45 protein-coding genes, 3 tRNA genes, 1 pseudogene and 1 riboswitch (2 of these 50 running past the window's edge) are annotated in these 57,671 nt (G+C 52.7%); of the genes and pseudogenes, 16 read left to right on the top strand and 33 right to left on the bottom strand.

The genetic code is table 11. From position 1 onward, the window contains the following. The 7 genes in view from HNR65_RS01780 to HNR65_RS01750 are tightly spaced (at most 49 nt apart) and all read left to right on the top strand, a layout consistent with a single transcriptional unit that may run on beyond the window. Positions 1 to 696, top strand: partial view of a PhoH family protein gene (locus tag HNR65_RS01780; RefSeq protein ID WP_181549721.1) — the 3' portion only. The gene continues 297 nt to the left of window position 1, outside the view; 696 of the gene's 993 nt are visible here — the last part of the coding sequence; its start codon lies beyond the left edge, outside the window; it ends in the stop codon at positions 694 to 696. Positions 697 to 719: 23 nt separating this feature from the next. Then, entirely contained in the window at positions 720 to 3,122 is a 2,403-nt protein-coding gene (locus tag HNR65_RS01775; RefSeq protein ID WP_181549720.1) for an HD family phosphohydrolase, read from the top strand. Beyond that, positions 3,022 to 3,501, top strand: coding sequence for an rRNA maturation RNase YbeY (gene ybeY / locus HNR65_RS01770; RefSeq protein WP_220128249.1), 480 nt, complete (start codon positions 3,022 to 3,024; stop codon positions 3,499 to 3,501). The genes HNR65_RS01775 and ybeY overlap by 101 nt, the downstream gene beginning before the upstream one ends. 49 nt (positions 3,502 to 3,550) lie before the next feature. Further along, complete coding sequence (locus tag HNR65_RS01765) at positions 3,551 to 4,276, top strand: pyridoxine 5'-phosphate synthase (protein WP_181549718.1); 726 nt, start codon at positions 3,551 to 3,553, stop codon at positions 4,274 to 4,276. Further along, the gene (locus tag HNR65_RS01760) at positions 4,276 to 5,868 is read left to right on the top strand and encodes an NAD(P)H-hydrate dehydratase (RefSeq protein WP_181549717.1); all 1,593 of its coding nucleotides are present in this window, start codon (positions 4,276 to 4,278) and stop codon (positions 5,866 to 5,868) included. The genes HNR65_RS01765 and HNR65_RS01760 overlap by 1 nt, the downstream gene beginning before the upstream one ends. Then, positions 5,846 to 6,403, top strand: coding sequence for a tRNA (adenosine(37)-N6)-threonylcarbamoyltransferase complex ATPase subunit type 1 TsaE (gene tsaE / locus HNR65_RS01755; protein WP_181549716.1), 558 nt, complete (start codon positions 5,846 to 5,848; stop codon positions 6,401 to 6,403). The genes HNR65_RS01760 and tsaE overlap by 23 nt, the downstream gene beginning before the upstream one ends. 6 nt (positions 6,404 to 6,409) lie before the next feature. Further along, a complete protein-coding gene (locus tag HNR65_RS01750) occupies positions 6,410 to 7,627 on the top strand; it encodes an aspartate kinase (protein ID WP_181549715.1) in 1,218 nt (405 codons plus the stop codon). Between the two features lie 157 nt (positions 7,628 to 7,784). Here the strand turns inward: HNR65_RS01750 and pyrF are convergent, their stop codons facing one another. Then, entirely contained in the window at positions 7,785 to 8,528 is a 744-nt protein-coding gene (pyrF, locus tag HNR65_RS01745) for an orotidine-5'-phosphate decarboxylase (RefSeq protein ID WP_181549714.1), read from the bottom strand. A 139-nt stretch (positions 8,529 to 8,667) separates the two neighbouring features. Between pyrF and msrB the strand changes: the two genes are divergently transcribed. Both msrB and HNR65_RS01735 read left to right on the top strand, forming a co-directional pair. Beyond that, positions 8,668 to 9,840: a peptide-methionine (R)-S-oxide reductase MsrB gene (gene msrB / locus HNR65_RS01740; RefSeq protein ID WP_181549713.1), complete on the top strand. Its 1,173-nt coding sequence runs from the start codon at positions 8,668 to 8,670 to the stop codon at positions 9,838 to 9,840. Positions 9,841 to 9,863: 23 nt separating this feature from the next. Further along, positions 9,864 to 11,141, top strand: coding sequence for a lytic murein transglycosylase (locus HNR65_RS01735; RefSeq protein ID WP_181549712.1), 1,278 nt, complete (start codon positions 9,864 to 9,866; stop codon positions 11,139 to 11,141). 18 nt (positions 11,142 to 11,159) lie between these two features. Here HNR65_RS01735 and HNR65_RS01730 read toward each other — a convergent pair whose 3' ends face one another. Continuing rightward, positions 11,160 to 12,086, bottom strand: coding sequence for an EFR1 family ferrodoxin (locus HNR65_RS01730; protein ID WP_181549711.1), 927 nt, complete (start codon positions 12,084 to 12,086; stop codon positions 11,160 to 11,162). 620 nt (positions 12,087 to 12,706) lie between these two features. On the opposite strand from HNR65_RS01730, the gene HNR65_RS01725 reads away from it, so the two are divergent. The 5 genes from HNR65_RS01725 (at position 12,707) to HNR65_RS01705 (ending at position 16,656) form a co-directional block, all read left to right on the top strand. Continuing rightward, positions 12,707 to 12,988 (top strand): HU family DNA-binding protein, encoded by a 282-nt coding sequence (locus HNR65_RS01725; RefSeq protein ID WP_181549710.1) that lies wholly within the window; start codon positions 12,707 to 12,709, stop codon positions 12,986 to 12,988. A 51-nt stretch (positions 12,989 to 13,039) separates the two neighbouring features. Then, a complete protein-coding gene (locus HNR65_RS01720; RefSeq protein ID WP_181549709.1) occupies positions 13,040 to 13,237 on the top strand; it encodes a hypothetical protein in 198 nt (65 codons plus the stop codon). A gap of 231 nt (positions 13,238 to 13,468) precedes the next feature. Continuing rightward, a riboswitch (cyclic di-GMP riboswitch) is annotated at positions 13,469 to 13,571 on the top strand. Positions 13,572 to 13,751: 180 nt separating this feature from the next. After that, entirely contained in the window at positions 13,752 to 15,026 is a 1,275-nt protein-coding gene (locus HNR65_RS01715; protein WP_181549708.1) for a hypothetical protein, read from the top strand. After that, positions 15,023 to 15,724, top strand: a complete 702-nt coding sequence (locus tag HNR65_RS01710) for a hypothetical protein (RefSeq protein ID WP_181549707.1) — start codon at positions 15,023 to 15,025, stop codon at positions 15,722 to 15,724. Before HNR65_RS01715 ends, HNR65_RS01710 begins: the two co-directional genes overlap by 4 nt. Positions 15,725 to 15,750: 26 nt before the next feature. Then, positions 15,751 to 16,656: a peptidoglycan-binding domain-containing protein gene (locus HNR65_RS01705; protein WP_181549706.1), complete on the top strand. Its 906-nt coding sequence runs from the start codon at positions 15,751 to 15,753 to the stop codon at positions 16,654 to 16,656. A gap of 521 nt (positions 16,657 to 17,177) precedes the next feature. On the opposite strand, the gene HNR65_RS01700 is transcribed toward HNR65_RS01705, so the two are convergent. From HNR65_RS01700 to mnmG, 12 genes are all read right to left on the bottom strand, one after another. Next, positions 17,178 to 17,265: transfer RNA gene (locus tag HNR65_RS01700), tRNA-Leu, on the bottom strand. Positions 17,266 to 17,390: 125 nt separating this feature from the next. Further along, entirely contained in the window at positions 17,391 to 18,941 is a 1,551-nt protein-coding gene (locus HNR65_RS01695) for a nicotinate phosphoribosyltransferase (RefSeq protein ID WP_181549705.1), read from the bottom strand. Next, positions 18,938 to 19,627: an L-threonylcarbamoyladenylate synthase gene (locus HNR65_RS01690; RefSeq protein WP_220128248.1), complete on the bottom strand. Its 690-nt coding sequence runs from the start codon at positions 19,625 to 19,627 to the stop codon at positions 18,938 to 18,940. Before HNR65_RS01690 ends, HNR65_RS01695 begins: the two co-directional genes overlap by 4 nt. Continuing rightward, a complete protein-coding gene (purD, locus tag HNR65_RS01685; protein WP_181549704.1) occupies positions 19,617 to 21,383 on the bottom strand; it encodes a phosphoribosylamine--glycine ligase in 1,767 nt (588 codons plus the stop codon). Before purD ends, HNR65_RS01690 begins: the two co-directional genes overlap by 11 nt. A gap of 213 nt (positions 21,384 to 21,596) precedes the next feature. After that, positions 21,597 to 22,541: a D-alanine--D-alanine ligase family protein gene (locus HNR65_RS01680; RefSeq protein WP_181549703.1), complete on the bottom strand. Its 945-nt coding sequence runs from the start codon at positions 22,539 to 22,541 to the stop codon at positions 21,597 to 21,599. 30 nt (positions 22,542 to 22,571) lie between these two features. Continuing rightward, positions 22,572 to 23,069 carry an SHOCT domain-containing protein gene (locus HNR65_RS01675; RefSeq protein ID WP_181549702.1) on the bottom strand — a complete coding sequence of 166 codons (498 nt, stop codon included), beginning with the start codon at positions 23,067 to 23,069 and terminating at the stop codon, positions 22,572 to 22,574. A 22-nt stretch (positions 23,070 to 23,091) separates the two neighbouring features. Continuing rightward, positions 23,092 to 23,511 carry a DnaJ family domain-containing protein gene (locus HNR65_RS01670; protein ID WP_220128247.1) on the bottom strand — a complete coding sequence of 140 codons (420 nt, stop codon included), beginning with the start codon at positions 23,509 to 23,511 and terminating at the stop codon, positions 23,092 to 23,094. A 69-nt stretch (positions 23,512 to 23,580) separates the two neighbouring features. Continuing rightward, positions 23,581 to 23,657 (bottom strand) — tRNA-Met (locus tag HNR65_RS01665). 125 nt (positions 23,658 to 23,782) lie between these two features. Continuing rightward, a complete protein-coding gene (locus HNR65_RS01660; protein WP_181549701.1) occupies positions 23,783 to 27,034 on the bottom strand; it encodes a zinc-ribbon domain-containing protein in 3,252 nt (1,083 codons plus the stop codon). Next, the gene (gene hpt, locus HNR65_RS01655) at positions 27,031 to 27,570 is read right to left on the bottom strand and encodes a hypoxanthine phosphoribosyltransferase (protein WP_181549700.1); all 540 of its coding nucleotides are present in this window, start codon (positions 27,568 to 27,570) and stop codon (positions 27,031 to 27,033) included. The genes HNR65_RS01660 and hpt overlap by 4 nt, the downstream gene beginning before the upstream one ends. A gap of 266 nt (positions 27,571 to 27,836) precedes the next feature. Continuing rightward, positions 27,837 to 28,799 (bottom strand): DnaJ C-terminal domain-containing protein, encoded by a 963-nt coding sequence (locus tag HNR65_RS01650; RefSeq protein ID WP_181549699.1) that lies wholly within the window; start codon positions 28,797 to 28,799, stop codon positions 27,837 to 27,839. An 83-nt stretch (positions 28,800 to 28,882) separates the two neighbouring features. Continuing rightward, on the bottom strand, positions 28,883 to 30,829 hold the full coding sequence (mnmG, locus tag HNR65_RS01645) for a tRNA uridine-5-carboxymethylaminomethyl(34) synthesis enzyme MnmG (RefSeq protein WP_181549698.1): 1,947 nt from the start codon (positions 30,827 to 30,829) through the stop codon (positions 28,883 to 28,885). A 322-nt stretch (positions 30,830 to 31,151) separates the two neighbouring features. Between mnmG and mnmL the strand changes: the two genes are divergently transcribed. Then, positions 31,152 to 32,060, top strand: coding sequence for a tRNA modification radical SAM protein MnmL/YtqA (gene mnmL / locus HNR65_RS01640; RefSeq protein ID WP_181549697.1), 909 nt, complete (start codon positions 31,152 to 31,154; stop codon positions 32,058 to 32,060). 71 nt (positions 32,061 to 32,131) lie between these two features. On the opposite strand, the gene HNR65_RS01635 is transcribed toward mnmL, so the two are convergent. From HNR65_RS01635 to HNR65_RS01555, 16 genes and pseudogenes are all read right to left on the bottom strand, one after another. Beyond that, positions 32,132 to 32,224 (bottom strand) — tRNA-Ser (locus tag HNR65_RS01635). A 102-nt stretch (positions 32,225 to 32,326) separates the two neighbouring features. Then, positions 32,327 to 33,217: an MraY family glycosyltransferase gene (locus HNR65_RS01630; protein WP_220128246.1), complete on the bottom strand. Its 891-nt coding sequence runs from the start codon at positions 33,215 to 33,217 to the stop codon at positions 32,327 to 32,329. A 205-nt stretch (positions 33,218 to 33,422) separates the two neighbouring features. Beyond that, positions 33,423 to 33,671: a YgiT-type zinc finger protein gene (locus tag HNR65_RS01625; protein WP_181549695.1), complete on the bottom strand. Its 249-nt coding sequence runs from the start codon at positions 33,669 to 33,671 to the stop codon at positions 33,423 to 33,425. Further along, on the bottom strand, positions 33,668 to 34,954 hold the full coding sequence (locus HNR65_RS01620) for an NAD-dependent epimerase/dehydratase family protein (protein WP_181549694.1): 1,287 nt from the start codon (positions 34,952 to 34,954) through the stop codon (positions 33,668 to 33,670). The genes HNR65_RS01625 and HNR65_RS01620 overlap by 4 nt, the downstream gene beginning before the upstream one ends. Positions 34,955 to 35,081: 127 nt before the next feature. Further along, complete coding sequence (locus tag HNR65_RS01615; protein WP_181549693.1) at positions 35,082 to 36,245, bottom strand: glycosyltransferase family 4 protein; 1,164 nt, start codon at positions 36,243 to 36,245, stop codon at positions 35,082 to 35,084. Positions 36,246 to 36,261: 16 nt separating this feature from the next. Then, a complete protein-coding gene (locus tag HNR65_RS01610) occupies positions 36,262 to 37,449 on the bottom strand; it encodes a glycosyltransferase (RefSeq protein WP_181549692.1) in 1,188 nt (395 codons plus the stop codon). Between the two features lie 255 nt (positions 37,450 to 37,704). Next, positions 37,705 to 38,000 (bottom strand): annotated as a pseudogene (locus tag HNR65_RS17930) (ATP-binding protein). Positions 38,001 to 38,526: 526 nt separating this feature from the next. Then, positions 38,527 to 39,639, bottom strand: coding sequence for a glycosyltransferase (locus tag HNR65_RS01595; RefSeq protein WP_181549691.1), 1,113 nt, complete (start codon positions 39,637 to 39,639; stop codon positions 38,527 to 38,529). Then, complete coding sequence (locus HNR65_RS01590; protein ID WP_181549690.1) at positions 39,617 to 40,747, bottom strand: glycosyltransferase; 1,131 nt, start codon at positions 40,745 to 40,747, stop codon at positions 39,617 to 39,619. The genes HNR65_RS01595 and HNR65_RS01590 overlap by 23 nt, the downstream gene beginning before the upstream one ends. Positions 40,748 to 40,901: 154 nt before the next feature. After that, positions 40,902 to 41,777, bottom strand: coding sequence for a hypothetical protein (locus HNR65_RS01585; protein ID WP_181549689.1), 876 nt, complete (start codon positions 41,775 to 41,777; stop codon positions 40,902 to 40,904). A 7-nt stretch (positions 41,778 to 41,784) separates the two neighbouring features. Next, the gene (locus tag HNR65_RS01580; RefSeq protein ID WP_181549688.1) at positions 41,785 to 42,420 is read right to left on the bottom strand and encodes a class I SAM-dependent methyltransferase; all 636 of its coding nucleotides are present in this window, start codon (positions 42,418 to 42,420) and stop codon (positions 41,785 to 41,787) included. Further along, the gene (locus HNR65_RS01575; RefSeq protein WP_181549687.1) at positions 42,421 to 43,374 is read right to left on the bottom strand and encodes a glycosyltransferase family 2 protein; all 954 of its coding nucleotides are present in this window, start codon (positions 43,372 to 43,374) and stop codon (positions 42,421 to 42,423) included. 83 nt (positions 43,375 to 43,457) lie between these two features. Next, entirely contained in the window at positions 43,458 to 46,094 is a 2,637-nt protein-coding gene (locus HNR65_RS01570; protein WP_181549686.1) for a glycosyltransferase family protein, read from the bottom strand. Between the two features lie 320 nt (positions 46,095 to 46,414). Further along, a complete protein-coding gene (locus tag HNR65_RS01565; protein WP_181549685.1) occupies positions 46,415 to 47,296 on the bottom strand; it encodes a GDP-mannose 4,6-dehydratase in 882 nt (293 codons plus the stop codon). Between the two features lie 10 nt (positions 47,297 to 47,306). After that, entirely contained in the window at positions 47,307 to 48,344 is a 1,038-nt protein-coding gene (gene gmd, locus HNR65_RS01560; RefSeq protein WP_181549684.1) for a GDP-mannose 4,6-dehydratase, read from the bottom strand. A 64-nt stretch (positions 48,345 to 48,408) separates the two neighbouring features. Continuing rightward, positions 48,409 to 50,493, bottom strand: a complete 2,085-nt coding sequence (locus tag HNR65_RS01555; RefSeq protein WP_181549683.1) for an ArnT family glycosyltransferase — start codon at positions 50,491 to 50,493, stop codon at positions 48,409 to 48,411. Between the two features lie 164 nt (positions 50,494 to 50,657). Here HNR65_RS01555 and HNR65_RS01550 point away from each other — a divergent pair, with 164 nt between their 5' ends. Then, positions 50,658 to 51,845, top strand: coding sequence for an IS4 family transposase (locus HNR65_RS01550; RefSeq protein ID WP_181549682.1), 1,188 nt, complete (start codon positions 50,658 to 50,660; stop codon positions 51,843 to 51,845). A 76-nt stretch (positions 51,846 to 51,921) separates the two neighbouring features. Here HNR65_RS01550 and HNR65_RS01545 read toward each other — a convergent pair whose 3' ends face one another. The 3 genes in view from HNR65_RS01545 to HNR65_RS18090 are tightly spaced (at most 6 nt apart) and all read right to left on the bottom strand, a layout consistent with a single transcriptional unit that may run on beyond the window. Beyond that, positions 51,922 to 55,701, bottom strand: coding sequence for a glycosyltransferase (locus HNR65_RS01545; protein WP_181549681.1), 3,780 nt, complete (start codon positions 55,699 to 55,701; stop codon positions 51,922 to 51,924). A gap of 6 nt (positions 55,702 to 55,707) precedes the next feature. Beyond that, on the bottom strand, positions 55,708 to 56,877 hold the full coding sequence (locus HNR65_RS01540; protein ID WP_181549680.1) for a class I SAM-dependent methyltransferase: 1,170 nt from the start codon (positions 56,875 to 56,877) through the stop codon (positions 55,708 to 55,710). After that, a protein-coding gene (locus HNR65_RS18090) for an ABC transporter ATP-binding protein (RefSeq protein WP_220128244.1) crosses the window boundary here: on the bottom strand, positions 56,874 to 57,671 show its 3' portion. It continues 429 nt past the right edge of the window; 798 of the gene's 1,227 nt are visible here — the last part of the coding sequence; its start codon lies beyond the right edge, outside the window; its stop codon occupies positions 56,874 to 56,876. Before HNR65_RS18090 ends, HNR65_RS01540 begins: the two co-directional genes overlap by 4 nt.

The following is a 57,671-nucleotide window of genomic DNA, read 5'->3' as shown; positions in this document are numbered from 1 at the left end:
GAAATCTTTCTGGATACGGTGTATATTACTTCCGGCCGGCGCACCATCACCCCCAAGAGCCCGGTTCAGAAACAATACATTGATGCGGTGCGCAACCACGACATCGTCTTTGGCATCGGCCCGGCAGGAACCGGGAAAACCTATCTGGCCATGGCCATGGCCGTGGCCGCCCTGGCCAGAAAAAAGGTCAGCCGGATCATCCTCACCCGACCGGCAGTGGAAGCCGGCGAGGCCCTGGGATTTCTGCCCGGGGACCTGGCGGAAAAGGTCAATCCCTATTTGCGGCCCTTATATGACGCACTGCATGACATGATGCCCTTTGAAAAAGCCGGGGGGCTTATCGAACAGGGGGTCATCGAGGTGGCTCCCCTGGCCTTTATGCGGGGCCGGACCTTAAATGACGCCTTTATCATCTTAGATGAAGCCCAAAATTCCACCTCCGAGCAGATGAAGATGTTTCTTACCCGCATCGGGTTTAACTCCAAGGCCGTTATCACCGGAGACATCACCCAGAGCGACCTGCCCAAGAACCGGGCCTCCGGGCTTGTAGAGGCCAAAAAGTTGCTGGCGGAGATCGCCGGCATTGAATTTGTGTTTTTTTCCAAGCGAGACGTGGTGCGCCACAAGCTGGTGCAGAAAATCATTGACGCCTACGAGCGCAATGACAACCAGACCGCTGATACCCAAAGGCAATAACAGCCTTCCTTGCCAGGACGCCCATGAACATCTTCCAACGCACTGATATTTCAGTCAAAAAACCCAACCTCACGGCCTGGATCGTCATTGGCATTTTGGCTGCGGCCACCCTTGTTTCCACGCTGATTTTTTATCCCAAACTCATTGTCATCCAGACCCCATACCAGGTTGGCGACATTGCCGATGAAAACATCAAGGCCGCCAGGGACGTTTTTATTGAAGACGGGCGGGCCACCCGCAAAAAGCAGCAGGAAAGCCGCGACCGGGTGCTTACGGTATACGACCATGATGTTTCCCTGATCGATCAGTTAAAAAACCGCGTTAACATGGCCTTTGCCACCCCCCGGGCGGTTTTTGAACAACCCCCCGCCCTTGGCCAACAGGAAGGGGTGCCGGTTTCAGAGGCTGTGGAAAACACCCGGAAGCTAAACCTGCGCAACCAGGTGTGGGAGAAAAAGCAGGAATTTGAAAAAACCCTGGGCATTTCCATCAGCAACGGCGCATACAGCATCCTGTTCAACGAAAAGTTCTCCCCAAAAATCCCCGAGCTGATAAACCGCATTCTCACCGAGGTGCTGACAAACGGGGTGGTGTCCAACAAGGAACTGCTGCTGCGGGAAAACGACCGGGGCATTGTCTTAAAAACCGTGGGAAGCGGAAACGAGCGCCACATTACCAACCTGCGGCAGTTCTACAGCCTGGACCAGGCCAAGACCATGGTGCGCATCATCGGCGATCCCATGCTAAAGGGCATGGAATACAACCTCGTCAACCTGATCGTGGACTTTACCCAGCGCCTGGTGCAGCCCAATATCACTTTAAACAAAAGCGAGACCGAAAAACGGCGTGATGCCGCGGAAAAATCCATCAAGCCCATCATGTACCAGATTAAGAAGGGCGAAATGATTCTGCGGGAAGGCGAGCGCATCTCAGAAACCGACATGCTCAAGCTCCAGGCCATAGCGCACCAGGGGGGAAAAAAGAAACTTCTGGGAAAGGCCCTGGGCACCGGATTGATCATTTTTGTCCTGCTGATGGTCACCTATCTCATCCATCTGCGCCACCGCCCGGAAATAGCCCACAACCCCTCAGGCCGGCTTTTGTTTCTGGCCGCGGTCATGGTCAGCGCCTTTCTGATCGCACAGGTTTCGGTTTCCCTGGCCGTGTCCCTGTCAGAGGAAATGACATATTCCCTGAACGCCTCCTGCATGTTCTACGGCATTCCCCTGGCGGCCGGGGCCATGATCATCTGCCAGTTCATGGGTTTTTCCGTGGCATTTCCCCTTGCCGTTGTTACGGCCCTGCTCACGGGCCTGCTGTTTGAAAACGCCTATCTCATGAGCCTGTATTTTCTGATAAACAGCGTGATGGGCGCCTACTGGTCGCGCCACTGCCGACACCGCAGGGATTTGATCAAAACAGGGGCCAAGCTGGGTCTGTTTAACATGGCGCTGGTGGCCATTATCAATATCTACAGCCTCAACCTCGGAGTGCCGGAAATTTTCTGGGACTGGACATTTGCCTTTATCGGCGGCATCAGCGCAAGCATTGTCACCATCGGGGTGGCCCCGCTGGTGGAAATGGGATTCGGCTTTACCACAGACAGCACGCTTCTGGAGCTGTCCAACCTGGATCAGCCCCTGATGCGCCGGCTGATGTTAGAGGCACCCGGCACCTATCACCACAGCGTTATCGTGGGTTCCCTGGTGGAGGCAGCAGCCTCTGAGATCGGCGCCAACCCCCTTCTGGCAAAAGTTTGCGGATACTACCACGATATCGGAAAGCTCAAAAACCCCCTTCACTTTATTGAAAACCAGAGCGAGGGCAAAAACATCCACAACAAGCTGGCCCCGTCCATGTCGTGCCTGATTCTGATCTCGCACGTGAAAAACGGCGTGGAACTGGCCCGGGCAAACAAGCTGGGCCAGGAAATCATTGACGCCATCCGCCAGCACCACGGCACCAGCCTGATCAGCTATTTTTACGAAAAAGCCAAAAAACAGAAAAAAGACCAGCCGGTCAACATTGACAACTTCCGCTACCCGGGCCCCAAACCCCAGACCAAGGAAACCGCGCTGGTCATGCTGGCCGACCAGGTGGAGGCGGCCGCGCGAACCGTTGAACATCCCACTGCCTCGCGCATCCAGGGCCTGGTGCAGCAGCTGATCAACAAGACCTTTTCAGACAACCAGCTCGATGAATGCCCCCTGACATTAAAGGACCTGCACCATATCGCCAAAAGCTTCATGAAAATTTTGACCGGGATCTATCATCACAGAATCGATTACCCGGAAAAGCCAACCCCAGGCAGTGCAAAGGAAAAAAATGGCCGTTCTGATCACAAACAACCAGACTCTTTACAAAATATCAATGGATCAAATACAGACGACCGCCCGGGAACTCTTAAACGCCTTGGACAAGGCTGAAGCTGAACTCTCCCTTGTGGTCACAGACGATGAGCACATCGCAGAGATCAACCGCCAATACCTCAAACGATCCGGACCCACCAACGTGATCGCCTTTCCCATGGGAGATCCGGAATTTCCGGAAGTGCAGCCCGAGCTGCTCGGAGACGTGATCATCTCTCTTCAGACCGCGGAAAAAGAGGCAGTGGATGCGGGATACCCTGTGGCCGAGCGGTTTACCGAACTGCTCATTCATGGTATTTTGCATCTTCTGGGATACGACCATGAAACCAATGATGCAGACGCCCGGCAGATGGCGGAAAAAAGCCGGGTGCTGACAGATCATTTAAAAAAAACCAATCTGCCGGAAAACCCGGGACAGATGATCGCCCCGGTCTGAGAAGATGGACACAACAGAACAGCAACAAGGAGAAAGAAAGGAAAAAACCATGGCCGGACTGGCAGTCAACGTGGATCACATTGCAACCCTGCGCCAGGCAAGGGGCGGTGCAACCGCTTACCCGGACCCGGTTCACGCGGCCTTGCTGGCCGAACTCGGAGGGGCTGACGGTATTGTGGTACATCTTCGCGAAGACCGGCGCCACATCCAGGACCGGGACGTATATTTGCTGCGAAAAACCGTGCAATCGCGACTCATCCTTGAAATGGCGGCCACAGATGAAATGATCTCCATTGCCGCAGACCTCAGGCCCGATCTGGTGACCCTGGTGCCGGAAAAGCGAACCGAGCTGACCACCGAAGGGGGCCTGGACGTGCGCGGCCTGGCAGAGGTCACCCAAAAAGCCGTTGAATCCCTGCACAGCGCGGCCGTCCCGGTAAGCCTGTTTATCGACCCGGATGCCATACAAATCCGCGCTTCAGCTGATACCGGCGCGGACATGGTGGAAATCCACACCGGCGCATTCTGCGAGGCCTCTGATCCGGGGGATAAAAAGGCCCAGTTTTCCGCCATAACAGATGCCGCACACCTGGCCCATGAACTGGGCCTGGGGGTCAATGCCGGCCACGGGCTTTGCTATAACACCATCGGGTGGTTTGCCGGCACCCGGATCATTGACGAATTCAGCATCGGCCATTCCATTGTCTCCAGGGCCGCCCTGGCGGGCATGGAAAAGGCCGTTCGGGAAATGCGCAACCTGATCAAGGAGCTGTGATGTATATCCTGACAGCCGATGAAATGCGGGAGATGGACCGGCAAACCATTGAAACCTTCGGCCTGCCCGGCCGGGTCCTCATGGAAAACGCCGGCCGTGGCGCGGTGCGCGCCATTTTTGACACCTGGCCGGAAATCTACAGCCGCAGGGTGGCCGTTATTGCCGGAAAAGGCAACAACGGCGGAGACGGGTTCGTGATCGCCCGCTACCTTGCCCAGCACGGCGTGGACGCAGCCGTGTACCTGCTGGCCTCCCGGGACCGGCTCAGGGGGGATGCGGCCGCCAACTTCAAACACCTTGAGACCCTTGGCATACCGGTCACGGAAATGCCCGATGACCTCACCTTCAGCCGGTACAAAGAGGAAATCGCGCAATGTCATCTGATAGTTGATGCGATTTTGGGCACAGGTCTGGATTCCGAGGTAAAGGGGTATTTCAGAGACATCATTGATTTCATCAACCAGGTATCCGCACCGGTATTTTGTGTAGACATTGCCTCGGGCCTGCACACCGAAACCGGCCAGCCCTGCGGCATCTGTGTAAAAGCCGATGCCACGGCCACGTTTGCATTTGCCAAGCTGGGCCATATGCTGCTGCCAGGAGCCCGATACACTGGAAAACTTTTCATCATCGACATTGGCATCCCCCCCCACATTGTCCGGGCAGCAAACCCCCGGCACCAGGTGCTCACCTCCGGGTGGATCCGCTCACGGCTGCCGGCCCGGGACCAACAGAGCCACAAGGGCCAGACCGGCCACGTGCTGGTGGCCGCCGGCAGCACCGGCAAATCCGGGGCTGCTGTCATGGCCGCCACTGCGGCCATGCGCGCCGGCGCGGGCCTGGTGACCCTGGCCGTGCCTGAAAGCATCAACACCATCGTGGAGAGCCGGGGCCTGGAAACCATGACCCGCCCCCTGGCAGAAGCCCGGGGCGGAACTCTGGGCAAAGACAGTCTGGAACCCATTGTTTCCATGCTTTCAGACAAATCCTGCCTGGCCCTGGGCCCGGGTATGGGCACGGCAGACACCACCCGGGAACTGGTGTGCGCTCTGATCGAAAACAGCCCTGTTCCAGTGGTTGTGGATGCAGACGGATTAAACAACCTGGCCGGGTGCCTGGGGGTGCTGAAAAACAAACGCGCCGAAATCATTCTTACGCCGCATCCCGGGGAAATGGCCCGGCTGGCGAAAACTTCCACGGCGGAAATCCAGGCCGACCGGGTGAGCGCCGCCCGAAACTTTGCAAAAGCCCAAGGGGTGCTCCTGGTGCTCAAGGGTGCACGAACCGTGATCGCCCACCCTGACGGTCGGGTTTTCGTAAATACCACGGGTAACCCGGGTATGGCCTCCGGCGGCATGGGTGATGTATTAACCGGCATGATCGCCGGGTTTACCGCCCAGGGGGTGGCAGCTGATGCCGCCTGCCATCTCGGGGTTTATCTGCACGGCGCCGCCGCAGACCTGCTGGCCAAAAACCGGGGACCAGTCGGGTACATGGCCGGGGATGTGATGGATCATCTGCCGGAAACCTTTGGCGCAATTGATTCCGGCGCATTTACGGACATGGCCCATGACTGCCGGCCCCTGCTCTGATCGGCCAAAAGATTTTCCCGAACCCCGGGCCGTATTAAAGACAACCACCCAAAGCCATGCCCAAAGCTTTGACCTGGCCGCGGCCCTGGGCGCCTGCATCCGGCAGCAGAATCGCCAGCGACCCTGCGTGATCGGTCTTGGCGGAGATCTCGGGGCGGGCAAGACCGTTTTTGTCCAGGGCCTGGCCCGGGGCCTGGGGGTGGATGAGCGCACGGCTGTCACCAGTCCCACATACACACTGATCAATGAATATCCGGGGGACCGCCGGCTGTTTCACGTGGATCTCTACCGCATTGACGGCGGCGGGGATCTCGAGGACCTGGGTTTTGACGACATATTTGAGGGTTCAAACGTGGTGGCCGTGGAATGGGCTGAGCGCCTGGACTTTGCCGATCTCAGGCCGGATATCTTCATCCGGATCCGGGTCTGTGGAAATGACCGGCGGGGATTTGCCCTGGATTTTTATGGACCGGATGCCCCAAATCTGGTAGGAGCCTTACAAAAAACAAAGGACTTTCAATTTCTGCGAGGATAACGCGATATGGCGTTGATAGTGCAAAAATACGGCGGAACATCGGTGGGCGATCTGGACCGGATCCGAAACGTGGCCAAACGCGTGGTTCGAACCCGGGATGCGGGAAACGACGTTGTGGTGATTCTGTCTGCCATGAGCGGGGTCACCGATCAGTTGATATCCATGGCCGGCAATATCTGCGGCACCCCGGACTGCCGGGAAATGGACGTGCTTCTGGCCACAGGCGAGCAGACCACGGTGTCGCTGATGGCCATGACGCTTCAGGCCATGGGATACAAGGCCCGCTCCATGCTGGGCCACCAGGCTGAAATCCTCACCGACAGCAGCTACAACCGCGCCCGGATTCAGGAAATCGGTGCCCGCCGCATCAGGGATCTGCTGGGGCAGGGCAACATCGTGGTGGTGGCGGGATTTCAGGGTGTGGACGCACAGGGCGATATCACCACCCTGGGCCGCGGCGGGTCGGATACGTCTGCGGTTGCCGTGGCCGCGGCCTTAAACGCCGACCAGTGCGAGATCTACACGGATGTGGACGGCATTTACACGGCTGATCCCAACATCTGCGCCAAAGCGCGCAAGCTGTCGCGCATCGCCTACGACGAAATGCTGGAGATGGCCAGCCTGGGGGCCAAGGTCCTCCAGATCCGGTCCGTGGAGTTTGCCAAAAAATACAACGTGCCCCTGCACGTCAGGTCATCGTTTAACGAGGAGGAAGGAACCATGGTGGTTCATGAAGATGCCAATATGGAAAAGGTCGTGGTCTCCGGGGTTACCCACAACAAGAACGAGGCACGCATAACCCTGCGCAAGGTGCCTGACAAGCCGGGCATTGCCTCAAAGATCCTGGCCCCCATTGCCGAAGCCGGCATCGGTGTGGACATGATCATCCAGAACACCCGTTTGAGCCACATGACCGATCTGACCTTTACGGTTCCCAAATCCGACTTTGGCGCAGCCATGGAGATCGAAAAAAAGGTGGCCGGAGAAATCGGGGCCGAGGAAGTGCTCGGAGACGAGGATATCGCCAAGGTTTCGGTGATCGGGGTAGGCATGCGCAGCCACTCCGGGGTGGCCTCGAAAATGTTTGCCACCCTGTCTGCGGAAAACATCAACATCCTGATGATCTCCACCTCGGAAATCCGGATTTCCTGCGTGATCGAGGAAAAATACACGGAACTGGCCGTGCGGGCCCTTCACACGGCATTTGCTCTCGACAACGAGTAACGTGCCGCCAGGAGGCAGAGCAAAACAGGCCATGAAAAGCTTTTCCCCTGACCAGCTCATCATGGTGCTCATCGTGGCCGCGGTGATACTGGCACTGGTTTTCAAGCGGCTGTTTTTCGGCATTTAAGCCCGGGCGTTACCGCTGCCTGACCAGTGCTCAGGCCAGGCCGCCGCCCGCGGCTTCCCGGATTTCAGCGGCGATTTGTTCCGCGGCTTTCCCGGGATCATCCGCATCCCGGATGGGCCGGCCGATGACCAGGTAATCCGCCCCGTTTTGAACTGCCTGCCCCGGGGTGACCACGCGCTTTTGATCGTCTTTTCCAACCGAGCCGGCCGGCCGGATACCCGGCACCATGGTAACAAAATCGCTGCCGAATTCGGCCTTGATGGCTGCGGCCTCGTGGCCCGAGCAGACAACTCCGGCGCATCCGGCATCCCTGACCATCTGCGCGCGCTTCATAACAAGGGCGCCGGGATCATCGGCATAAACCGGATCAAACCCGGCCTTTTGCAAATCCTTTCCGGAAACACTTGTCAAAACCGTTACCCCCAGAACGCCCACCCGGCCGCTGCTGCCGCGTACCGCGGCTTTGAGCATGGCCGGAGATTCCCCGCAATGCACCGTGGCAAACACCACCCCGTCCCATGCGGCAATGCGCTCCATGGCCCGGCCCACTGTGGCCGGAATGTCGTGGAGCTTCAAATCCAGAAAGATGGCCGAATCCCCGCTTTCACGGATGGTCTCAATGATTTGCCCCCGGCCTGAGATAAACAGCTCCAGGCCGATTTTAAACATTCCCACCCTGCCCGAAAGCTGCCGGGCATATTCGGCTGCCTCGGCCACGGTGGGCAGATCCAGGGGAAACACGATACAATCTGCTGCTGTCTTTTTTTCTGCCATTGTCCCGCCCTTTGTTTTCCTTTTCAGATATCAATTCAGGCCAAAAATTTCAAACCATAGATTGCCGGATGCTGCATCCGTATTATCTTATTGATCCAGAGTACGGATTTTTGGGCGAAACGGAAAAGGAAAACCGCTGATGAAAACAAAAAAACAAATACTGACCTGCCTGCTGGTGATCACGGCTGCTGCGGGTTTTGTCACCGGTTTCCTGATATCGCAACAAAAGGAGTCCCATGCAATGAACACAACGGATCAATCCGCAAAAACGCGCATTGCAACCTTTGCCGGTGGCTGTTTCTGGTGTATGGTCCCGCCCTTTGAAAATCTCGAAGGGGTGGGTTCCGTGGTTTCCGGATACGCCGGGGGCAGCCGGGAAAATCCCACATACGAACAGGTCAGCTCGGGTGCAACCCGGCACGTGGAAGCCGTGCAGATCACCTATGACCCGGCGCTGATCAGCTATGACCAGCTGCTTGATGTCTACTGGCACCAGATCGACCCCACAGACGCCGGCGGCTCGTTTGCCGACCGGGGGCCCCAGTACAGGTCCGTGATCTTTTTTCATTCAGATGACCAGAAAAACCGGGCAGAAGCCGCAAAAGCGGCACTTGAGGCCTCCGGCCGGTTTCAGGCCCCCATTGCCACCGAGATCCGGCCCTATACCACATTTTACGCTGCCGAAGATTATCACCAGGATTATCACGAAAAAAACCCCCTGCGCTACAAGATGTACCGTTTTGGATCCGGCCGGGACCGTTTTATCAAAAAGCACTGGCAGAACAATGACAAACCAAAAGCTCATGAGCCCGATGACACCACGTCCGGGACGTCCTGGAACCGGCCCCCTGACGAAGAGATCCAAAACCGGTTGTCAAAGCTGCAATATCACGTTACACAGGAAAACGGCACGGAACGTCCGTTTGACAATGCATACTGGGACAACTCCGAGGCCGGACTGTACGTGGATATCGTCTCTGGTGAACCGCTTTTTGCTTCCACGGACAAGTTCAAGTCCGGTACCGGCTGGCCCAGTTTTACCCGGCCCATTGCCCCGGATGCAGTGGTGGAAAAAGCCGATGTGAGCCTGTTTATGACCCGCACGGAAGTACGCAGCCGCATAGCCGACTCCCATCTGGGCCACGTGTTTGACGACGGCCCGCCGCCCACAGGCAAGCGCTACTGCATGAACTCCGCCGCCATGCGCTTTATCCCGGCCCATCGGCTTGGGGCCGAAGGATACGGGGAATACGAAAAACTTTTTCCTGAAGACCAGACGGAGAAAACCAGCGCAGCAGGCGGAAACTCTTAATGCTTTAAAGGAGCCGACAACGCATGACGTTTAAGTGGGCCAAAAGGCACGCGTCCGGAAGACTTGTATTTGCTTTGATAACACTGATTTTAGTGGCACTGGCGGCGGCACCCGGCAAGCAGACCGCCCGTGCCGGGCAAACCGGTGAAAAGAGCAATCGCAATGAGCAGCCCTCGGAACGGGATTTTTACAAATGGCTCCAAAACCTGCGAAATGAGGCAAAAAAAGCGGGCATATCCGAAAAAACCCTGGATGCAGCCCTGGGTGATCTTGCCCCGGTTCGCCGGGTGGTGGAGCTAGACCGGCGCCAGCCGGAGTTCACCCGGAGTTTCCGAAGCTATCTGCGCCGCCGGGTCACCCGGGAGCGGATCTACCGGGGCCGGGCCCTGCTGGAAAAACACCGGGCCCTGCTCGAAGATATTTATGATCAATACGGAGTGGCCCCGCGCTACCTTATTGCCTTCTGGGGCCTGGAGACCCATTTCGGCAATCACATGGGCGGGTTTTACGCCGTGGAAGCCCTGGCCACCCTGGCGTATGACCGGCGGCGGGCCGATTTTTTCCGCGCCGAACTCATTCACGCGCTTAAAATAATTGACCAGGGCCATGTGCGGCCCCGGGATATGACCAGCTCCTGGGCCGGGGCCATGGGGCACATGCAGTTTATGCCGTCTACCTTTAACCATTACGCCCTGGACTATACCGGAAACGGACGCAAGGATATCTGGGGCAGCCTGCCCGACGCCTTTGCCTCTGCAGCCAATTTTCTTTCCCGCATCGGGTGGCGGCCGGACCAGAACTGGGGCCGTCAGGTAAGGCTCCCAAAGGATTTTAACCTCTCCCTTGCCACCCTGGACACAAAAAAAAGCGTGGAAAAATGGAAAAACCTGGGTGTGCAGGCCGCAGACGGCACAGCACTTGCCAATGCAGACACGCAGGCATCAGTGGTTCTCCCCCAGGGGGAAAGCGGACCGGCATTTCTTGTGTTTGATAATTTTCGCGCGATCATGCGCTGGAACCGATCTGTGAACTATGCCATATCCGTGGGCCATCTGGCAGACCGCATTGTTGGCCTGCCGCCGATTTTTTTCGGCCCGAATGCTGCCGATGAAACCCTTTCGCGAAATCAGATCATGGAAATCCAACAGAACTTAAACCGCCTGGGCTTTGACGCCGGCCAGGCAGACGGCGTGGCCGGCCCGCGCACCCGGGCTGCCATCCGTGCCTTCCAGCAAAACCATGATCTGGCCGCAGACGGTTATCCCTCTGCCAAACTCCTTGAGCGGCTGCGCGCGCAATAGCAGCGCTTTGGGTTTGCGTTATTTCTTTTTTTGGTTTTCCCGGTTTTTCAATTGCCGCTGCCATTGCTTATATAGCGGGTCATTGAGATCAATGGTATCCGGATCAATGAGCCATCGAAACTCCCCCCGGGCTGCGGCCTTATCCAGCTCTTTTCTGTACCGGGCGTAATTGGCCGGCGCCATTGCCGCAAGCGGCGCCCAGTCGGCCTCCACCGAAAGTGTCGGGCAAATGCTCACGCAGCGCCAGCAATAAATGCAGGGGTCCTGAATACGCGGGGGCTCCGCGTCAATGTCAATGCCGCCGACCGGGCAGTTTTCCTCGCACAGGCGGCACCGGATACAGGTTTCCGTGTTAATCGTAAATTCGGGTATGATCCGGCTGATTTTCTCCTTTGTCATGGTTTTGCTCTCCTCGATCCACTCCTGGGAGGACACCGGGCCCGGCTCTGGAATCAGTCCATCATCACCGGTTTTTTGAATCTGAACGCTGCGCTCCACAATATTTTCGCCAAAGGCTTTGGCCTCCTGAAAATCGATTTCATCCGGGTGACCGGTGGTGTAGCTCGGGTAGGGATAAAACGGAACCGTTAGATCCGCGTAACTGTGGTGAAACCCGATGACCTTGGCGCCCCTTTTGCTCAGCTTCTCTGTTATGGAAGGGAAAAAATTGCCGATTACATTGGCGTGGGTGCAGAACACAAACCAATGCCGGCTGTTTTGTTCCGGCAATGCTTCAATAAAATCCTGCACATTTAGCGGCTCCTTATACCAGAACACCGGGGCTCCGAGTCCAATGAGATCATATTCGGACAGGGATTCAGAAGCTGTCTCATTTAAGGTTTTCATCTCACATTGGCTTCCTGTCGCTGTGATGCCCTGATCAATACATTCTGCGATTTTGTGCGTATTGCCGGTCTGGGAAAAACAGATAATCAGCGTTTTCATATGTCAGACTCCTTTCCGGGGTTAAACATGTCCATTTGTCTTGTTTACCTGCAAGAAGCAAAATCCGGGCCTGATGCCTGCAGTGCCGGTTGGTTTGTTTTTCTGCTGTTCTGCCGGGCCAATCCGGCACGCCGGCAGATTGCCGGCAACTGAAATAACGTTACCACTTACAACATTTACTCTGCAATCCGTTACGTTGACCAGTCAAAAACCGGCCCCCGGAAGCCAACGCCCGCCGGAAATCAATAAATAACGCAATTTACGGCTTCTTTAAAGCGACTTTGGATTTTTTTGCATCATGGCCCAATTATTGAATTTTGATTTATAAAAACGGTTCCAGTAACAACAATTGCCCAATCTGTTAACTTTGATTCTACCAGAGCCGTTACCAGTCTTTCAAAATGGAGGAAAACCCATCCTGAATTTTTTCTTTATTCCTCATAACCCCCTATAAAACTTCGTTTTAATTGACAAGTTCCGAAATATGTGTATTTTAAAGGCACTTTACATATTTTTATTGCCGCGTTTGCTGTTGATTCTCTGAAGGAAACTCTCCATTTAACCCGGCATGCAAGAGATTATAACAAGCCCTGTCAAACATCTCCAAGAAGCCGGGATAAATGTTCACTCTTCAAGCCAGGAGAATCTATGACCCTGAAAAAAATAAAATTATCGCGCAAATCAACGATCTTGGATTTTCCAAGAAAAAATCCACTGAACTTTTCAAGACCCTCCTGGAAGTTATAAAGAACAGCCTTGAATACGGTGAAGATGTCCTTGTCTCCGGTTTCGGGAAATTTCAGGCGAGAGACAAGGCTTTCAAACGAGGAAGAAACCCGGCCACGGGAGAGGCTATGGTGCTGGATGCGCCCAAAATGGTTACCTTTCGGCCTTCCCTTTGATCGGCCCCGTTCTTGCTCTGGACATCAGAAAATAAAAAAGGAGGTCGTAACATGCAGGTGATTCATGAATTTGAAAGATTCTCAGTAGCTCGATCCGGCAAAGAAATCTTTTATATAGACCATAAAGAACACGGGCAACAGATTATTTTTCTGCCTTCCCCCAACACTGCAGAATATGATGCCGAGGTCCGCTGGATTGAGTCACCAGACCGGGTTGAGACAGATTTTTTAAAATACCTCAATACCTGAATTGAGCGCTTTAAACTTCTGGGCTTTTATCCCTGCCCGCATGGCAACTCTTTTCCCGGCAGGATACACTGTTTTCATTGAAGCTGCACCTTGAATCCGTCATTGCTCTGTTCCGCCAACTTTGGAATCCTGGCGGGGAACAGCCCTATGGTGCATTTTATAACATCTGGAATTTTTTAAAAAAAATTGTCCAAAATATTTGACACCCGTGTTTTTCAGACACATATAAAATTATGATAAAGCCAAACCAGTCGATAGATTGGGACGGAAAGTCACGGGTCTTTTTGACGCTGATATTTCTTTGCGTACGAAAAAAGATAGCCGGACTGCCATTTTTGTGGCAGTCCGGCTTTGTTATTGGCGCAGGCGACTCTTTATCGACGTTTTCGATATATTTCCACTGCTGTCCAAAACAATTTAAAAACTGATGTACGGAGTTAATAACCCGGGGGAGGAGGCTGATTGATCAAAACAGCGCTCTGCCTGCGCTGCATCGCAAAAGAAAGGAGCCCCTATGAATCCCGAAAATGCATCGAATCTGCCCGCTCTGGTATGGGATGCCGGTGTCGTCATCTCTGCCACCATCATGGCCCTTGCTGTCATTGCCGGCTATTTGATCTACCTTTTCATTTTGCAAAAAAAATTTTTCGAGGCCTGCAGGGAAGAAAAACAGATGGGGCTTTATTTCCAGAGCCCGGCAGGCCTCCCCAACGGGACAGTCCGATCCATTTTGGCCCTGGTGATCGTCACCATTTCGATTCTGTTGATCGTTCCCATGGCCTTTACCGAAAACCTCCAGTTCCCAGAATCACTGTCCGCCGTTTTGGGAACGGTGCTCGGATTTTATTTCGGCAGCCGGACCGGCACCAAGGAGCAGGAGAAAGTTCTCGGCGACCAGATGAAGACCATCCAGGGGGAAAGGGACAGGGTTGTTCATGACAAGGAGCAAAGCGAAGCCCTCACCCTCATCACCCGGATCGGGAAGGGAATCGCCCTTTCCAGGGCCGTGATCGACCTGCTGCCGGAAAAAGAGCGGGCCTCGGGGCGGCGCATCATCGAAAAGCTCGAAAACGGCATGGACACGGCCAAGACCCTGCTCGGCACGGGAAACATGGAAGCGGCCCGGAACAAAGCCGCCGAGGTGTTCGATCTGTTCAGGGAGGCAAACCCGGCAAGGGGGATCGTGGCCAAAGCCATTCACGCCTTTTCCCGCACTCTGGGCGGCGTCCTTCCCCCGGTGGCCATCATTACGGCCGTAGCCGGCATCGGCGTGAAGCTTTCCGGGGTCGCCTACCAGAAATGGAAGGCCCGAATTCTCCATCTGCCCTTCCCGCCGTCAGTGCTTCCGCTGGAGGTGGTTGACGCCAATACCGGCCTTGTTGTTTTTCTCAACAGTCCCCGGTTCAAGGAAACATTTTTGCCGGAGCTGCAGGCCAATGACCGGGATTTTGTCCAATCCGCCGTCCACGAATTTCTGCGCACCGAGGAAACCGAATCCCTGTGGAAGCGCTATCGGGAGCGGTTCGATTCACGGGAGGACTTCGAAGCAGGGCTTGACGAATTCCGGCGAAATGCTGCGGCCCTGGAGCTGGGACAAGAGATCGATCCGGAATGGGCCGCCGATTTCGGGGGGATCGAAAAACTCACCGCCGCCATAGACCGTCTTCACGCAGATGATGCGGCCCGGGCCAGCCTGGACGAGCTGGTCATGGTGGTGGAGGGCTTGCATCGGAAAGGCGAACCGGTGCAGTCGATTTTCTCAAAAATCCTCAAGGAGGTGGCCCCTTGAAAACGCGGTCCTTTTTTTTAAGTCTTTTGCTGCTGGCCGTGCTCGCGGCTGCCATGGGCGGGTGTGCGGCGGTCAACCCGACGATTGCCACCCTGGATAAGGCCAAAACACTTTCCGCGGAAGGTCGTTACGCCGAGGCCGCAGACCTTGATTTTGACTGCACCGAAACCAATGAAGGGTGCGGCCAGCTCTATCTGGTCACAGGGGACGCCTGCTACCGCCTGGCTATGGCCGCCGATGCGGCCGGCAGGAAAGAGGCGGCAAAAAACCGCTACGCGTGCACGGCCGATCGCCTGGAAGCCGGCATTGCGCGAACCACAGGATGGGCATCGACGGACATGCGCGCCCGGTACTATGAAAACCTCTGCGAAGCATTACGCAACTGGCAGGATCTGGAAAGCGGGAAGTCCGCGCGGATTATTACCCGGAGGCTTTCGGCGGCATCGGAACGTTTTCTGGCGAAGCACCCCGGCCATCCAGCCGCGGCCTACTTTTGGGTAAGTGCACGATTCGCCGCGGCTGCCCCGGAGCTTTTGGATCAGACAGATCCAGAAAAGCTCTGCGTCCGCCTAAACCAGATGATCCGAGATCTTGAGGAGGCGTCCGGCAAGGCCGGGGGAACCCGTTACGAGGAAAACCACCGGCGGTTGCTGATCGATATAAAAGGCGCCAAACAGGCGGTTGCCGGCTGTCGATAGCCGCTGTCAAGGAAAGGAGACAGACCATGGCCGAATACATCCGGGCATTGACCTATCGCTTCCCCCTGCTCCGCGGAGACGATGTGATCGCCCTGCAGCGACGTCTCAAGGCGTTGGGGTTCGACAAGGGGGGGCAGATAGACGGTTTGTTCGGCCCCCGGACCGAAGCCGCCGTCCGTGGTTTTCAGCAGAGCCACTCGCTGAAAGTGGACGGAATCGTCGGCCCCCGAACCTGGAGATCCCTGTTCGAATCCCCCGGAAAGCGCCCGGAAACCGGTAAAATCGCCCACTCCCTACCGGAGCTGACCCAGAGCCATGGGTATCGGGATAGCGTGCGGTGGCGTCTTGCCTCCGACGGCATTCGCATCGAAGAGGCCGATCCGGAGACTTTCGGGGGCGAGCCGAAAACCGTGCGTCGGATCTGGCAGGAGTTTTCCGGATCCATCACCGAATGGGCCCATGATTTCGGGGTTCCGGCAGAACTGATCGTGGCCGCCATCTGTACGGAGACCCGAGGGGATCCCAAGGCGGTGCGTGAAGAGCCCGGCTACGTGTCGGACGAACAGACCCCGGCCAGAGTCTCCCCGGGGCTGATGCAGACCCTCATATCCACAGCCCGGCAAACGCTGGGCGATGACGGCATTGACCGGCAGTGGCTATTGGTGCCGGACAATTCGATCCGGGCCGGAACCGCCTATATCGCGCTTCAGTGGAAGGCTACCGGCTTCGACCCCCCTAAGGTAGCCTGCGCTTACAACGCCGGTGGAATCTACCACAATGCCGGGGGCGATAACCGCTGGAAGATGCGCCAATACCCGATTAACACCGACGAACACGCCGACCGGTTTGTCAGGTGGTTCAACGAATGCTTCCTGATGTTCCGGCTCGATGGTATGCACCCGGCCGTGAGCTTTTTTTCTCACCTGGCGTAGGTTCGGATTGCCCCTCGAGCCGTAAAAAATCTACGTTACCGGAAATCATGACCGGCTCTGCAATCAGTTCCCCAGCATCCTGGAAAAAGTGCGCCGGTTTCGATAAAGCGGTCCCCGATGGCATCCGTATAGGCGTTTGATCAAGATCCGCTTCGCTGCGCGCCCCTGAGCCCACTCGTTGAATGAACATGGAGGCAAAACCCAATGTCAGCACATCAATCTGAAATCGAGCACTTCATGAAGGGATTAAAAAAACGGAATCAAAACGAGACGGAATTCCACCAAGCCCTGGAAGAGGTCGCTGAGTCGGTGATGGCTTAGTATCTTGATCATGAAGACTACCGGAAAGAACAGATTCTTGAGCGATTGACCGAAGCGGTTCTGTCAATCGCTGATGACTGAACTGTCACAATTATGGAAATATCCCTGCAAAAAACGATGGAACTCACATGGAAAAAGCCGGGAATTCTACCAGCGCATGAGGATGTTTGGTCACAAAAAATTGAAAAAACATGAAAAAATGGTGCCGGAGGCGAGACTCGAACTCGCAAGGGCGCAAGGCCCGGAGGATTTTGAGTCCTCTGCGTCTACCACTTCCACCACTCCGGCACTTTGACGAGGCTGTGTGTGCGGGATGTTCATCGCCCGAAGCATCGGGCGGATTTGGTTGGCAAAATAACCAAATCAGAAAAAAAATGCAAGCATGTTTTGTCTTTGGCGGTTTTCGGGCCGGGCTACCGGATCTGTCCGCGTTTTTCCACAAGCTCGCGTTTTAACTGCCACAGCCTGGGCGTCAGGGAAACGTGGTAGATATGGGGATTGACCAGGCGCTTGACACCGGAATCCAGGCGATCCAGGTCCTGGTCCCGGACCTGCCGCATTTCGTCTATGCCGGGGTGCTCATAGACCATCCGGCCGTCTTTGATGATATCTGTGAGCAGGGGCTCGATGTGATCAATGTCTTTTCGTGAAATGGTGCGCCGGATTTCCCGGTCGCTGGGATGGCGCAGTTCCAGGGGATCCATCTGATCCGGGTCCTCGTCCTGCATTCCCATAAGATCGGCCGTGGCATGATTAAGACCGTTGTAAATGCGCCAGACATTTTTAAACCCGGGATTGATGATTTTTTCCGGAGTTTCCGAAACCTTGATGGCCGGAATCCACTCCTGGTTTTTTTCAAGGGCGGTGAGCTTGTAAACCCCGTCCAGGGCGCCCTGGCCCCTGGATGTCACCAGCCGGGTGCCCACGCCGTAAGCCAGCCGGTTGATGAGATGATCCGGGTCCAGGCCGTATTTGCGCGCCTCATCCCGGATCTGGCTGACAATCTGCCAGACCACCATTTCATCGAGCTGATTGCTCAGCAGAATCACCGTGTCTTCAAACCCGGCGGCATTGAGCATCCTGGCGGCCTGGATGGACAAATGGGCCAGATCACCGGAATCCAGGCGGATGCCCAGGGGTTTGTGGCCTTTTTTCTTTAACTCCTCAAACACCTTAATGGCGTTGGGAACTCCGGATTCAAGGGTGTTGATCGTGTCCACCAGCAGAAGGCAGTCGTCTGGAAACACTTCCGAATACGCCCGAAACGCGGCCAGCTCGCCTTCGCCCAGGGCCATGAACGCCTGGACCATGCTGTGGGCATGGGTGCCCTTGGCCGGATAACCCAGGGCATAAGAAATGCCCGTGTTAGAGGAAAAATCCGCGCCCCCGATCATTGCGGCCCGGGTGCCGGCATTTCCCCCGCGGTCCTGTGCCCGGCGCAGCCCGAATTCGATCATCATCCGCCTGCAGCCCGCTTCCCGGACCCGGGCGGCCTTGGTGGCGATCAGGGTCTGGAAATTGATGCGGTTTAGCAGGGAGGACTCCATGATCTGGGCCAGGGCCAGGGGGCCCTGCACCACGGTGAGCGGCACGTTGGGATGCACCACCCGGCCTTCGGGCACGGCCTGGATGGTGAAATGATCCCGGAGGCACTGCTGCCTGAGCCAGCCGAGAAAGTCATCGTCAAACATGGGCTTTCCGCTGCGCTGTTTTTGATTGCGCAGGCACTCGATTTCCGCGTCACCGAAGCAGGCTTCCTCAACCCAGTCCGCAAACCATTCCAGGCCCGCATTGATGCAGTATCCGGCCTGGTGTGATCCGTAATCCGGATAATTGCGGAAAAAATGCTCGAAATGGGCATTCATCTCGTGCATGCCCATGCGGAAATACAGCTGGGCCATGGTCAGTTCATACATATCCGTATAAAGCACGCCTTCGGCAAGCTTTCGCTGGCTGGCATTCATGATTTTACTCCTTTTATTTGCGCGCCCGGTTTCGGGCCGACAGATACCGGCAGCAGATCCAGTAACCGGGCTTCTGACACCGCGCCCTGGCGCAGAATCACAGGCGGGTCACAAGTCACGTCCAAAATTGTGGAACCGGAACCCGCGGCCAGGGGCCCGGCATCCAGGATCATGCCGGCTGCCCGGGCAACCGGATCTGAAATTTCAGACACGCGCCGGGCTCCCGGGGCATTTGCGGTATTGGCGCTGGTGGCGGTAACCGGGGTGCCCGCGGCCCGCGCAAGGGCTGCGGCAGCCGGATGGGCGGGCAGGCGGATGCCGATGGTGCCGGTGTTTGCCGTAAGATTTTTCGGCAGTCCCGCCGCTGCCCGGAAAACCAGGGTGATGCCGCCGGGCCAGAACTGGTCCATTACCCTGCGGGCGGCATCGGGAATTTCTGCAACAAAGTTTTCAAGCAGATCCCGGCTGCTGATGAGAATGGAAATCGGATTTTTTGCCGGCCGGTTCTTGGCAGCAAACACCCGGTCCACGGCATCCGGGTTTAAGGCGTCAGCACCCAGGCCGTAAAGGCTCCGGGTGGGAAAAATCACCAGCCCTCCGCTGCGGATACAAGCGGCTGCCGCCTCTATAACAGCCGGGTCCGGGAACCGGTCGTCGATGAGGTTGATGCGGGCTTTATCCCTCAAGGCTCCGGGCCTTTGCGTTGACCTCGTCTGCCATCGCCGACTTGTAGGACACCATCCGCGCTTCCAGGCCCGGATCAGACAGGGCCAGGATCTGGGCGGCAAGCACTGCGGCGTTTTTGGCGCCCGGCTTTCCCACGGCCATGGTGGCCACGGGCACGCCCGGCGGCATCTGGACCGTGGACAAAAGCGCATCAAACCCGCTTAAGGCAGAAGAATCAATGGGCACCCCGATGATGGGAACAGTGGTGTGGGCGGCCATGGCACCGGCGAGATGCGCGGCATGGCCGGCGCCGGCAATGATCACCCGGATGCCCCTTTTGCGGGCGGTTTCGGCAAACTCCCCGGCCCGTTCCGGGGTCCGGTGGGCCGAGGCCACGGTGAGTTCATAGGGAATATCAAAGCGCTTGAGCAGGTCAGCGGCCGCGCTCATCACCGGCAGATCCGAATCACTGCCCATGATGATGCCAACAGCCGGGGCCGCGGACAATCGCTTTTTGGCTTTTGCCCCGATGTCGGTGCGAAAGTGAACATTTTTCCAGGAAATTTTTTCCACCGCTTTATAGGCCCGGGATATGGCCTTGACAATGTCATCTCCCAGGGCCGTCACCCCGAGAACCCGGCCGCCTGCGGTGACAATTTCGTTGTTTTTGGCGGCTGTTCCGGCATGAAAGGCCGCCACGTCCTTCATCCGCCGGACATTGGCCAGGCCGCTGATCCCGGCGCCTTTGGCATAGGACCCGGGGTATCCGCCCGCGGCCATGACCACGCACACCGCAGGCCGGGGATCGATTTGAATGCGGCATTTGTCCAGGCCGCCATGGACTACGGCGCGGAGCAGGGGCACGATATCGCTTTTGAGCCGCATCATCAGGGGCTGGGTTTCCGGGTCCCCGAACCGGCAGTTAAACTCCACCACCCGGATCTTGTCTTTGTCAATCATCAGGCCGGCGTACAAAACCCCCTTGTAGGGGCGGCCCTCTGCGGCCATGGCCCGGACCGCCGGGCGCATGATCTGGTCCATGATCTTTTGCTGCATGACCGCATCGACCACCGGAGCAGGGGAATAAGCGCCCATGCCGCCGGTATTGGATCCCCTGTCTCCGTCGTAGACTCTTTTGTGATCCTGGGAGGCCGGCAGGGGCACAATATGGGTACCGTCTGTAAACGCGATAAACGAGGCTTCCTCGCCGGTGAGACACTCCTCGATGACCACGGTTTTTCCCGCATCCCCGAAAATCTTGTCCTGGATCATCTGTTTGACCGTATCCTGGGCCTGTTTGCGCGTGCTGCAGATGACAACCCCTTTGCCCGCAGCCAGACCGTCGGCCTTGACAACAATGGGCTCTTCCATGGTCCGGATGTATTTGCGCGCCTTTTCCGGATCAGAAAATGCCCGGCCCCGGGCCGTGGGAATCCCGTATTTTTCCATGAGCCCCTTGGCGTAGGTTTTGCTGGCCTCAATTTCAGCGGCCGCAGCAGACGGGCCGAACACGGCCAGCCCGGCGGCCTCAAACGCATCTGTGATCCCGGCCGACAAAGGGCCTTCCGGACCCACCACGGTCAAATCGATCCGGTTTTGCCCGGCAAAGGCCACCAGTTCATCGATTGCATCAGCGGCAATATCCACACAGGTTGCCACTTCCGCAATGCCCGCGTTGCCCGGGGCGCAGAAAATCTGGTCTGCTTCCGGGCTTTGAGCGATTTTCCAGGCCAGTGCATGCTCTCTTCCGCCGCTGCCGACAATCAGGATATTCATGGGGTTTTACTCCGTTTTGCTTGATTCGTTACCCGTTGACGCACTCGCAAAAAGTCGATTTTCAGATGGCGCCGTAAAAAGTTCAAGATCAAGGCTTGCGCGATTTCGAAGAATGCAGCGTACTTATCAGTACGTGAAATTCTGAGAAATCGCGCGTAACGCAGATATTGAACTTTTTACGGTGCCATCACCCGTTGGACCGGTCATTTCATTTCAACAGCCCGCGTTTTTCTCCAGGGCCAGGCCGATTAACCGGTCAAGCAGTTGACTGTAGTTCATGCCCGCCTTTGATGCCGCCAGGGGCAGCAGGCTTACCGGGGTCATGCCCGGGATGGTGTTGGTTTCCAGCACCCACAGCCGGCCGCTGCTCAAAATCATGTCCGTTCGGCTGTATCCGGTGCAAAAAAGGGCCCTGTGGGCGGCCAGGGCAAGGTCGCGGCCCTGGCGGGCCAGATCCGGATCCAGCCGGGCCGGGCAAATCTCGTCGGTTTCTCCGGCCAGGTACTTGGCATTGAAATCAAAAAACTCATGATCCTTTAATGGCACGATTTCCACCAAAGGCAGGGCCTCCAGGTCCTGGTTGCCCAAAACCCCGCCGGTGATCTCGGTTCCCTGCAGGTATTGCTCCAGAAGAACCATATCATCGCATGCATGGGCGGCCTCCAGGGCAGCGTCAAAGGCCTCCGGCGAGCGCACGATGCTCATGCCCAGACTCGAACCCCCGCTTGCCGGCTTGACCACCAGGGGCAGGCCCAGCCGGTCCATGACCGCCTTTGCATCCACGGGCTCGCCCCTGCGACTGGATTCCCAGGCCGGCACGGCAATGCCGGCTTTTTCGTAAAAAAATTTGGAAACCACCTTGTTCATGGCAATGGCGCTGCTCATGACCCCGGGGCACTGGTAGGGGATCTCCAGCAGGTCCAGCAGCCCCTGAATGGTGCCGTCCTCGCCCGGGGCGCCGTGGAGAATCACCAGGGCCACGTCAATGGCCCGGGCATCGGCAACCAGGCGGGAGAGATCGGTGCGTGGATCATATCTGGCAACCGTATACCGGTCTTTGTCCAGGGCCTGGTATACATGGTCGCCGCCTTTTTGTGAAATCTCCCTTTCCCCCGACGTTCCGCCGGAAAGCAGGGCAACATGAATTTTTTTGCTCATGACATTGCACCCGGGTTGCGATAAGCGGCCTTATTGGTCCAGCAGCCGCTGTTTGGCCCTTTCAAACTCTTCAGGGGTAATGATCCGGTTGTCACGCATTTCAGCCAGTGACTCAAGCTTTTGGCGTTTTTCACCATCTGTATGGGTCAGCAGCCGCGACGGCCCGCCGGATTCCAGATGCCGGCTGCCTGCTGATGATTCCGAATTCGTGTCCTGGATTTTAAATGAAGCCAGGCCGCCCATCACGTTTACTTCGATATTTTTGCCCCGAAACTCGGGCATGCCCAGCACCTGAACCATGGAACGGCTTTTTTTCCGGACATAGCGCAGCACCATGTACCCGCAGCCAACAAACATCACCACACCCCCCAGCAAAATCCAGGGAAGATAATTGAGAATTCCGGTGAAAAACAGCACCACGATTCCCACCAGCCCCAGCAGGGCCACGTGGAAAAGCAGGATGAAATAGGCGATAAACACGCCCTTCATGACGCTGTCGGGATTTTCTCTGTTTTGGAATATGGGCATTGACTTGTTCTTTATTTGATTTTCAGCGCCCGTTTTTTCCGTCTTTGGCATCACCCCCGGCTTTTGAGCTGGCGGAAAGGTGTTCCACGAGCTGGTGCTCATACTGCTGGGGGACTTCGAAAATCACGGATCCGCCCCTTAATGTATTGAGTTTTAAGATCATGTAATTGAGTTTTTTCATGGTCTTGTAGCGAAGGGCTTCGTCTTCCATGGTGGAAAGCAGGGTTTCAGTACGGATGATCTCGTTTCGCAGTTCAACTTCCGGGGGCAGGCAGTCCGCATTTTTTAAAATTTTGTAGGCAAGGCGCAGTTCATCGGGGATTCGGCTGTAATCTTCATGATCCAGAGGTTTTCCGGCGCCCTTGAGGTTGTCGAATTCCCCGTTTCGCTGGGCGGCACGGATGCGTTCTTCAACAATCTTTTCAAATCCGGTAACAATCATTTCTCCATCCCCTTAAATAAAAAAGCCCCTCCGGATTAACAGCGAAGAGGCTCAGATATACGGATTTGGTGGTGGCGATGCAGGGATTCGAACCCCGGACGCTGCGGATATGAGCCGCATGCTCTGACCGACTGAGCTACATCGCCATATAAAAAGCCAGGGTAGTTTTTTAACTCCTGCCATACCCCGAAAACCAAAAGCAGAATTTATATCATTTGAAAACCATGGAGTCAACATAAAAGTTCGGCTCCAATACCGGTGTTAAAGGCTGTTACGACTTTTCAGACGAAAGTGCATCCACGGTCAGCTCGGCTATCCCATCAGGGGGATTGGCAAACACGGCCATAAAGGGCAGATTGCCTCCGGCCTGCACCACCGGGGACTGGTTGGCGACAGTTGCAGTCCTGCCAAGGGCCTGACGGATTTCTCCGGGATCAAGATTCCGGAGCTGCTGCTGTGTCAGGGTGTTGCCGCAAATGACAGCGGTTTCGTCCATGCGGGTGCCCTGTTGATCATACACGCCGGCTTCCACCCGGATATTTTGGCGGGCATGGCCATAGCGGTTGGTGATACTGCCGGTGATCACCAGGATTTCGCCGGCGCTTTGATTGTCCATGAACTGGTAGGAGGGGTCGGAAACCGCAATTTTCTGATTTCCGGGATCCGGGGATCCCGAATTTTCCATGGGAAGCCCGTAATAATAAACATATGCCCCGGCAGCGGCCGCAGCCAGGATCACCAGTAACAGCAGTATTTTCCAGACCGGTTTTTTCCGTGCGCCCCCGGGCTGAAAACCGCCTGCTGCATAACCGGCGGGCTCCTCATCAAAAACACTGTCTTCTGCCAGGTCCTGATCCGGGCTTTGGGCATCTTCCGTCACACCTGAAAAGAAAACGGTTTCCCCTTCTGCCTCTGTTTCCGCAAAATCGTCGTCTTCTCCGACCTCCTCGGTTTCTGCGTCCACAGCCTCCAGGGAAACGCTTTTTTCGTCTACGAGTTCATCCTCATCGTCTTCAGCAAACATGGTTTCCAGGTTCAGTTCAAAGTCATCTTCTTCTGTGGCGGCAGAGGCAGAATCCATGTCTTCTGCCAAATCCAGGTCCAGGTCAGCAAAGCCTTCGGCGTCTGCTTGATCTTTTTCCGGCATCCCGGCTTGCCGGTCTTCGGCCGCCCCGGCCCGGCTTTGTGCTTCAGCCTTGTCCAGGGTGCCGGGCGCATCGAGTTCAAGTGAGAAATCTTCGGCATCAGCCTGGGACGTCTCATCTTCCAGGTCCAGATCAAAATCCTCCTGCACCGGGGCGTCTTGTTGTTTTTCAGGTGAAAAATCCGTAACCGCGTCTTCACCCGTATCCATGGTTAAATCCAGCTCCAGGTCTGAGTCCGGGTCAGAATCCGGCCCGGGTGCCTGTGGTTTTTCTTCAGCAGCCGCCTCGGCCGGAGCTTGTTGGAAAACTTCACCAGCGGCATCATCCGGGGTTTCGTCAAAATCCAGGTCCAGATCTGCCAGGAAATCATCCTCGTCATCATCTTCCTGACCAGAGTCGCCCAGTTCCAGGCTCACCTCATAGACCCCGCGCGATTCGGATTTTTTTTCCTTATCCGGCTCCACCGGCCCTGGTTCAGCCGGGGCTGCGGGGGCATCCGATTCTTCCTCTGCAAAGTCCAGGTTCAGGTCCAGATCTTCGTCCGCATCCTTGTCAGCACCGGCATCAGTCTGCTCAGGGCTTTCCTCAAAATCAAAGTCGAGTTCCAGATCAAACAGATCTTCTTCGGTTTCCCCGGATTTATATTCCTTGCTGGTCATTTCCTCTGTTTCCGCCTTGGTTTTTTTTTCCCCGGGACCCTCAAAACCAGAACCCTGCCGATCTTCCAGGGACGCGTCTTCGTCCAGATTCAGCTCAAATGTATCCAAATCCAGGTCAAATTCTTCCTGCGCAGTCTCAAAGGAAGTTCCCGTTTCTTCGTCGCTTCCGGCACCCTGGGCAAACTCGGAAATCTCCATTGGTTCTTCATCAGCAAATGCTGCCTGCTCCTGCTCCTGCTCCTGCTCCTGCCCCTGTTCCTGTTCAAATGCCGGCTGAATTTCAGTATCGGCAATCAGGTCGGAAAAATTTAGCTCCGCATCCGCTCCCTGCTCCGGCTCCGGTTCCGGCTCCGGTTCCGGTTCCGGTTCCGGTTCCAACTCCAGAGCATCCGCCTCCTCCTCGGGGAGGGAGCCCAAAGTGGCATCAAGTTCGCCCGCCTCCAGCGTGAAATCTGAAATTTCCAATGTTTCTTCATCTGGTTCTTCATCAACAGGGGACTGCTCCTGCGGCTCAAATTCCGGCTGCATTTCGGCGTTGGCCGTCAGGTCGGAAAAAGTGAGTTCTGCATCGGATTCTGCAGTGGTCTCGGGTTGAAAAGACCCAAAATCCTTACCCCCATCAGCTTCCAGGTCAGAAAGATCCAAATCCGCCTGCGCCTCAGAATCTGAAAAATCCGGCTCCGGCTCGGACAAGATGTCCGGAAAATCTTCATCCAGATCAAAATCAAAGTCTTCCTGCACGCTATCAAAATCAACTTCCTGTTCGTCTGCATCCGGAAAACCCTCTCCGCCCTGCGCGTCAACTGTGTGGCCGGATAGATCCAGGACCGCATCATAATCACCTGCGGCTTCAGCCCCGGGTTCGGCAAAGGCAGGGTCGGATCCGGGCTCCAGATCAGAGAGGTCCATATCGGCTTCATCACCGGAATCAGAAAAATCCAACTCCGTGTCCGCTTCAAGGACTGAAAAGTCGAGTTCCGGCTCATCTTCCGGGTGATCTTCCGGCTCCAGGGGGGCCGCGGCCGGCTGAGGCGCCGTGGAAGTCTCAGCCAGATCCGGGCCGGCTTCAGCCTCCAGATCCGTGAAAGAAAAATCAGCTGTTTCTGTCTGCTTTTCCAGGTTTGAAAGCTCCAGATCAGCGTCTTGTTCCAGGTCTGAAAAGTCAAGATTCGCGGTTTCTTCCAGGGCCGAGAAACTCATCTCAGTGTCGTATTCCAGATCCCCCATATAGATTTGATCCGGGCTGTCCTCGGAAAAATCCGGAAAATCGAGTTCAAAGGAGTCCGCCTCCCGAAAGTCGGCGGTTTCATGGGTTTCCAAATCAGGCCCGGCACCCGGGGCGGTTTCAAACAAAGACCCGGACCGGGGAGACGGGAAATCCGCATCTTGTTTCCGGGGCGGGACATCAACGTTTTCAGCCTCAGAGGGTCGGCCGGAAGGCTCCGCCTCAAAATCTTCTGCAAAAAAAGCATCCAGCTGCTTTTCGGTTTCAGCAGCATCGGCAAGAAACGTGGCGCTGCCGGGATGGGAAAAATCAGCCTCTGGCGGCGGGGTTTCTGCTTGTTTTTCAGAAGGTTTTGCAAACTGCGATTCCGATACGGCTGGATAGGCCACAAAAACATGCTGGCATCTGGAACATCTCACCGTGGATCCTGACGGGCGGATCATGCTGGACTTGACTTTATAACTCGTGCCGCAAGCCTCACAGGTGACGATCATTTTTTCCCCTCGCTGGCTGAAAATTGTAAATGATAGATGGCGGGCAACTGCCTGTATTGCTCGGCATAATCCAGGCCATAACCCACAAGAAATCCTTGTTGCGCGCGGTGACACCAATAATCCGGGCGAAGGTCGGTCTGCCTGCGCTCTGTCTTGTCAATACAAGCGCACACCCGGATACTTCTGGGCTGGTGGCAGGATAGGCAGGCAATCAGCCGCTGAATGGTCAGACCGGTGTCCAGAATATCCTCGATGATCAGTACATGCTTGTCCCTTATGTCGATTCGCAGGTCATCCTGCACCTGGACATCCCCGGAGGAGTGATCACAATGGCCGTAGCTCGAGGCGGTGATAAAATCAATCTCCACCGGGAGGTGAATAGACCGCACAAGGTCGGCCATGAAAACAAATGCGCCTTTTAACACTCCGATTAACACCAATTGTTCATCTTTATAGTCGGCTGAAATTTGCTGCCCCAGGCGGGCAACTTTTTCCTGGATCTCTTCTTTGCTCAGGACAGGTAGCAGTTCAGGCATCAATATTTTATCAAATGAAGGGTTTACCGCAGCAGGCACTTTCACCCGAAACCATTTTTCAGAGGTCGCTTTATGCCGGAAGTGTATGCAAAAGATTTGCTTTTGTCAATAAAATTGCCTTATTGCCGCACCAAAACACAAGCTTTCAGGGTCCCGAATGCGCTGAGCGATACTGAAAAATGGCTTTTGGGAACACAAAAAAAGCGCCAATCACAACAGGTTACCTGCTGTTGGCGCTTTTTCAGACTCAGGAAAAAAGCCCTGGATCAAAGCCCGGTTTCTGCCAGGGAATCCACCAGCTCTTTTTGCTTTTTGCTCAGCTTTTTGGGCATTTTCACGTTGACCACCACGTACATGTCGCCCCGGCCGCTGCCGCGCATGTGGGGCAGGCCCCTGCCGGCCACCCGGAGTTTGCTTTTGGGCTGGGCGCCCGGGGGTATTTTCATATTGATCTGCCCGCCGTCCACGGTGGGAACGGTCACGCTTGTGCCCAGCAGGGCCTCTGTGAGCCTGATGTCGCGGTTGACGTAGATGTCAAATCCCTCGTTGGAAAACACCCGGTCGGCAACAATTTTGGAGCGGATATACATGTCCCCGGACGGACCCCCATAGGGACTGGGCTGGCCCCTTCCGGCCAGGCGCACCTTTTTGCCGTCAATCAAGCCCTTGGGAATTTTCACGGTCAGGGTCTCGGTTTTGCCCGAAGGCGTCTGCACGGAAACGGTTTTTGTCACGCCGGTGGCGATTTCCTGCAGGGTCAGGGGCAGCTCGGTTTCAACGTCTCTGCCCTTGGCCTCCATGCCCTGCTGCTGCCGGCCGCCTGCGGCATCGCCGAAACCAAACATGCTTTCCGGATCAAAGGAAAACCGGCCCTTTTGCCCGCTTCTGCCCCGGCCGCCGCCAAAAGAGAAAAACGATCCGCCGCCGCCGCCGCCGAAGCCGAACTCCCGGAGAATATCTCCGAGATCCACATCCCGGAAAATGTCATCCTGGCTGTAGCGCTGCCGGAAGTCCTCGTCCCCGTAAGTGTCATACTGCTTGCGCTTTTCCGGATCACTGAGCACGGCATAGGCCTCGCTGATCTCCTTGAACTTTTCCTCGTTTTCCTTGGAGCCCGAGGAGTGGTCCGGATGATATTTCATGGCCAGCTTGCGGTAGGCCTTTTTGATATCCTCCTGGGATGCGCTTTTGTCCACGCCGAGTATTTTGTAATAATCCTTCTGGGCCATATCTGCATCACCGTTTTTGTGTTTTATTTGTAAAATGGGTCTGTGCTGTCTTGATCAATACAATAATTCACATCCCACGGATGTCAACCCCGGTTAGGCGCTGAACCATCCGAAAAATTTATGGATTCGTTGTGGGCGGATGCCCCTGCACCCCCGTGTCCGCCGCAGCGGGCCTTTAAGGCCACCATGAGCACGGACAGGGCCGCCGGGGTAATGCCCTCGATGCGCGAGGCCTGGCCCATGGATACCGGCCGGACCCTGAAGAGTTTTTCCCGCAGTTCGTTGGACAGGCCGTGCACTCCGGAAAAATCAAAATTTTCGGGTATGGGGGTGGTTTCCAGGCTTTTGAATTTTTCGATTTCCTTTAGCTGCTTGCGGATATAGCCCTCGTACTTGACCGCGATTTCCACCTGACCGATGACCCGGGCGTCCAGCGGCCGGTCCGGCGGGGCGAATTTGCGGATCACGTCATAGTCGAGCTCGTTGCGCTTGAGCAGCTGGGCTGCGGGCGTGCCCGTGGTCACAGCCGCGGACTTGCGTCCGGCCAGGTACTGGTCCAGCTCCGGGCCCGGTCGGATGGCAGTTTTGCCAAGCCGATTGATCTCGGCCTGGATCTGCTCCCGCCGCTGCTTTAATTCCTTTGCCGCGTCATGGCCGATCAGACCCAGGTCATGGCCGATTTCCATCAACCGCAGATCCGCGTTGTCCTCGCGCAGCATGAGCCGGTACTCAGCCCGGGAGGTAAACATCCGGTAGGGCTCAGCCGTGCCCCGGGTGACCAGATCATCGATCATCACGCCCATATAGGCCTGGGACCGGTCCAGGACAAAGGCCGGCCTGTGCTGCACCCGGCAGGCCGCGTTAATCCCGGCCCACAGCCCCTGGGCCGCGGCCTCCTCGTAGCCGGAGGTGCCGTTGATCTGGCCGGCCAGGTACAACCCGGCCACCTTTCGGGTCTCCAGGGTGGGCAAAAGCTGCATGGGATCCACGTAATCATATTCAATGGCATAGGCCGGCCGCATGATTTCGGCCTGCTCCAGCCCGCAGATAGTTCGCACCAACTGCACCTGGATCTCCAGGGGCAGGCTGTTTCCCAGCCCGGAAACATAAATCTCCTTTGTGTCCAGGCCTTCTGGCTCCAAAATCACCTGGTGGCTCTGCCGGTCCGGAAACTTGACCACCTTGTCTTCAAACGAGGGACAGTACCGGGCCGAAACCCCGGAGATAAACCCGCCGTACAGCGATGACCGGGAGATATTGTCTGCCACCGTGCGGATGGTTTCGGCATTGGCCGCACCAATAAAGCTTGGCACCTGGGGCAGGGAGAGTCCGGTGGATGAATAGGAAAAGGGGCGGGGCGATTCCTGTGAGTCCTGGCGCTCGAGCACGGAAAAATCAATGCTGTCGCGGTGCAGCCGGGGCGGGGTGCCGGTTTTCATCCGGCCCATGGCAAAACCCACGGCCTTTAAATCCGCGGAAAGCCCTTCTGCGGAAAACTCCCCGGCCCGGCCGGCCATAAACGAATTGTTTCCGATATGCACCCGGCCGGCCAGAAACGTGCCCGTGGCCAGAATCACGGTTTGCCCGTAAAACGCAAACCCGGTGCGGTCCACCACTCCGACGGCCTGGTTGTCTTCCACCAGTAGCCGGTCCACGAGCACCTGCTTGATGTCAATGCCCGGTGTGTCTTCGAGCACCGCCTTCATGGCCGTGTGATAGCGGATCTTGTCGTTCTGGGTCCTGGAAGAGTGCACGGCCGGGCCCTTGCGGGTATTCAGGGTCCGGAAATGAATGGCGGTGCGGTCCGTGACCCGGGCCATCTCGCCGCCCAGGGCGTCGATTTCCCGCACCAGCTGGCCCTTGGCCATGCCGCCCACAGACGGACTGCACGGCATGGCCGCGATCTTGTCCAAATCAATTGCGGCAAGCATCACCCGGCATCCCATGCGCGCTGCGGCCAGGGCCGCCTCGCATCCCGCATGACCCGCGCCCACCACAATGACGTCATATGTTTTGTTGTGCTGGTTCATTGCACCGGCTCATGGTTCGTGATAATGTTTTCCTGAACCGAGCGTTTCAGTTTTAAAACTGAAACGCTCGGTTTGGGATTTTGAAAAATCGGAATTTAAACCTTGATGGCACCGTAAAAAGTTTGATTTCAGATGGTGCCGTAAAAAGTACAAGATCAAGGCTTGCGCAATTTCGAAGAATGCAGCGTACTTATCCGTACGTGAAATTCTGAGAAATTGCGCATAACGCAGATATTGGATTTTTTCCGGCATCATCAAACCTTTAATGTAGGATCTGCGACACGGCCGGTCAAGGCATTTGACCGCCTTGTGCCGCAAAATCATGAAAAACCGCTACACAGACTTAAACACCTATCTGCGGGGCCTGTTTGGCTGCCGGGTGCAGAAAATTACCATTGACGCGGGCCTGGGATGCCCCAACCGCGACGGCACCCTTTCGCGCGCCGGGTGCGTTTACTGCAACCAAAAGGGCTCTGGCACGGGTGCGGCCGCGCAGGGCAAATCCATCACTCAACAGGCAGAACAAGCCAAACACGCCCTGACCCGGCGGTACAAGGCCAAAAAATTCATCGCCTATTTCCAGTCCTACACCAACACCTATGCCCCGACCTCCCGCCTAAAGCAGCTATATGACGAGGCCCTTGATGTTGAAAACATGGCGGGCCTTTTTGTGGGAACCCGGCCGGACTGCGTCAATGATGAAAACCTGGATCTGCTGGCGAGCTATCAGGATCAATACCTGGTATGGGTGGAATACGGCCTGCAGTCTGTCCATGACGCCACACTTGCGCGTATCAACCGGGGCCACGACTTTGCCGCATTTGAAAACGCCGTGCACGCTGCCCGAAAACGCGGCATTCACGTGTGCGCACACGTGATTTTGGGCCTTCCCGGGGAGTCGGAAAAACAGATGATGAAGACCGCAAAAACCCTTTCTGACATGGATATTAACGGTGTCAAGATTCATCTTCTCTATGTGGTCAAAAACACCATGCTCCACCAGTGGTTTGACAATGGCCGATACACCTGCCTGGACCAGGATCAATACGTCAACCTCACGTGCGCGTTTTTAACCCACCTGCGGGATGACATCATCATCTCCCGCCTCACCGGCGACCCTCACCGCAAAGAACTTATCGCCCCGGCCTGGGCAGTCAACAAAACCCAGACCTTAAACCAGATCCGAAACACCCTGGAACAGCAAAACCTTTATCAGGGCATGCACGCCTGAGTGCGGCTTTTTCTCATCTCTGCTGCCAAAACAAAAAAGCCCGGTCACCTGACCGGGCTTACTATCTGATATGGCGGAGAGAGAGGGATTCGAACCCTCGATGGAGGTTTCCCCCCATACTCGCTTAGCAGGCGAGCGCCTTCAGCCGACTCGGCCATCTCTCCGCAAAATACTGCAAAAATCATTATTTTTCAGCTTACATACCAGCCCTGCCAGCGGTTGTCAAGAAGTCAGAACGGCCATAATTTCGACTTGTACCTTGAACCTTAAGCCTTCGGCCTTGCACCTTTCTCAGGCTTTCCCGCCCCAAACCAAACCGCCCCCACCACCAACGGCCCATATGCAACAACAACCCCCAAAGCACCATCCAGAAACCCCGCGATCACAAGCGCGGCCACCGGCAGTAGCCAGAAAAGATTAATCGCCCCGTACACAATCGAAACCGGGGTATGAGAGCCGTATCTGCGCGCCGCGTGCTGGTAGGCATGACTCCGGTGTGCCTCATACACCTTTTCGCCCCGCAAACCCCGGCGCACCAGGGTCACTGTGGCATCCACGATAAAAGCCCCCAGCAAAATAACCCATCCCCAAAACAATTCCGGCTGGATCCACCCGGCATAAACCGACAGCACCCCCAGCACCATCCCCAGAAACCCGCTGCCGGCATCACCCATGAAAATCTTTGCAGTGGGGAAATTCCACACCAGAAAACCCGCCGCGGCCGCGGCCAGCAGCAGTCCAGCCATCCACGCACCGTTCTCGCATCCCGGGCAAAGCCAGTATAAAACCGCACCCCCGGCGCACACGGTTATGGCCTCGATACCGGCAATCCCATTGATGCCGTCCATAAAGTTATAGAGATTCAACAGCCATACCAAGTAAACAGCCGCCAGCACATGCCCGGCAACACCCAGATTGATCGCCGCCCCGAACACGGGCAGCGGCGACAGCCCTCCCAGCCAGAACAAAGCCCAAGCTGCTGCCGCAAAATGCCCGGTCAGCCGAAATCTTGCCGGTATATCTTTCCGGTCATCCGCCCATCCAACGGCGGCAACCAGGCCCCCCGCCCCAAACAGGGCCAAAAATAAAAAAACCGGCAAAAAGCCGGTCATCATCAATACAAGCAATCCCAGGAGAAAGGTCAGAACAACCGCCATCCCCCCGCCTCGCGGCGTTGGCACATCATGGGAGCTGCGCTCATTGGGTATGTCCAACAGGCTTTTTGAAAGCGCATAACGCCGCAGCACCCCTGTCAGCGCAAACGCGGCCAAGCATACAAAAACAAGAAGAAACCAGAAAATCATTTATACAACCCGCTATCAAAACATCATTTCCTGAAAATGTTAGCTCATACCACGGACATCAAAGTGATCCAACAGCAGTAGTTGAACAGCCGTCAACCACAGGGACCATGACCGGTTTTTCCTTATATTCCTTTTTGGTGATTTTTTCAAAAAGGCACTGGCTGACATCCGGAGACAGCGTCCTCTCCCCGCATGCGGGGCATTCATAATAGGAAACGTTTTCAACAAGAAACAGTTTCCCGTGAATCCTCAGCTCGATTTCGCCATGCTTATGCGCAAGCGCTTCATGGCAAGCTGCGCACTTCATTCGCTTTTCCTCTTTTTAAAATTTTTATCCCATCTTCCAGGAGACAACGCCGGGTCATAGGCAGTTATTATCCAGACAGGATCGACTGAGCATTGAACATGCAATGCCTTCCTTCTGTGACTTATACCAGAGACCAGGCAGGAAGGTCCATATTTATCATCCGGATAAGATTCGATGATTTCCCCGTTTAGTATCGCTTCCTTGATTTCTGTGGGTTGAATATTGCGTTCTATTAATCTTTCAACCGCATGCAGGGTAAGCCGGTGCTGGTCGTTTCTGACAATATCCTGTATTTTACCAAAATCAATTTCCATTATCCCAGCATCCCCGCATCTTCTCAACTGACTCACTGACTCGCCGACACACCGCCTTATTGCCTCATCCACCGAAATCACCGGCCGCCATCCCAGCTTCTCACAGGTGTGCCCGATATCCACCTGCAATGAACCGATCAACCGCTCCACCTCTGCCCTTTTGCCTATCACAGATCCTCCCAGCCGAAGTAGAGCAGGCGGCACCGGCAAAAGCCTTGCCTTTTTGCCCATTGCCTGCGCCAGTCTCCTGATCAACTCGGGAGTGGAAAGATCCTCCCCGTCAGACACCAAAAAAGTCTGCCCCCCTGCAGCCGGATGTTCAAGACAGACTCCAATCAGATCCACCAGATTGTCCAAAGCCACCATGCTCCGCCGGTTTCGCACCAGCCCCAGCGGCAGCGGCAGTCCCTTTTGCACCGCCTGCATCAACCGCAGAAAATTGGCCTTCACCCCTGGCCCGTAAACCAGCGGCGGCCGGATGATCACCACCTCCAGCCCGGTTTCTTTTTCCACTTGGCGCAAACCCTGCTCTGCCTCGAACTTGGATATTGCATAAGGATCCTGCGGCGCCGGCGCATCCTGCACAGTAAACGGCCTGCCAAATTCTGTGGCCTCCCCGTTTACCTTCACCGAGCTTAAAAAAACCAGCCGCTTCACCCCCGCCCCAGCCGCCTGCCGGGCCAAATTCAGGGTGCCCGCCACGTTGACCCGCCGAAATTCCGCCAAAGGATCCCCGGCCTTATCCACCATCACATGCACCCGGGCGGCCAGATGGACAACTGCATCCACTCCATTCAGTCCAGCGGACCAGTCTGTAGCCGGCCCCAGGTCGCCAACTACGATACCATCCGTATCTAAGGCCCGCCTGAGCGCCGGACGCACTGCAAAGCCCTTTTCAGGGATAACTTCGCAAAGCCGTCGGCCAATAAATCCGGTTGCGCCGGTGATAAACAACTTTACATTTTGCATGTCAATCTGCATGCTATTATTTATTTTTTGTTTCTTGTTGTTGACACGATCTTGCATAGAAAATGTTGTTCTTATATTTCATTCTTGCCTTCTGAACTCTGACTTACCGAGTCACCGATTCACTGACTCACCGCCCAACCGACGCACTGACCATCTGCTCATAAATCTCCATATGCGCATCCACAATTTTTTCAATTGCAAACTCGCGCTCAGCCAGTTTACGCCCTGCCCGGCCCATGGATTTGCGCAATTCAGGGTTTTCAATAAGTTTTTGCACGGCATCGGCCAGGGCATCTGCATCACGCACAGGCACCAGTAATCCGGTTCTCCCCGGCTCTATGGCATCCCGACAACCGGGAACATCAGTGGTCACAACAGCCCTGCCGCATGCAGCAGCTTCCACTAAGACCTTGGGCAGTCCTTCTCGATATGACGGCAATGCAATAATATTTGATTTGGCAAACAATTCCGGAATATCTCTGCGATACCCCAAAACTTCTACCACATTTTCCTTTCGCCAGACATCCAGCATCGCCTGGGACACTGAAGCCGGATTGTCCTGGTCAATATCACCGATTAGCCAAAACCGGGCTTTTATCCCCCTGCCTCGAAGAATGCGGGCTCCCCGCACAAACTCCTCCACCCCCTTGTCCTTGAGCAGGCGGGAAGCAAAGGCAATCACCGGGATGCCATCAGGCTCGGGCAGATATGAATATTTCTCCAGAGCAACCCCGGAACCCCTGAGAATGATCGCCTGTTTTTCAGAAATCACTCTGTTTTGAATCAACAAACTTTTGTCTTCCGGGTTCTGAAATATAACCCGGGTTCTACTGCTTCGCAGCGCGAACCGATACAATACAGATACTATCCGGCGAAATACACCCGCCTTGATCCCACGGGCCACAAACACGTAACCAAGGCCGGATATGGAGGCGACCCGGCCCTTGATCCCCGCAAACCGGCTGGCAACACCGCCGTAAACAACCGGCTTTATGGTCACACAATGCACGATGTCCGGTTTTATGCCTTTGACAAGCTTGTATATAGCCAGGAAGCTTTCAAGCTCTCGGCCAATGCCCGTCCCGCTCCGGCACAAAGGCAGCGGATGCAGTTCGATTCCCAGGGATGACAAATAATCCCAATGGTCTGTAAAAGCGCAAGCCAGATGCACCCTGTAGCCTTCCTTCATCGCTGTCATTGCGATGGGCAGGCGATGGGACACAAAAAACCAGTCCACGTTAACCATGAAAAGCAGGCTTTTATTTAAATAACTTCCAGATCGCTGGCACATTAATCCATAATGCCTTTTATAACTGCCCGGCAGCCTGCCGGACAACCTCCGCATATCTTTTCCCCCAAACATCCGTGGAAAAATGTTTGTCTGCATACATAGACGCAGTCTCACCCACAGACCTGCATTTTTCTTCATTACGTATACAATCCGCAATCTGCTGCGCCCATAAACGCGAATCATCAACGGACAGGACCCAGCCGGTCTTTCCATGCTCGACAATCTCCGGCATGCCGCCAGCATTGCTCACCATGACAGGCAGGCCGATATACATTGCCTCCTGGACAGCATTGGGCACTCCTTCATCCAAAGAAGGCAGCACCAGAAGATCGGCCTTGCTCATCAAAGAATGAATATCGTCTCGCCAGCCGAGGGGCTCCACATTTTCCTGCAGCCCGGTTTTTTTTATATCTTCTATTAGCCGTTTTGCGTAATCTTCCTCGAAGACGCCCCCTGCGACCTGGAACAATATTCTTCTATTAACACCAATGCGTTTAAGTTCAGCAATCGCTTCGATCATTAATCGCTGATTTTTGCGCTCGCAAATGCTGCCCACCTCCAGAATCTGAAAAGGTTGTTCTGGATTTTGGTTTCCGTCCTGCCCGCGTTTTCTTTTCTTAAGGGACTCCAGTCGATTCAACTCGATTCCAGGGACAAGGGTATAGGATTTATAATTAAATTTTTCGGCTGCTTTTTGTCCGAATATTTGCTCTCCGGCGCTTTCATACTGGTGAACAACCACGCGAGAAATTTGTAATCCAAGGCCATAGATCCTTTTTATAACGCCTCTGGAATGCCATGAGCCATCGACATCCCAGACGACCGGCCGCCTTGCAAGCCATGCGCCCAGTACAGCAAAGGCAATGCCCTTGCTTCCACGGAGCCAGACAACATCAGCATCGGACTTTCTGATCAATCTCGCAAATGCAAGATTCTGCATTATAAGAGCAAGTGCCGCCCGAAGCTTGAAAAAAAGGCTTCCGCCGAACAACGCCCCGTGGCGAAGCCTAAGAATTTCGAGGAGTTTAAGGCAAATAGTTTCAACCCCCTGGGCTTCAGCTGCCGCAAGCAAATCGCTGCCCGGCTCTGATGCAATGCAAACGTCTATACCCTCATGTTTTAATACCTGGCACAGGGTAAGCAACCGCCGCGGCGCGCCGGTAAGGCCGCCTGGGGTGGGCATGTAGCATAAAAGCCTGGTCATTTATCTCCACACGATATCGGAATGATTATGCTGGCCGGGCCACGCCTTCCGGTATTTCTTTTTTGTCAAGCTCTTTCCAGCTCCAGGCGGCTGACCGGGCCGTTGATTCCGGCTTTGGCAAGACGCCTTTCCTGAGGCGTTCTGAAAAACCAGCCAGGACATAGTCTGGCAACACTTCCACCATACACGCTTTTGGAAAGACAAAAAAGGATAACCTGCTTGAGAGCCGGTGTCTCTTTTTTTACTCTCCGGATTTCATCCGCTTTTGATAGCATCTTCCATTCGAGTATCAGGATTTCCGAGTTGAAGATAACCGATCTCGTCACTTACCAGTAAATCCTGTGATTGATAATAATGGAGCTTTTTGACCAGAGAATGATCAGCATCGGCGGCAATGAGCTGGTTGATCCTATCCATTGTGGAGGCAAACAGCGTCTTGATGCCGGCCTGGGTGGCAGCATAGGTTATCATTTGGCCGGAAAGCTTTTGCCCACACCCGGATTGCCGATCAGGATGATATCTTTTTTCTGATCAATAAAGTCCAGATCCATCAGGTTTAAAATGCAGTCAGAAATCAGTTTTAACGATTTCTTGACGCAAAAACCTGGTCAGGGCAAAGCAGAAAATGGGTCACGGAGATGGGTCACAAAATAAAAAGAGCCAGCCGTGAAAACGGCTAACCCTTTGATTGTTCAGTTGGCATCCCCAAGGGGGTTTGAACCCCTGTCGCCGGCGTGAAAGGCCGGCGATGGTTTTTTCATACCCCTGAGACGCTGCGAAACTATTGATTTTTCGGTGCTACATAAAAAACGCGGTCTAAATTTATGTGGAATTTTGTCAGTTTCATCATGGGTTTTTAAAAAAAACTACACATAAAGTTACACATGCCAAAAAGGATTTTCAAACCGCAATTCTGGGCGTTTCAAACCTCTGATCTGCAAAATTAAAAATTCAGGCATCGGTAATTTTTTCAAACCCGTTCCGTTGCCCGAGGTTTTCCAAACAGCCGATGACGGGATTCAATGTCAAGATTTTTTTCAGCTCAAACCGATAAAAAGACTTATCTTCGCCCGCTTTTCAACCGCCAAGTACATGCTGATAAAGATTGTAGTAGGAATTGGCCATGGATTTTCCGGTAAACAAACGCTCATAGCGCTGACGCGCCCCGGCGCCCAGCTTCCCGGCCAGCTCATCGTCATTGCTTAACCGCTGCATGGCGGCCCTGAGATCGTTTGGATCTCCGGGCTTTACAACCAGGCCCGATTCGCCATGGACATTGACGTAAGTGGTCCCGGTTCCCATCTCAGAGGAAATCAAAGGCCGGCCAAACATCGCCCCTTCAACCAGGGTTAATCCAAAGGCCTCGGCGCGCATGTGAGACGGAAACACCACCGCCCGGCAGAGCCGAAACAATGCGGCCTTCCAGCTATCAGACACATATCCCAAAAAGATCACATTGGTCAGGCCCAGTTCACGTGCCCGGGCGCGCAGTTCCTGTTCCATGGGCCCGATGCCGGCGATAACGACCCGCATGTTGGTATTGGCCACTGCGTCAAGCAAAAAATGCAAGCCCTTATAATAGCGCAGCACCCCCACAAAAAGAAAAAATCCACTGCCTACCTCGGCCTGAACCCGCCTCAGAACCGCTTCATCCGGCACCGGATAACTCGCCTCATCCAGACCAATCGGGATGACCTCCACCCGGTCAGAAACCGACTGCAGCACAGGGCTGGTCGTGAAATAATTCCGGGAGGTGGCCACCACCCGCGTCATCGCCTTTAAAAACCGCAACATCAGCGGCCTGTAAAGGGCTGCCAGCTTCTGCTGGCGCACCACGTCAGAATGGTAAGTCAGCACCGTTGGCGCGCTGACAGCACCTGAAAAATGCATCACATCCGCAAAAGGCCACGGAAAGTGGTAATGGACAATGTCTGCCTCGCGCGCCTCCCAGCGAAACGCCATTAATGCGGAGGCAGACATGCCGCAGGAGGCTATATCCAAATCCCGCCGGTAGCGGATCACCGTTGCTTCCTCGCGCTCCACCCGATAGTCTCTGCCATGGGGTGCCAGGGTCAGCACCCGGTTCTCCGCGCCCAGCGCCCGGGTGCCCGCACAGATCTGGCGGATGGTTTCCTCAAGCCCGCCCTGGCTTTCGGGAAAATAGGTTTTATAGACATGTGTTATTCGCATCCGCACTCCTTGTCGACGCAATGGCCGCCTGCATGGCCGCCAGAAATTTCTCCGTACCAAATCCTGAGGCCCGTGCCTCACAGGCCGGGCGCATTTGCGCTGCCCGCTCGGCGCTCAACCCGCGCACCGCAGCGGCAATGACTTCCGGCGCGGGCGCATTGACCAGAATGCCCGTCTTGCCGTGGATCACTGTTTCAAGCAACCCGCCCTCGGCAACTCCGATCACCGGCTTGCCAGCAGCCATGGATTCCACCGGGGACATTCCGAAATCCTCATCCTGAGCCACATAAATCGTTGCCCTGGCACGGCCAACCAGCTCACGCATCCCCGCATCAGACTGCCAGCCCGTAAACTCAATATTGGCACACCCGCCCGCTATCTGCCGCAGACGCGCCTCATCCGCCCCCCCCGAGGCCACCACCAGACGCTGATCCGGCATCTGCCGGAAAGCCTCAATAATTTTGTCCACGCGCTTAAACGGCTCCAGCCGGGCCGGCGAGAGAAAATAACCCTCATCTGCAAGCCATCGGTAGCCGGTTGTGTCGCAGGGCGGGTTTACCACAGTGGCATCCAGGCCCAGGTAGCGTTTTAAGCGGCCGCGCACGTTTTGGGAATTTGCAAGAATGACATCCATCCGCCCAAGCGCGGCCTCATAGCGACGCCTGACCCACCACACCAGCGCCCGGAACACCGGCCGCTGCCACCACGAAATCTGTGCAAGATAATACTCGTAAAGATCATAGGCAAAGCGCGGGAGGGTATGGCAGTAATACAGGTTACGCCCTGGCGGCCTGTGCCAAACGCCTTCCAGGGCAGTCGATCCGCTGAAAATGACCCAATCATAGTCCGCAAGAAAACCCGCGCGGCGACGAAACCGGTACAGCCCGGAAAGCGTGCGCCAGGCCCGAAAAGACACTCCCGGAGGCGGCCCCAGCTCACAACACCGCACTCCGGCCATTTCTGAATCCGGAAACGCATCCGAATCCCGAAATGCAACAACAATATCGGTCTTTGAAATCCCTTCTGCAAGCACAAGCGTCAAATACTCCGCACCGCCGCGGCAAAACAGAAAATCGTAAACCAAAACCCCGGTTCCGTGGGCCCTCAATGCCGCATCACCTGTCTTTGCATTTTACTACTTTGGGATTTCTGAAAAACTTATTCCAAAAATTCAAAGGGCAAGCCCGGACAATTTTGCAGAAAGCGTACAGCTTCTCCTGGACGCGCAGCAAATGATAAAAATTATACAAGCCGACACAGAATTAATCAGACTTGGCCTTAACATTTTTATACGATGCCCAGACAAAAAAGCCCCCGTCCCCTGTCACTGTAATTAAACGGTTTAAGATGACAGCAACCAGCAGTTCTGCCTGAGCCACTTCAGCCCCCAGCAAAAACAGAAGCACCATTTCTCTGATTCCAACACCCGCCGGAGCGCCGGGCGTGACAAGTCCCGCAAGCCATGCCACCACGTAGGCGGCTGCATACAAGATGATAAATTCAAATGAGAATATATTACTGTTTTTGCCTGTAACAATCGCCAATGTAGCGACAAAGACAAGACCTGATAAGAAAAGAAACAGAAGATGGCAGGAAAAAGCCTTTGCTGCAGATGCTCCCAGCACAGACCGTAAACAAAGGCCTGCCGCGAGGATAACAGCCAGGAAACCTGTTAATGACAAACCAACTGATAGTCCCGGAAATATCGACGGCATTATTAAGCAGGAAAATGTAAGCCCGGCCGTTGAAATAAAAGCCAACTCCCAGAAAATCGATTTTGCAAGTGCCCAGCCAGGCACCTCTGCCGCAACCCCTAAAGCCTGTCTGCCGGCGAACTGGAAAATATTGCCGGGAATATATTTTGCCAGCTGCGAAACACCATATATCCTTATGGACCAGCTTTTATCAGCCCTGACCCGGAGCATGGAAAGAATATTCCACCATGCAGCAGCAAGTAAAAAGTTCGCACATCCGTAAACAAACGCCAGAGTTAAAACTGCTGCCCACTCCCCGGTCCCGAACCGGTCAAAATCAAGGTCTCCTGAGTATTGATACAGGCGTATACCGATAAAAATAACGCCTGCCAGGCCAAGTCCCGTACCAGCCCATTGCAGCCATGTTTTTAAAGATGGTTTCATACTGTTTTTATTTCAAGGCATCGCACAAAACCATGGACCATGGAAGCGGTGTCCTTACGCGCACAACCCGGAAATATTTTTCAACCAACTGGACAAATTTTGACTTTGACCAATGCTGAACATGCCCCGGTGTGTTTCCCAAGCTCGCGAAATATTTGAAGCGCATCATATTCAATGCCCGCCACAGAGGTTCCCTCGGAACGCTGAGGATGACATGCTGTCTTGCTATTCGTGCCAAGGTCGCCAATCCTTCTTCAGGATTTTCCAGATGCTCTAAAACCTCGCAGCACACCACCAAGTCCGCGCTGTCCTCGTTCTTGCTTAGCTCGTAAATGCTTCTTGCCTTGAAAATTTCCGGGGATACTCCCTTTTCAACCGCATTGCCCCTGGCTATATCAATCACTTTAGAGGAAAAATCGGAGCCCCGAGCATCAAATCCCTCCTTGTTCCAATTCAAGACCCAGAACCCTTCCCCACAGCCGATTTCATGTATAGTCTCCGGCGCTGCATCTTTTACGAGATCGGAAAGAGCATTGTCAAAGCCTTTTACAAGCATTCGCTCAATCGGGTTGCCTGAGCCGTACTTGTCATAGGTGTTGCCCACAACAACGCCTTCTTCCTTTAGTCCGCCCGATATTTTCATTTAATTGTCCCCACTTTCCGAATGACTCTCTTTCCTGCTCTTATACTGCAGCTCTTCCAGCAGCTGCCTGTTTACCCCCAGAAGATCAGCCACAAAAGCCAGCATGATTGTCTGCGATCCCATCAGGATAAGTATGCTGGTCAAAATAAGGGACTGGATATGGCCTTCGCCCTGGCCGGCAAAATAAAAATACAGAAACCGCATTCCTACCAAGACGCCCGCGGCAAACAGCAGCCCCCCGATCGAGGCAAAGAACCTGAACGGCTTGTAGACCACAAAGATCCGCAGGATCGTGATAACCGATCTTTGAATATATGACGGAATGGATTTAAACAGCCTGGAAGGCCGCAAATAGGCGTTTGTTTTTACAGGCACCCAGGTGATGGCAATGTTTTTCTGGCCGGCCTGGATGATGGTCTCCAGGGTATAGGTGTAGTTGTTAAACACGTTGATCCTTCTGGCCGCCTCTGCGCTGATGGCCCGAAAGCCGCTCGGCGCGTCCGGGATGTCTGTCCCGCTGGCCACGCGCACGGTCCAGCTTCCGAATTTCTGGAGCAGCTTTTTGAGCCTGGAAAAATCACCGATCTCTGAAATCGCCCTGGCACCCACAACAAGCTCTGCTTTTTTCTCCAGGATGGGCCGGACAAGATCAGGGATGCAGTCTGCGCAATATTGGTTGTCCGCATCCGTATTAACAATAATGTCTGCCCCCCGCTCCAGACAGGCCTGCATGCCGGCCATAAACGTCCTGGCCAGCCCCATGTTCTGGGGATTGGACACGATATGATCCACCCCGTTTTCCCTGGCCACCTCAACCGTCCTGTCCGTACTTCCGTCGTCAATGACCAGCCATTCCACCTCATCAATGCCCGGCACTTCCCTAGGCAAAGCGGACAGGGCTATGGATAGTGTTTCTTCTTCGTTGTAAGCCGGTATCTGGATTATAAGTTTCATGGATTGATCCAGTTTATTTCTCTGTTATCGGTTTATAAATAGCATGAAAGATAGGATCGCCAAACAGATCACACTTCTAAATTTCAATTAATTGGCTGAATTGAATAACTATCTATGCTGATTGTATCCTGTTTGCTTACCCAAACTCTGACTTCCAAGTCCTGCACGGATTTCTCAAGAGTGACATTTCCTGAAACCAGTATTCCTTTTTCTTTTCCCATTTCCTTATCAACAGGGAATCTTGCATGCTCTATGGTGCCTTCTTCAGAGACCACATCCACCCATGCTGAATCAATGGTTGAGGCACTTCCCTTTACGGTTAAATGATATTTTCCTGCCTTCAGAGACTTATAAGGCCCATAAAGCAAGAATCCGCTTTCACCCGTACTCACAAGTGCTCTGTTTTTAATGGCTCCAACCTGAGTGAAGGTTGTGGATTTAGAAAAATCCGTCCGGTGAAGCGATTGCCGAGAACCTGCCTTCTCCTTGCTGATAAGTTCAATAGAATGCAAGGCAACACCCAACACCCGGGCATCAGCGCTGTTTTCTAATTCACTTGGTGAAATCGCCTTTGGGACCTTGATTGAAAGGACCTGATTGGATGCAGTTGTTGAAAGCGGTATTCGAATCTTTTGTAAGCTACTGCTCCGGACGGTAATAGGGTCAAGGAGTCGGGTCCCTTCTTCTTTTGTCTCAAAGAAAACCTCGACGGGCCGTTTTTCAGATGCGCCGTATACAGACAATGTTAACATTGCTGAGCAGTTATCAGATCTGCATCTTTCCGGCACCGGCAACCGCAAGTCGGCTTCCGGGCCTGACCAGACATGAGATTTTTCCAGTTCATGCCAGCCAGAACCCAAGACAGATAAAATTTCCGAAGAAAAGTTTTTCACCTCAATGGGATATTCAAGCATTTCCTTGGTATTTTGTTTTGTTCTCCCTGACTCAAATCTCACTATTGTGTAATATTTTCTTTTTTTTACATCTACATTCTCGGAATTCATCAACTCTCGTACGATTGGACTCAACTCATCTTTAAATTTCAAAGGGGGAGGCCAAGCATGCGCCGCCCAAAGCATGTCTATATATGGAAGTACAACAGCATTGGCTGTACCTCTGGATAAAAGACTAACAACTCTTTTTGTAAAGCCTTCATTGATTTTTCCCATCTGAAAATGCCGCATGCTCATTGGCCAATACTTCATAGCTTCCTTCAAATTTTTGTCCCCGCCTATGTTAAAAGTTTTTATGTCTAAGCGGGCAGCAATATAGTTGACCAAGAAATCATTTCGGTAGGGCAAAAACGCCAACAATTCGCCTTTCTTGAAGAATGGCTCCATATCAGAAATCAGTTCTTCATCAATATTTAGAAAAGAATCCCGGTATTTAACCTTTGTTTCCCAAGTATTGGCAATATGCGGCAAATTAAAGATAATTAAAAGAACTAAAATCAAGAATATTATCCCAGGGTAAAGTCTGCTTCTTCCCATTGCGAGGACAATAAGAAGCCAAAATCCGAAAATGCTAAGAGCCATCCATCTGTAGGCGGCTCGCATGTTTTGAAAACCGGGCACATTTTTATATAATAAGGCGTTACCTGTAGAGCATATGGCCAAATCTTCCGGCATCATAGGGGACGTTTGTCCTGTTTCAATCATTGATTCAGGCCGGATAGAGTTTATTTTTAAAGAGGGGCCCAAAGACATGTATAAACCAAAAAGGGCAACAATAAGCAAGCCTGTGGCAACAAGAGTCTTTTTTTTGGCATACCACCATGCGATAACTCCACCAATAGTAATAGGCAGGCAAAATGTAGTGTTCCAAACAGATCCGTCCCCGAAAAAATCCCGACTCGAACGCGAAATGCTCAACCCAATTGCATCCCAGAACCAAAGAATGCCTTGCGTTGGAATTGCAAGAAAAGTCAGGTCAACTCCCCAACCGCGAAAAAAACCGAGCGGCGATGCTGCAAACTGTGCCTTGCCTATGTATAGTGCGTAAAGAGTGTATGCCAATCCAAATGCAACGACATAAACCGGCATTGCAAAGGAGAGTAGGTAACGACGCAATTTGAAATAGCGTATAAAGAAATATAATCCAAGCAGTCCTGTACCTGCGGCAAACATCATGAAAGTATATCCGTCCATGAATACAGAGATCAGGCAGGCAATTATAAAGCCAATGCTTTTTAAAAATAAAGTATGGTTGATTTCATTTTCATTTTTCATCAAAAGAAAAAGTGCCATCAGGAAATAGAAAGGAAGCAAGGCCATACCGAGAGAAACCATGGAATACCCTGCGTGAGCCCAAATAATCGGCGTGCTCATCCATAAAACAGCAGCAATTAATCCCGAAAAGGGGCGCATATTAAATACACGACTTAAGCGCCAAGCAGCAAAAAAGCTGATTGACAGCCATATCGCGGACATCAAAGCATATGCATCTGCGGGATGAAATCCTATGGAAATAAAGAGGCCTGTCGGGAGCGCACCTGCAAGTCCAAAAGCTATAGCTGAGGCCTGCGGTGCTCCAAAATTGCTTGCATAAATGGCAAAGCCTGATTGGTTGGCAAAAGATTGGCCAAATCCAGCTGTCCACACAGCTTGGCCCAGTGTTGGCACAGCGAAAAAAGGCACCGCACCGTGTAAAAACAGAACAAAACTCAATAGTATCAAAAATAAAACTATATTTTTTATAGATACCGACTTTTCTTCAATCATTGGCATTCGTATGGATACCTTTTCAGTTCACCAAGTAGGCCCTTGCAAAAAAGACAGCGACTCCGACCACCGTGATTCAGCGGTTCAGTGATACAGCCAGCAAAAGCTCGGTTTCAGGCATTTGGACTCCGAGCAGAAACAAAATCACAACCTCACGGCCCCGGTAGCCCTGCACGCGCCCCCGGGTTTACAAGCCCGATATATGTATCCAGATCCGCAACCCACCATAAACTCAAAATTAATCTTTACTCCTATGACGTAGCAACGAATGGCAGCGTGAGAAAAAAAGATTATGCCCCTGTTAGTCGCTGCCTGACCTTTCACTCGTACTCAAACATCCACCTCAGCGTCTCCCCCAATGAGATCCCGGGGGTATAGCCAACCAGGCGGGACAATTTTTCATTGCTGCCTTGAAGCACCGGGATGTCATTGGAACGGACGAAATCCGGATTGACCCGGACCTCGATATCATAACCGGCGATTGTCTGCAGTTCTTCAATGATCCATTTCAACGATACCGCTTTTCCTGAACAGATGTTAAAGGTTTCAGAATGAACATCAGACGCCAGCAAGGCCTGATAAGCCCGGGCAACGTCGCGGACATCGGAAAAATCCCTGCTGATGTCAATATTGCCAAGCTCAATACTCGCAGCGCCGCGTCTGAAATGGCTCACGATTTTGGGAATCAGAAAGCGTTCATCCTGGCCCGCACCGGTGTAGTTAAAGGGCCGGGTGATGACAATGGGCAATCTGTCAAACCAGGTGCGCACCATGTGCTCCATGGCCAGTTTGCTGCAGGCATAATGGTTGACCGGCGCGGGGCAGATCCCTTCATCGATGACTTCGCGCGCATTGGCCCCATAAACATTGGCACTGCTGGCAATCACTATCTTTTTGGGAGCCGCATCAAGGGCGTCCAGGGCATGGAGAAGATTTAAGGTTCCCAGCACATTGACCCGGTAAAAGGCTTCCTTGTCCGGGTGCCCCACAAAAGACAAGGCCGCAAGATGAACCACATAATCGGGCTGTACTGTTCTGACGGCCTGGTGCACGGCATCCGGATCGGTCAGATCGCAGGCTATGGCATCTCCGCTTTCGGCCTTTTGCCCCAGACCCACAACCTTAAAGCCCCGGGCTTCCATATCCCGGGTTAAATATCGGCCTGTAAACCCAAAGGCTCCTGTTATAAGTACAGCGGGCATAAACGGCCCCTTAGTAACAATATCCGTTGCGGTTTCTCCGGATGTCGGCTTCAACCATCATCCGGCACATGTCTTCCAGGCTGGTGTGTGCCTCCCAGCCGAGGACTTCCCGGGCCAGGCCGGCATCTCCGATGAGCTGCTCCACCTCGGCCGGACGATAGAATCTGGGATTTACAGCCACAACCGTTTTTCCCGTGGCCCGGTCAATGCCCTTTTCCTTTTGCCCCTCTCCTTCCCAGGCCAGGTCAATATGGACTGCCTTTAAGGCCATGGTCACAAAATCGCGGACACTCTGGTTTCTGCCCGTGGCCAGCACAAATGTACCCGGCTCATCAGCCTGAAGCATGCGCCACATGCCCTCGACATACTCCGGGGCATACCCCCAGTCCCGTTTGGCATCCAGATTTCCCAGTTCCAGGACATCCAGCATGCCGAGATGCATTTTGGCGGCCGCATCGGTGATTTTCCGGGTTACGAACTCAATGCCCCGAAGCGGTGATTCGTGATTGAACAAAATGCCGCTGGTGCCGAAAATATTGTAGGCTTCGCGATAGTTGACAGTCATCCAGTGGGCGTAGAGTTTGGCCACCCCGTAAGGGCTGCGGGGATAAAACCGGGTCTGCTCGTTTTGCGGAATGGTCTGCACCTGGCCAAACATCTCCGAGGTCGAGGCCTGGTAAAATCGAATGCCGGGATTGATGATCCGGATGGACTCCAAAAGATTGACCGCTCCCAGGCCGGTGATCTCGCCGGTGGTGATCGGCTGTTCAAAGGATACGCCCACAAAGCTCTGGGCCGCCAGGTTATAGATCTCGTCTGGTTTGCTTTTCTGCACCAGCCGGATTGTTGTGGACAGATCGGTCAGATCGAATTCAACCAGATGCAGGTTTGGATTGTTTTCAATTCCAAGCTCCTGCATGCGCCAGAAATTCACCGAGCTTGTCCGGCGGTATGTGCCGTATACGGTGTATCCCTTCCCGAGCAGAAGCTCGGCCAAATAGGCCCCATCCTGGCCGGTGATGCCGGTGATAATTGCAGTCTCGCTCATTGGTTTACGCCTTTAAGGTTTACTTTATTCGTAAATCAAATTCCACATCAAACATTGAGTAATCTTATCTGGTTTTTTCTTCATAACACAATTTTTTAATATTATATCTGCCGAAATTTAGGTCAGATTCAAAATTTAAGTCATCTATTGTAATATAGGCACATGGAAATTTAACGCTGTCCATGGGTTGAATATGCATACTTTTTAAACCCCATTCATTACCATGATTATCGGATAAAATTTCAATATTAAAATAAGGAGGATTTCCGGTTGCTATCACTGTAATAATCTTTTCTCTTGCTATACTATAAATATTTCCGCGAGAATCTTTAATAATAGTATTTTTCTTTTTGTTCTTAGATGAACATATTCCTAATTTATATATTCCCTGACGAGCAACTTTTACTTTGATAGTTGTTGGTGTATTACCAACTAAGCCATCGTTATTTTGAAAATAAAGTTTTTCACTATTGTCAATAGTTATACCCGGTATCGACGCTAAATTTTCAATTGAATAGGTAATAGAATCAGGTTTAACAAAGGCGTTGGAAGATTGTCCAAAAAAAATCAAGCTATTACCATAAGGGTAGCCATAGAGCGAATTTGATCCAGTCCAAAATTTATAAATATAGTCATTTGATTTTATGTTATCAGACTCAAATTCATTTGGATTAAATACACCAGGCAATAAGTCCTTTTTTGTTAGATAGCGCATTAAATGGTTAAAATCAGAAGGAGATTTAGATATCTTGAACATATAATAATGAGAGGTGGAAAATGTTGCTATTGTTAATATTGATAAAAACGAAATAAAGATTAGCTTTAGGAACTTACGGTGAGTTAAACTTCCTAAAAACAAGCAACTCAATAGCAATGAAATTATTAATAGAAGCTGAAGATTCCAATCAAGTTGGAGCTCTCTTGGCCAATGAATACCTGTTTTGTTATATATAAAGCTATATAAAGTTAATGCAGGAGAATTAATCATGTCATAAGCGCTCAAGTGTTTAAGCAACCCACTGCCAAATACAATTATTATTCCCAAAGCAGAAAAACAAAAATACTCAATTTTTCTTAAAAACATAACCTTACTTAGATTCCCAATATAAGCTGATAAGCCTATTATAAACACAAGAACCATGGGGCTATCTAAATATCGCCCCATGGGAATTTCATGAAATAATTCAATATGGGGTGTAAATGTGCGATGAACTATTACAAGCGCTAAATAGCCCAAAATGCTAACGCCTGTATAAATAATAAGTATCTGATTCGTCCAATCTATTGATTTAATCCGTGTTAATAAAAGAATGAAAATAGTAAAAAGGGAAATATATCCAGTTAAATATATTATTCCTATATTGATTAATAACGCATGAGATAAATAAAATACCATTTCTATAAAAGATATTTCTGGTGACAGCGAATGAGAATAGCCACTAATTGACGAACTATAACACATACGAAAGATAAACATCCCTGCAACCATTGTAATAGCAGGAATCAAAGCATATACTACACATTTAATATTTGTTTTGCGGATTATTATTAATAATAAAACGATTGAGATAAAGGCACCAACATCAACTATTCCACCTTGTTTTGATAGAAAAGAAAGACCTGCTACAATACTAGCTATACTTGCCCAAAAAGTTGAATATGGAGATTCAGCAAATTTGACTGCGCAAAATGCTGTAGCGAAAAAAAGAAAATAAGAAAGAGGATTAGCCCAGACCAGGAAAGTGCTAGAACTAAGGGGCAACAATACAGCCAAGCCAGATATAAAGAGGGCTTGCCTCCATGTGCTAAATAAGCGCAGGGCCAAATGGTAGAGAATGAACAAAGAGGAGGTATAAATTAATATGTTAAACAACTTAACTAACTCATAAGCTGTTATGATATCAAAATATTTAATAAGCGGAGAAATAAGAATAGGGTATAAAGGGTTGTATTGAGATATTAACAATTCCCCATTTTCAGCAATTTTTCTTGCATTTTGAAAGTATTCTGTTTCATCAGCAAATATAAAGGGTCCCGGGACGTAGAATTGCCATAAATATTTTATCAACGCAATTGCGCAAAAGACTACAAGTAGCCATATTACTTTAGCATGTATTTTTTTTCTAAAAAACATTTGGAGAGGATACAAAACCGTCTACCTTCTTTGGTTATTGGCACTCTTGTCCAAAAACGAAATTTTGTAGTTTAACGAGTCGGGCCCGGCGATGAAGGGGCTTGAAAAAAAATCCTCCTTGTGGGTAATGTTGTTTCGACCAAAAAACAATAAAAACCCAGAACCAAGGAGGATGCCCCATGATAAAGCACGCCAGCCTCTTCAGTCAACTGATTGCTTTGATTGACCGGAAAAAATTTCATGAGCTTGTATACCAGCATCAATCCGAGCGTTTTGCCAAAAAATTCAATTCATGGGAGCATTTTGTAGCCATGTTGTTTTGCCAGATCGCGCAGGCCAAAAGCTTAAGAGAAATTTGCGGCGGAGTTGCCTGCTGCATGGGCAAAATGAAGCACCTGGGCATGAAAAAAGCTCCGAATAAATCAACCCTGTCATATGCAAATGCCCACAGGCCTTGGGAGATGTTTCAGGACCTGTTCTATGAAATGCTTGCCACGTGCAAGATGGCTACCCCCGGCAAGCATAAGTTCCGCTTTAAAAACAAGCTGCTCTCTCTTGACAGCACCACTATATCCTTGTGCTTATCCCTGTTTCCATGGGCAAAGTTCCGCAGAACCAAGGGTGCTGTAAAACTGCATCTTCTGCTGGATCATGACGGGTATATGCCATCTTACGCTTATATTTCCAACGGAAAGAAGCATGATGTCACCATCGCCCGCACGATTTCACTTTCTCCCGGTTCTATCATCACCATGGATAGAGCCTACAACGACTACAGGCTTTTTGCCCTGTGGACCGAAGACAGGATTTATTTTGTCACCCGCCTGAAGGACAATGCCGATTACGAGGTGGTTAAAAACTTCAAGGTCCCCCAAAAGCGCAATATCCTGTCCGACCAATTGATCCGTTTCACCGGCGCAAGGGCTAAAAAAGACTGCCCCCATGATATGCGAAAGGCGGTGGTGTGGGATAATGTCAATTCGCGCCAGATTGTTCTTTTAACCAACCACCTGGATTTTGGTGCAAGCACAATATCCGCGATATACAAGGACCGATGGCAGATTGAGCTTTTCTTCAAGGCCCTGAAACAGAACCTGAAGGTGAAAACCTTTGTAGGCACAAGTGAAAATGCCCTTTACATCCAGATTTGGACAGCATTAATCGCCATGCTCATGGTCAAGTTTCTTCAGTTCAAGTCGAGATTCGGTTGGTCGCTGTCAAACCTGGTGGCTTTTTTGCGATGGAACCTTTTTACATACAGGGACTTATGGGAATGGATACATAGCCCATTCGAAGTATTGCCAATTGAACCGCAGCCTGTCCAATATTCGTTGCCACTTCAGGTTCCTGGACAGCACCTGTACTAAAAACAGAAACCTTTGCCCTGAAAATTCAAATTTTCCGATTTAACTCATTGAATTTATGATGTCAGAGAACCAATTTTCAGATTATTTTGGACAGCAGTGGGTTATTGGATAAAATTTGTTTAATCTGCTCTGCACTCTGCTCCCAGGTCAGCCAGGGCATGTCATCAGAGCGGGGATGGGCGCCGGTTTTATAGAGCTCCAGCCATTGCTTTACTGCACCAGCCAAACCATCCGGTTCCTTGCCCTGAAAATAGTAGACATGATCGCCTGCCACCTCGCGGAGCACGGGAATATCCCGGGCTATAATGGGTAGTTTGTGCTGGGCTGCTTCAATTAGCGGCAGGCCAAAACCCTCGCCGTAGGAGGCGGCGATAAGGCAAGTGGAGGCAGCATAAATTTTTCCCAGGTATTCATCGCTGATTCCTGAAAGCCAGAACAGACGATTGTCGAGTTCGGGATGGGATCGGAGGCGTTGAACAGTTTCTGGAATGTTGCGGCGCATATTGTCGGGCACATCCAGCCATCCTTCCTTTCCGACAATAACCAGAGTTACGTCTATCCCATCCTCCCAGAGCTGAGTAAACGCCTCAATGGTTTGCAATTGCCCTTTGCGCGGCTCTATGGTTCCGACCATCAGAAAACTCGGGTGCGCTTTGAGATGCGCGAGTATTTTTTGCCCATTCCCAGGCTGGCCATGGCTGGGAGCTGAATGTTCGAAATCTGCCCCAAGGTGGAACCACTCTATTCTATATGGTCGCCTATTTTTCCAGTCAAACCCTGCTCGTTTTTGCCATGCGGCAAACTCGTCGGCAACTGCCCTGGAGATGCACACTGCCCCATCAAAACTTGAAATAGCCTGAAGCCATTGTCGGTGCATATTGTCTGAACCAGGAGGAAACACCTCCGGCATACGATCTGGTAAAAGGTCAAAAACAGTCGAAAAAACAGCAACACCATTATCCCGGTAGGCTGCAAACAACCCCGCTTTTTGTGCCTGAATAAGCACATCGCCGGACAGATCAAGCACCAGCACAATATCCCCATTCTGAGGTTCAACGATTTCGTCGTTAAGCGCTTGGGACGGGCACCCCAGCAAGTCAAGTATGTAACGCCGGGCGTAGCGATAGTGCCACGCTCCGCCGGCTTCAGTGAGATAAACAGGTTCGATGCGGTAGCCGGGCGGCGGTGCGTCCAACAAGGCGATCATCAGAGCTCGGGCCACACGTTCAATGCCTGTCTTGAGGTCATTCCGACAGGTGCCGGTCACATCCAAAAACAAGCGTTTGGCCGGCCTCGATGGTGGCAAGGAAGCTGCAATCGACTTGGAGAAGCGAATAAGTTCAGGCTCAGAAAACGAGGCCACTTCTGTTTTTTTGGCGATAGCGCGAATCAATGAAAGCTTAGAAACTTGGGCCCTGCGATGGAACCGCTCGATAGCTTCTGCGTAACGTCTGGCGCACTCCACAGGTGCGTGATTCTGATGCATGGTTTCACAGGCGCATCTCCCGAGAACTCGCCGCCTTTGAGGGTCTCGCCTTAATGTTTCCAAAGCTTCAATGAGGTCGGCGTCCTTAAACTCGTCCGGCAGCATCCATGCGGTCTCACAGTCCAGTTCAGCCATCGAGCCGTTGCGATTCACAATCAGCGGCAAAGCGTAATTCAGACAATCCAAGACGGCCGCGGATGTTTCCCCGCGCGATAACGTGCGCAGTTGCACTGCCATATCCGCAGCCATAAGATACAGACAAAACTCTTCGGCTGAAGCAAAGCCAGTGATGCGTATGCGCTTTTTGAGGCCACTGTCTCTAATACTTCGAAGCAGGCCACTGCCGTAGCCATCACAGCAGTTTTCGCCAACAAAAATCAAATAACAATGCTTGTCCCGGGAAAGTGAACTGGCAAGCCAGCATTCAAGCAGGCGATGGTTTAGTTTGGTTGCATCCAGAAAACCAAAACTGCAGACAATAAAATCATCTTCTCTGAAGCCGAGTTGTCTTTTGGCTTTATTCTTGTCAAATAATGGGGCCGGAGTGCGCAGGGGAGGAATGACAACATAATTGTCGGGATTGTTGTCCCCATACCATTGGTGAGCAAGCTGCCGCGAATAATCAGAATGAACGATAATTCCTTGGGCATACTGCAAAACATTAAAGTTGGCCGGGTATTTGCGTTTTGCTCCTTCGGCATCGCGATATCGTGCGCATACAGAACCATATCCATGGGCTTCATAAAGCGATTTGGTCCAAGCATATTCGACGCCCGCATTCATTTCCAACCAAGACATCAGCCCACTCATGTAGAAATCGTGCAGCACTACCGTACCCGGAATTTCCGTTACTAATGAAAGCATATGTTGATGGAAAGGTGAATTACCGAACTGGTAAATCACCCTGTCCAGTTCACTATCATGGTGCCTTAGCCAGGAAACATCTCTAATTTTACAATGCCTGCTAACCCAAGTATCATCGACTCGTGCCTGCGGCGTCACCACGACGATTTCATAATATTCCGCCAAAAAAGGCACGAGTTCGGCGCTGTAATCTGCTATACCGGTTCGTTCGGGTGGGAGTGGCGAGACGTAAGCCAACATAGGCCGGCTTTCAGGGAAAACAATTTTTTTTTCGTTTCCAGCTTCTTTATCATAATAATTTTCTAAAAATTCTAACGCTCGCAGTGCACTCTTTTCCCAGGAAAACTTTTTTTTCTGTCTGGATGAGTGTTTCAAGAGTTCTGATCTAAAGCTTTTGTCAGTTAGCCCTTGCACAATCTTGTCTGAAATTTCTTTTTCCGATGAAAGGTTGAAAAGCGCTTTTTCATTGCCAATAACTTCCGGCAGGCTGCTGTTGTTGCTGCATATGGTCGGTGCACCGCATGACATGGCCTCAAGTACTGGCAGCCCGAACCCTTCGTGCCAAGATGGAAAGACAAAAAGTTTACAATGATTATAGAGCTGTAACAACATTTCGTCAGTCACATAGCCTGTAAAGATAACTTGGTTCTCGTTTAAGCCAGCCTTCTTGGCGGTTTTTTTCAGGAGTCCAATTTCCCCTTCAGGCATTTTCCCAGCCAAAACAAGATGGTATTCTGCTCTCAGTTTTGGAGATAGCTCGGAATAAGCCCTGATCAGACTGTGCAAGTTTTTTCTAAAGTCCGAGCCACCGGTATATAAAATGAAGGGCTTATTGATACGATATCGGTTCGTTAAAACTTGGAAATCCTTTTTCGAGCTTTCTAAGCTACAAAATTTATCATCGCAGGCAGTAGAAATATTTACGGTGTATTTATTGTCATTGCCAATAATTTCCAGTGCTTCTCTTTCGGTGGCATTTGAAATACAAAGCCATCCGGTTGCCTTTTTGAGATGCTCGATCTTGTTCAGGTAATATTTTTTATAACCAGGATTAGGAGTCAAATAATGTTCAGGGCTTAGTAATGGAATAAGATCATATAGCGTTGCAAAAACAGGAGTCTTTTGATCAAAAAGACCAACACTTGTCACAGCATCGTCCACAAATCCCTCAAAGAGACTGGTCACGAAAATAATATCCGGATTCAGGCTGGCCAGAAATGCTTCCCTGATAAATTCTGCTGCCTGGCGGCGGCATTCGTTGCCGGGTTCGCATTCCCGTACCGGGCCGGGAGCATACCAGACACGAATATTTTCCCGGGGCAGCAGCCCCTCGAATTCAGCGCGGATAGGCTCAATGGTATCGCGCAAAAGTCCGTTTAGGGCAATGACGATCTCGTGATTGCCCCGTTGCTTTACCATCTCCCTGGTCAGGGACATGGAGTAGCGGCCGATACCGCGAAAACGGCTTTCAGTCTGGGCACCTTGCAGGTCAATGACAATGCGCATGGGTTTTTATTTCTTCTGCTGCTGATTGATGGCTTTTTTCAGGTCGGCATAGACGCGTCTGGCAGTAGGGCTCATATTCTTTGTATCGGAACTTATCCCATAGAATTGATCCGCATGGTCGAAAGAATGGGCTGAACCAATGGCAATACGCTGCAACCTGCCCCTCAGCCGCGGAAACCGCATGAGCCCGGCATCAATCCGGCTCCTTAACCATGGCCGGGCCAGCACAATGTGTATTGTTGGCACCAGAACGGCCCTGGCACCATTTTTCAGTAAATTTCGCAAAAAATGAATAAGATCTTTTGTTTTGCGCAGCGGCCAGGTGACACGCCAGGAAGTACTTGAGTATACCGAGTTGAGTTGGTCATGGAGCTGGCGGGCTGTTGCTTGTGCATCTCTGGCTTGGATCTCGGCCTGCTCTATCCTTTTCCTATTTTGCAGGTCATAGCTATTTGCAAGCGTTTCTAAAGTTACCCCCCAATCGCCTTCAAAAATCGCACCTGTCTTTTTCAACAGTTCTTCGTCAGCTGATTTTTGAGCTATTACGGCATAATCTGGGCTTACACCGACAAAAACATTCCTAAGAGTCAAATTGTCTAATGTTTGAACGTCCTTTGATTCCTGAAGGCGCAAGGTTTTAATTCTTTCAAATCCATAATATTCCGGCAAAAAAGACAGGAGCTGAGGTGGAATAGGCCGTTGATGAGTTGGGTCTAAATAGAAATTTGCTGTCCCTACCTGTATATTCTCAGGATTGGGTGTTTCCATCATCAAAATTCCGCCTCTTTTCAGTACCCGAAATGACTCTTCAACAAGTTTTTTTAATTCATCAAAAGGGAGATGTTCAACCAGATGAAAAGCTGAAACAATAACTTGACTCTCCTTCGGAAGAAGCTCAAGAAAATTCAGGGCATCACCTTCACTCACATCAAGCTTTAGTTCTTGGCATACATCGAGCATTGCTCTGTCGATATCCACGCCTTTTGCACTTAGTCCCTTTTCATGAAGCAACTCAAGCCATTCGCCCCGGCCGCACCCCAGATCGACTGCTGAAAAATTTTTATAGCACTGGGATAGAGAATCTATAATTTGAGAATAAACCGAGAGCCGCTTCTTGATAACATCCCGTGATCCCCTAAACTTATCCTCAAAAGACCTATAAAACCCATCACTCATACTTGATTGACCTCGATAATCGGTTCAATCCAAGAACTTCCAGTGAATTGGACCTTATCAAAATTTATGACATCAAAAATCATTGCTAAATCTATCCATTCATAATTGGCTGTAATATGAGAATCTCTATCGGTCAGGGCTGTAGTGATCGCATAACTCCCCACCCCCAGATTTGCCGGAAAGGATATAGTAAAATTGTATACATCATTCTGAACAGGGTTTTGTATGGCCTGGCCTGTATGCCAGGTATTGGTACCGTACATAACCTGGCCCAGCCTGTCCTTGATCGCATAGCCCAGGACCAGGGATTCAAGATCATCAAAGACCTTAACCTTGATGCGCAGTTCCACATGCTCTCCGACTCCGATATGCTCCGCAGGCTCGCCTTTGGAATTGTACAGGCCGATGCTTTGGACCTTTGCCTGGCCGGTGCCGGAGACAGTCTGCTTTTTGCCGCAATCCAGTTCCCGGACTTCCACCGTGGTATTTTCTTTCATGGCGATCATGGCATTGTAGAAATCCATGATCTCTTCTGGATCACCATCCTTGACCGCCTCTCCCTTTTCCAGAAGAATGGCCCTGTCACAGAGGGATTGCACAGCCGACTTATCGTGGGAAACAAACAGCAGGGACGTTCCCTGTTCCCTGAACCTGCGGATGCGTTCAAAACTCTTGTGCTGGAAATAGGCATCTCCCACAGACAGGGCCTCGTCGACAATCAGGACATCCGGCCGGACGGCCGTGGCCAGGCTGAAGGCCACCCGCATCTGCATGCCGCTGGAATAGGTGCGCAT

The organism is Desulfosalsimonas propionicica, from assembly GCF_013761005.1.
GTDB classification, from domain to species: Bacteria; Desulfobacterota; Desulfobacteria; order Desulfobacterales; family Desulfosalsimonadaceae; genus Desulfosalsimonas; species Desulfosalsimonas propionicica.
Note: the sequence above shows the minus strand (reverse complement) of the source record. Positions and strands in the feature narration are given on the sequence as shown.

Bases quoted from the DNA above. Each gene is read 5' to 3' on its own strand.
- HNR65_RS01775 (WP_181549720.1), top strand. From the start codon at position 720: ATGAACATCTTCCAACGCACTGATATTTCAGTCAAAAAACCCAACCTC.
- ybeY (WP_220128249.1), top strand. From the start codon at position 3,022: ATGGCCGTTCTGATCACAAACAACCAGACTCTTTACAAAATATCAATG.
- HNR65_RS01765 (WP_181549718.1), top strand. From the start codon at position 3,551: ATGGCCGGACTGGCAGTCAACGTGGATCACATTGCAACCCTGCGCCAG.
- HNR65_RS01760 (WP_181549717.1), top strand. From the start codon at position 4,276: ATGTATATCCTGACAGCCGATGAAATGCGGGAGATGGACCGGCAAACC.
- tsaE (WP_181549716.1), top strand. From the start codon at position 5,846: ATGACTGCCGGCCCCTGCTCTGATCGGCCAAAAGATTTTCCCGAACCC.
- HNR65_RS01750 (WP_181549715.1), top strand. From the start codon at position 6,410: ATGGCGTTGATAGTGCAAAAATACGGCGGAACATCGGTGGGCGATCTG.
- pyrF (WP_181549714.1), bottom strand. From the start codon at position 8,528: ATGGCAGAAAAAAAGACAGCAGCAGATTGTATCGTGTTTCCCCTGGAT.
- msrB (WP_181549713.1), top strand. From the start codon at position 8,668: ATGAAAACAAAAAAACAAATACTGACCTGCCTGCTGGTGATCACGGCT.
- HNR65_RS01735 (WP_181549712.1), top strand. From the start codon at position 9,864: ATGACGTTTAAGTGGGCCAAAAGGCACGCGTCCGGAAGACTTGTATTT.
- HNR65_RS01730 (WP_181549711.1), bottom strand. From the start codon at position 12,086: ATGAAAACGCTGATTATCTGTTTTTCCCAGACCGGCAATACGCACAAA.
- HNR65_RS01725 (WP_181549710.1), top strand. From the start codon at position 12,707: ATGTTCACTCTTCAAGCCAGGAGAATCTATGACCCTGAAAAAAATAAA.
- HNR65_RS01720 (WP_181549709.1), top strand. From the start codon at position 13,040: ATGCAGGTGATTCATGAATTTGAAAGATTCTCAGTAGCTCGATCCGGC.
- HNR65_RS01715 (WP_181549708.1), top strand. From the start codon at position 13,752: ATGAATCCCGAAAATGCATCGAATCTGCCCGCTCTGGTATGGGATGCC.
- HNR65_RS01705 (WP_181549706.1), top strand. From the start codon at position 15,751: ATGGCCGAATACATCCGGGCATTGACCTATCGCTTCCCCCTGCTCCGC.
- HNR65_RS01695 (WP_181549705.1), bottom strand. From the start codon at position 18,941: ATGAATGCCAGCCAGCGAAAGCTTGCCGAAGGCGTGCTTTATACGGAT.
- purD (WP_181549704.1), bottom strand. From the start codon at position 21,383: ATGAATATCCTGATTGTCGGCAGCGGCGGAAGAGAGCATGCACTGGCC.
- HNR65_RS01680 (WP_181549703.1), bottom strand. From the start codon at position 22,541: ATGAGCAAAAAAATTCATGTTGCCCTGCTTTCCGGCGGAACGTCGGGG.
- HNR65_RS01675 (WP_181549702.1), bottom strand. From the start codon at position 23,069: ATGCCCATATTCCAAAACAGAGAAAATCCCGACAGCGTCATGAAGGGC.
- HNR65_RS01670 (WP_220128247.1), bottom strand. From the start codon at position 23,511: ATGATTGTTACCGGATTTGAAAAGATTGTTGAAGAACGCATCCGTGCC.
- HNR65_RS01660 (WP_181549701.1), bottom strand. From the start codon at position 27,034: ATGATCGTCACCTGTGAGGCTTGCGGCACGAGTTATAAAGTCAAGTCC.
- hpt (WP_181549700.1), bottom strand. From the start codon at position 27,570: ATGCCTGAACTGCTACCTGTCCTGAGCAAAGAAGAGATCCAGGAAAAA.
- HNR65_RS01650 (WP_181549699.1), bottom strand. From the start codon at position 28,799: ATGGCCCAGAAGGATTATTACAAAATACTCGGCGTGGACAAAAGCGCA.
- mnmG (WP_181549698.1), bottom strand. From the start codon at position 30,829: ATGAACCAGCACAACAAAACATATGACGTCATTGTGGTGGGCGCGGGT.
- mnmL (WP_181549697.1), top strand. From the start codon at position 31,152: ATGAAAAACCGCTACACAGACTTAAACACCTATCTGCGGGGCCTGTTT.
- HNR65_RS01630 (WP_220128246.1), bottom strand. From the start codon at position 33,217: ATGGCGGTTGTTCTGACCTTTCTCCTGGGATTGCTTGTATTGATGATG.
- HNR65_RS01625 (WP_181549695.1), bottom strand. From the start codon at position 33,671: ATGAAGTGCGCAGCTTGCCATGAAGCGCTTGCGCATAAGCATGGCGAA.
- HNR65_RS01620 (WP_181549694.1), bottom strand. From the start codon at position 34,954: ATGCAAAATGTAAAGTTGTTTATCACCGGCGCAACCGGATTTATTGGC.
- HNR65_RS01615 (WP_181549693.1), bottom strand. From the start codon at position 36,245: ATGTGCCAGCGATCTGGAAGTTATTTAAATAAAAGCCTGCTTTTCATG.
- HNR65_RS01610 (WP_181549692.1), bottom strand. From the start codon at position 37,449: ATGACCAGGCTTTTATGCTACATGCCCACCCCAGGCGGCCTTACCGGC.
- HNR65_RS01595 (WP_181549691.1), bottom strand. From the start codon at position 39,639: ATGCGAATAACACATGTCTATAAAACCTATTTTCCCGAAAGCCAGGGC.
- HNR65_RS01585 (WP_181549689.1), bottom strand. From the start codon at position 41,777: ATGAAACCATCTTTAAAAACATGGCTGCAATGGGCTGGTACGGGACTT.
- HNR65_RS01580 (WP_181549688.1), bottom strand. From the start codon at position 42,420: ATGAAAATATCGGGCGGACTAAAGGAAGAAGGCGTTGTTGTGGGCAAC.
- HNR65_RS01575 (WP_181549687.1), bottom strand. From the start codon at position 43,374: ATGAAACTTATAATCCAGATACCGGCTTACAACGAAGAAGAAACACTA.
- HNR65_RS01570 (WP_181549686.1), bottom strand. From the start codon at position 46,094: ATGATTGAAGAAAAGTCGGTATCTATAAAAAATATAGTTTTATTTTTG.
- HNR65_RS01565 (WP_181549685.1), bottom strand. From the start codon at position 47,296: ATGCCCGCTGTACTTATAACAGGAGCCTTTGGGTTTACAGGCCGATAT.
- gmd (WP_181549684.1), bottom strand. From the start codon at position 48,344: ATGAGCGAGACTGCAATTATCACCGGCATCACCGGCCAGGATGGGGCC.
- HNR65_RS01550 (WP_181549682.1), top strand. From the start codon at position 50,658: ATGATAAAGCACGCCAGCCTCTTCAGTCAACTGATTGCTTTGATTGAC.
- HNR65_RS01545 (WP_181549681.1), bottom strand. From the start codon at position 55,701: ATGCGCATTGTCATTGACCTGCAAGGTGCCCAGACTGAAAGCCGTTTT.
- HNR65_RS01540 (WP_181549680.1), bottom strand. From the start codon at position 56,877: ATGAGTGATGGGTTTTATAGGTCTTTTGAGGATAAGTTTAGGGGATCA.